The organism is Delftia sp. SD018 (genome assembly GCF_017355445.1).
In the GTDB taxonomy this organism is placed as follows: Bacteria; Pseudomonadota; Gammaproteobacteria; order Burkholderiales; family Burkholderiaceae_C; genus Comamonas; species Comamonas acidovorans.
Genome location: NZ_JADDRN010000002.1, coordinates 336,999 through 391,899, shown reverse-complemented (window position 1 = coordinate 391,899; position 54,901 = coordinate 336,999). Strand labels below are relative to the sequence as shown.

At 68.0% G+C, this 54,901-nt stretch carries 54 protein-coding genes (2 of these 54 only partly in view); 29 read left to right on the top strand and 25 right to left on the bottom strand.

The features are described from left to right. On the top strand, nucleotides 1-1,134 hold the 3' portion of the coding sequence (locus tag INR38_RS04805) for a YifB family Mg chelatase-like AAA ATPase (protein WP_207442881.1). It extends 507 nt beyond the left edge of the window; the window shows 1,134 of its 1,641 coding nt (coding positions 508-1,641); its start codon lies off the left edge, out of view; it ends in the stop codon at nucleotides 1,132-1,134. Here the strand turns inward: INR38_RS04805 and INR38_RS04800 are convergent. Further along, nucleotides 1,129-2,046 (bottom strand): LysR family transcriptional regulator, encoded by a 918-nt coding sequence (locus INR38_RS04800; protein WP_043823192.1) that lies wholly within the window; start codon nucleotides 2,044-2,046, stop codon nucleotides 1,129-1,131. The genes INR38_RS04805 and INR38_RS04800 overlap by 6 nt on opposite strands. Nucleotides 2,047-2,148: 102 nt before the next feature. On the opposite strand from INR38_RS04800, the gene INR38_RS04795 reads away from it, so the two are divergent. Then, entirely contained in the window at nucleotides 2,149-3,351 is a 1,203-nt protein-coding gene (locus tag INR38_RS04795; RefSeq protein WP_099735009.1) for a YbfB/YjiJ family MFS transporter, read from the top strand. Between the two features lie 34 nt (nucleotides 3,352-3,385). Then, on the top strand, nucleotides 3,386-4,456 hold the full coding sequence (locus tag INR38_RS04790) for a nitronate monooxygenase (RefSeq protein WP_207442882.1): 1,071 nt from the start codon (nucleotides 3,386-3,388) through the stop codon (nucleotides 4,454-4,456). 4 nt (nucleotides 4,457-4,460) lie between these two features. On the opposite strand, the gene metC is transcribed toward INR38_RS04790, so the two are convergent. The 4 genes from metC to INR38_RS04770 form a co-directional block, all read right to left on the bottom strand. Further along, a complete protein-coding gene (gene metC, locus INR38_RS04785; RefSeq protein WP_207442883.1) occupies nucleotides 4,461-5,675 on the bottom strand; it encodes a cystathionine beta-lyase in 1,215 nt (404 codons plus the stop codon). Continuing rightward, on the bottom strand, nucleotides 5,675-6,673 hold the full coding sequence (locus INR38_RS04780; RefSeq protein ID WP_097204596.1) for a tripartite tricarboxylate transporter substrate binding protein: 999 nt from the start codon (nucleotides 6,671-6,673) through the stop codon (nucleotides 5,675-5,677). The genes metC and INR38_RS04780 overlap by 1 nt, the downstream gene beginning before the upstream one ends. Nucleotides 6,674-6,728: 55 nt before the next feature. Further along, nucleotides 6,729-8,309: a rhodanese-like domain-containing protein gene (locus INR38_RS04775; protein WP_207442884.1), complete on the bottom strand. Its 1,581-nt coding sequence runs from the start codon at nucleotides 8,307-8,309 to the stop codon at nucleotides 6,729-6,731. A 131-nt stretch (nucleotides 8,310-8,440) separates the two neighbouring features. Beyond that, nucleotides 8,441-8,977 carry a cysteine dioxygenase family protein gene (locus INR38_RS04770; protein WP_052155368.1) on the bottom strand — a complete coding sequence of 179 codons (537 nt, stop codon included), beginning with the start codon at nucleotides 8,975-8,977 and terminating at the stop codon, nucleotides 8,441-8,443. A gap of 174 nt (nucleotides 8,978-9,151) precedes the next feature. Here INR38_RS04770 and INR38_RS04765 point away from each other — a divergent pair, with 174 nt between their 5' ends. From INR38_RS04765 to INR38_RS04750, 4 genes are all read left to right on the top strand, one after another. Beyond that, a complete protein-coding gene (locus INR38_RS04765; RefSeq protein ID WP_123695036.1) occupies nucleotides 9,152-10,012 on the top strand; it encodes a LysR substrate-binding domain-containing protein in 861 nt (286 codons plus the stop codon). A gap of 148 nt (nucleotides 10,013-10,160) precedes the next feature. Further along, nucleotides 10,161-10,487 (top strand): DUF3649 domain-containing protein, encoded by a 327-nt coding sequence (locus INR38_RS04760; RefSeq protein ID WP_013800146.1) that lies wholly within the window; start codon nucleotides 10,161-10,163, stop codon nucleotides 10,485-10,487. Continuing rightward, nucleotides 10,484-12,172 carry a PepSY-associated TM helix domain-containing protein gene (locus INR38_RS04755; RefSeq protein ID WP_207442885.1) on the top strand — a complete coding sequence of 563 codons (1,689 nt, stop codon included), beginning with the start codon at nucleotides 10,484-10,486 and terminating at the stop codon, nucleotides 12,170-12,172. The genes INR38_RS04760 and INR38_RS04755 overlap by 4 nt, the downstream gene beginning before the upstream one ends. Beyond that, nucleotides 12,169-12,450, top strand: coding sequence for a DUF3325 domain-containing protein (locus INR38_RS04750; protein ID WP_012202210.1), 282 nt, complete (start codon nucleotides 12,169-12,171; stop codon nucleotides 12,448-12,450). The genes INR38_RS04755 and INR38_RS04750 overlap by 4 nt, the downstream gene beginning before the upstream one ends. A gap of 17 nt (nucleotides 12,451-12,467) precedes the next feature. Here the strand turns inward: INR38_RS04750 and INR38_RS04745 are convergent, their stop codons facing one another. Then, the gene (locus tag INR38_RS04745) at nucleotides 12,468-13,259 is read right to left on the bottom strand and encodes an SDR family oxidoreductase (RefSeq protein ID WP_207442886.1); all 792 of its coding nucleotides are present in this window, start codon (nucleotides 13,257-13,259) and stop codon (nucleotides 12,468-12,470) included. Nucleotides 13,260-13,352: 93 nt separating this feature from the next. Here INR38_RS04745 and INR38_RS04740 point away from each other — a divergent pair, with 93 nt between their 5' ends. From INR38_RS04740 to INR38_RS04725, 4 genes are all read left to right on the top strand, one after another. Beyond that, nucleotides 13,353-14,288: a LysR family transcriptional regulator gene (locus tag INR38_RS04740; protein ID WP_013800142.1), complete on the top strand. Its 936-nt coding sequence runs from the start codon at nucleotides 13,353-13,355 to the stop codon at nucleotides 14,286-14,288. 260 nt (nucleotides 14,289-14,548) lie between these two features. Continuing rightward, entirely contained in the window at nucleotides 14,549-15,322 is a 774-nt protein-coding gene (locus INR38_RS04735; RefSeq protein WP_012202207.1) for a ferredoxin--NADP reductase, read from the top strand. A 44-nt stretch (nucleotides 15,323-15,366) separates the two neighbouring features. Beyond that, nucleotides 15,367-16,173, top strand: a complete 807-nt coding sequence (locus tag INR38_RS04730; protein WP_012202206.1) for an IclR family transcriptional regulator — start codon at nucleotides 15,367-15,369, stop codon at nucleotides 16,171-16,173. A 133-nt stretch (nucleotides 16,174-16,306) separates the two neighbouring features. After that, nucleotides 16,307-17,080, top strand: a complete 774-nt coding sequence (locus tag INR38_RS04725; RefSeq protein ID WP_012202205.1) for an SDR family oxidoreductase — start codon at nucleotides 16,307-16,309, stop codon at nucleotides 17,078-17,080. A gap of 92 nt (nucleotides 17,081-17,172) precedes the next feature. On the opposite strand, the gene INR38_RS04720 is transcribed toward INR38_RS04725, so the two are convergent. The 12 genes from INR38_RS04720 to INR38_RS04665 form a co-directional block, all read right to left on the bottom strand. After that, nucleotides 17,173-17,472, bottom strand: coding sequence for a HigA family addiction module antitoxin (locus tag INR38_RS04720; protein WP_013800141.1), 300 nt, complete (start codon nucleotides 17,470-17,472; stop codon nucleotides 17,173-17,175). 42 nt (nucleotides 17,473-17,514) lie between these two features. After that, nucleotides 17,515-17,796 (bottom strand): type II toxin-antitoxin system RelE/ParE family toxin, encoded by a 282-nt coding sequence (locus INR38_RS04715; RefSeq protein ID WP_013800140.1) that lies wholly within the window; start codon nucleotides 17,794-17,796, stop codon nucleotides 17,515-17,517. A gap of 129 nt (nucleotides 17,797-17,925) precedes the next feature. After that, on the bottom strand, nucleotides 17,926-19,101 hold the full coding sequence (locus tag INR38_RS04710; protein ID WP_013800139.1) for an ABC transporter substrate-binding protein: 1,176 nt from the start codon (nucleotides 19,099-19,101) through the stop codon (nucleotides 17,926-17,928). Nucleotides 19,102-19,278: 177 nt separating this feature from the next. Next, a complete protein-coding gene (locus INR38_RS04705; RefSeq protein WP_043823207.1) occupies nucleotides 19,279-19,986 on the bottom strand; it encodes an ABC transporter ATP-binding protein in 708 nt (235 codons plus the stop codon). Next, on the bottom strand, nucleotides 19,973-20,737 hold the full coding sequence (locus INR38_RS04700; RefSeq protein WP_012202201.1) for an ABC transporter ATP-binding protein: 765 nt from the start codon (nucleotides 20,735-20,737) through the stop codon (nucleotides 19,973-19,975). Before INR38_RS04700 ends, INR38_RS04705 begins: the two co-directional genes overlap by 14 nt. Next, nucleotides 20,724-21,698, bottom strand: a complete 975-nt coding sequence (locus tag INR38_RS04695) for a branched-chain amino acid ABC transporter permease (RefSeq protein WP_012202200.1) — start codon at nucleotides 21,696-21,698, stop codon at nucleotides 20,724-20,726. Before INR38_RS04695 ends, INR38_RS04700 begins: the two co-directional genes overlap by 14 nt. Further along, nucleotides 21,699-22,562, bottom strand: a complete 864-nt coding sequence (locus INR38_RS04690; protein WP_043823209.1) for a branched-chain amino acid ABC transporter permease — start codon at nucleotides 22,560-22,562, stop codon at nucleotides 21,699-21,701. A gap of 236 nt (nucleotides 22,563-22,798) precedes the next feature. Then, entirely contained in the window at nucleotides 22,799-23,737 is a 939-nt protein-coding gene (locus INR38_RS04685; protein WP_013800135.1) for a LysR family transcriptional regulator, read from the bottom strand. A gap of 123 nt (nucleotides 23,738-23,860) precedes the next feature. Further along, nucleotides 23,861-24,847 carry a YihY/virulence factor BrkB family protein gene (locus INR38_RS04680; protein WP_034397739.1) on the bottom strand — a complete coding sequence of 329 codons (987 nt, stop codon included), beginning with the start codon at nucleotides 24,845-24,847 and terminating at the stop codon, nucleotides 23,861-23,863. 70 nt (nucleotides 24,848-24,917) lie between these two features. Further along, the gene (garD, locus tag INR38_RS04675) at nucleotides 24,918-26,483 is read right to left on the bottom strand and encodes a galactarate dehydratase (RefSeq protein ID WP_047474984.1); all 1,566 of its coding nucleotides are present in this window, start codon (nucleotides 26,481-26,483) and stop codon (nucleotides 24,918-24,920) included. A gap of 189 nt (nucleotides 26,484-26,672) precedes the next feature. After that, nucleotides 26,673-27,671, bottom strand: coding sequence for a tripartite tricarboxylate transporter substrate binding protein (locus INR38_RS04670; RefSeq protein ID WP_063327751.1), 999 nt, complete (start codon nucleotides 27,669-27,671; stop codon nucleotides 26,673-26,675). A gap of 50 nt (nucleotides 27,672-27,721) precedes the next feature. Then, nucleotides 27,722-29,038 (bottom strand): glucarate dehydratase family protein, encoded by a 1,317-nt coding sequence (locus tag INR38_RS04665; RefSeq protein ID WP_207442887.1) that lies wholly within the window; start codon nucleotides 29,036-29,038, stop codon nucleotides 27,722-27,724. A gap of 94 nt (nucleotides 29,039-29,132) precedes the next feature. Between INR38_RS04665 and INR38_RS04660 the strand changes: the two genes are divergently transcribed. The 9 genes from INR38_RS04660 (at nucleotide 29,133) to INR38_RS04620 (ending at nucleotide 38,246) form a co-directional block, all read left to right on the top strand. Beyond that, entirely contained in the window at nucleotides 29,133-29,909 is a 777-nt protein-coding gene (locus INR38_RS04660) for a FadR/GntR family transcriptional regulator (protein ID WP_224986218.1), read from the top strand. Between the two features lie 148 nt (nucleotides 29,910-30,057). Further along, nucleotides 30,058-31,035, top strand: coding sequence for a tripartite tricarboxylate transporter substrate binding protein (locus INR38_RS04655; protein ID WP_013800130.1), 978 nt, complete (start codon nucleotides 30,058-30,060; stop codon nucleotides 31,033-31,035). Nucleotides 31,036-31,081: 46 nt separating this feature from the next. Beyond that, a complete protein-coding gene (kdgD, locus tag INR38_RS04650; protein WP_207442888.1) occupies nucleotides 31,082-31,993 on the top strand; it encodes a 5-dehydro-4-deoxyglucarate dehydratase in 912 nt (303 codons plus the stop codon). A 58-nt stretch (nucleotides 31,994-32,051) separates the two neighbouring features. After that, nucleotides 32,052-33,011, top strand: coding sequence for a tripartite tricarboxylate transporter substrate binding protein (locus INR38_RS04645; protein ID WP_207442889.1), 960 nt, complete (start codon nucleotides 32,052-32,054; stop codon nucleotides 33,009-33,011). Between the two features lie 106 nt (nucleotides 33,012-33,117). Continuing rightward, nucleotides 33,118-34,104 (top strand): 2-hydroxyacid dehydrogenase, encoded by a 987-nt coding sequence (locus INR38_RS04640; protein ID WP_207442890.1) that lies wholly within the window; start codon nucleotides 33,118-33,120, stop codon nucleotides 34,102-34,104. 44 nt (nucleotides 34,105-34,148) lie between these two features. Then, a complete protein-coding gene (locus tag INR38_RS04635) occupies nucleotides 34,149-35,486 on the top strand; it encodes an enolase C-terminal domain-like protein (protein ID WP_207442891.1) in 1,338 nt (445 codons plus the stop codon). A 36-nt stretch (nucleotides 35,487-35,522) separates the two neighbouring features. Next, nucleotides 35,523-36,971, top strand: a complete 1,449-nt coding sequence (locus INR38_RS04630; RefSeq protein ID WP_207442892.1) for an aldehyde dehydrogenase family protein — start codon at nucleotides 35,523-35,525, stop codon at nucleotides 36,969-36,971. A 226-nt stretch (nucleotides 36,972-37,197) separates the two neighbouring features. After that, entirely contained in the window at nucleotides 37,198-37,971 is a 774-nt protein-coding gene (locus INR38_RS04625) for a hypothetical protein (protein ID WP_207442893.1), read from the top strand. Further along, nucleotides 37,971-38,246 carry a hypothetical protein gene (locus INR38_RS04620; RefSeq protein ID WP_157760026.1) on the top strand — a complete coding sequence of 92 codons (276 nt, stop codon included), beginning with the start codon at nucleotides 37,971-37,973 and terminating at the stop codon, nucleotides 38,244-38,246. Before INR38_RS04625 ends, INR38_RS04620 begins: the two co-directional genes overlap by 1 nt. A gap of 434 nt (nucleotides 38,247-38,680) precedes the next feature. Here the strand turns inward: INR38_RS04620 and INR38_RS04615 are convergent, their stop codons facing one another. From INR38_RS04615 to INR38_RS04605, 3 genes are all read right to left on the bottom strand, one after another. Next, nucleotides 38,681-38,995 (bottom strand): hypothetical protein, encoded by a 315-nt coding sequence (locus INR38_RS04615; protein WP_207442894.1) that lies wholly within the window; start codon nucleotides 38,993-38,995, stop codon nucleotides 38,681-38,683. Between the two features lie 899 nt (nucleotides 38,996-39,894). Continuing rightward, the gene (locus INR38_RS04610) at nucleotides 39,895-40,587 is read right to left on the bottom strand and encodes an LrgB family protein (protein ID WP_013800125.1); all 693 of its coding nucleotides are present in this window, start codon (nucleotides 40,585-40,587) and stop codon (nucleotides 39,895-39,897) included. 5 nt (nucleotides 40,588-40,592) lie between these two features. Further along, a complete protein-coding gene (locus INR38_RS04605) occupies nucleotides 40,593-41,066 on the bottom strand; it encodes a CidA/LrgA family protein (protein ID WP_034368601.1) in 474 nt (157 codons plus the stop codon). Nucleotides 41,067-41,142: 76 nt separating this feature from the next. On the opposite strand from INR38_RS04605, the gene INR38_RS04600 reads away from it, so the two are divergent. After that, nucleotides 41,143-42,051 carry a LysR substrate-binding domain-containing protein gene (locus INR38_RS04600; RefSeq protein WP_012202182.1) on the top strand — a complete coding sequence of 303 codons (909 nt, stop codon included), beginning with the start codon at nucleotides 41,143-41,145 and terminating at the stop codon, nucleotides 42,049-42,051. A 4-nt stretch (nucleotides 42,052-42,055) separates the two neighbouring features. Beyond that, nucleotides 42,056-42,691: a pseudouridine synthase gene (locus INR38_RS04595; protein ID WP_198819746.1), complete on the top strand. Its 636-nt coding sequence runs from the start codon at nucleotides 42,056-42,058 to the stop codon at nucleotides 42,689-42,691. On the opposite strand, the gene INR38_RS04590 is transcribed toward INR38_RS04595, so the two are convergent. Both INR38_RS04590 and INR38_RS04585 read right to left on the bottom strand, forming a co-directional pair. Further along, nucleotides 42,688-43,710: a hypothetical protein gene (locus INR38_RS04590; RefSeq protein WP_207442895.1), complete on the bottom strand. Its 1,023-nt coding sequence runs from the start codon at nucleotides 43,708-43,710 to the stop codon at nucleotides 42,688-42,690. The genes INR38_RS04595 and INR38_RS04590 overlap by 4 nt on opposite strands. A gap of 2 nt (nucleotides 43,711-43,712) precedes the next feature. Continuing rightward, nucleotides 43,713-44,069, bottom strand: coding sequence for a zinc ribbon domain-containing protein YjdM (locus INR38_RS04585; protein WP_013800120.1), 357 nt, complete (start codon nucleotides 44,067-44,069; stop codon nucleotides 43,713-43,715). 138 nt (nucleotides 44,070-44,207) lie between these two features. Here INR38_RS04585 and INR38_RS04580 point away from each other — a divergent pair, with 138 nt between their 5' ends. The 3 genes from INR38_RS04580 to INR38_RS04570 all read left to right on the top strand — a co-directional run bounded on the left by INR38_RS04580 (nucleotide 44,208) and on the right by INR38_RS04570 (nucleotide 47,042). Further along, nucleotides 44,208-45,101, top strand: coding sequence for a LysR family transcriptional regulator (locus tag INR38_RS04580; protein WP_065345457.1), 894 nt, complete (start codon nucleotides 44,208-44,210; stop codon nucleotides 45,099-45,101). A 94-nt stretch (nucleotides 45,102-45,195) separates the two neighbouring features. Then, nucleotides 45,196-45,918 carry a DsbA family protein gene (locus tag INR38_RS04575; protein ID WP_013800118.1) on the top strand — a complete coding sequence of 241 codons (723 nt, stop codon included), beginning with the start codon at nucleotides 45,196-45,198 and terminating at the stop codon, nucleotides 45,916-45,918. A gap of 92 nt (nucleotides 45,919-46,010) precedes the next feature. Beyond that, complete coding sequence (locus INR38_RS04570; protein ID WP_016448695.1) at nucleotides 46,011-47,042, top strand: cyclase family protein; 1,032 nt, start codon at nucleotides 46,011-46,013, stop codon at nucleotides 47,040-47,042. A gap of 144 nt (nucleotides 47,043-47,186) precedes the next feature. On the opposite strand, the gene argE is transcribed toward INR38_RS04570, so the two are convergent. Further along, nucleotides 47,187-48,350, bottom strand: coding sequence for an acetylornithine deacetylase (gene argE / locus INR38_RS04565; RefSeq protein WP_013800116.1), 1,164 nt, complete (start codon nucleotides 48,348-48,350; stop codon nucleotides 47,187-47,189). Between the two features lie 164 nt (nucleotides 48,351-48,514). Here argE and INR38_RS04560 point away from each other — a divergent pair, with 164 nt between their 5' ends. The 4 genes from INR38_RS04560 to INR38_RS04545 all read left to right on the top strand — a co-directional run bounded on the left by INR38_RS04560 (nucleotide 48,515) and on the right by INR38_RS04545 (nucleotide 53,688). Continuing rightward, entirely contained in the window at nucleotides 48,515-49,828 is a 1,314-nt protein-coding gene (locus INR38_RS04560; RefSeq protein WP_012202177.1) for an MFS transporter, read from the top strand. Between the two features lie 318 nt (nucleotides 49,829-50,146). Continuing rightward, nucleotides 50,147-51,490, top strand: coding sequence for a C4-dicarboxylate transporter DctA (locus INR38_RS04555; RefSeq protein ID WP_043823239.1), 1,344 nt, complete (start codon nucleotides 50,147-50,149; stop codon nucleotides 51,488-51,490). Further along, nucleotides 51,487-52,173, top strand: a complete 687-nt coding sequence (locus INR38_RS04550; RefSeq protein WP_207442896.1) for a GntR family transcriptional regulator — start codon at nucleotides 51,487-51,489, stop codon at nucleotides 52,171-52,173. Before INR38_RS04555 ends, INR38_RS04550 begins: the two co-directional genes overlap by 4 nt. A gap of 171 nt (nucleotides 52,174-52,344) precedes the next feature. Then, a complete protein-coding gene (locus INR38_RS04545) occupies nucleotides 52,345-53,688 on the top strand; it encodes a glycerophosphodiester phosphodiesterase family protein (RefSeq protein ID WP_197945191.1) in 1,344 nt (447 codons plus the stop codon). Nucleotides 53,689-53,790: 102 nt separating this feature from the next. Here INR38_RS04545 and metH read toward each other — a convergent pair whose 3' ends face one another. Beyond that, nucleotides 53,791-54,901 carry the 3' portion of a methionine synthase gene (gene metH / locus INR38_RS04540; RefSeq protein ID WP_242698953.1) on the bottom strand. It continues 1,619 nt past the right edge of the window, so 1,111 of the gene's 2,730 nt are visible here — the last part of the coding sequence; its start codon lies off the right edge, out of view; it ends in the stop codon at nucleotides 53,791-53,793.

Genomic DNA, 54,901 nt, shown 5'->3' with positions numbered 1-54,901 from the left:
TTCATCACTCGCTCGGCCAATGCCCTGGTGCAGGCGGAGCAGGACACGGACAGTGCCTGCTGCAGCGACGAAAGCGAGGACACCGGCGAGACCGACGAAACCGACCCCTTGCCGGCAGCAGGCGACACCCAGACATGCCCCGGCCCGGGCTGGCATGCGGTGCAGCCTCAGCCCGCTGCCCCAGTGCGCAGCAGCCTGGATCTGGCCGAGGTGCGCGGCCAGGCCCAGGCGCGGCGAGCGCTGGAAATTGCGGCGGCCGGAGGCCATGGCCTGCTGCTGGTGGGGCCGCCGGGCTCGGGCAAGTCCATGCTGGCCCAGCGCTTTGCCGACCTGCTGCCGCCCATGAGCGATGACGAGGCGCTGGAGGCCGCCGCCATCGCCAGCCTGGCCGGCCGCTTCACGCCGGAGCGCTGGCGCCAGCGCCCCACGGCCAGCCCGCATCACACGGCCAGTGCCGTGGCCCTGGTCGGAGGAGGCTCGCCACCGCGTCCTGGCGAGATTTCACAGTCCCACCACGGCGTGCTCTTCCTCGATGAATTTCCCGAGTTCGCACGCAGTGCGCTGGAGGCGCTGCGCGAGCCGCTGGAGACCGGCCAGATCACCATCGCCAGAGCCGCCCAGCGCTGCGAATTCCCCGCGCGCTTTCAGCTGGTCGCGGCCATGAACCCCTGCCCATGCGGCCATTGGGGGTCGACGGTGCAGCGCTGCCGCTGCACGCCCGACAAGGTGGCGCGCTACCAGGCGCGCATCAGCGGCCCGCTGCTGGATCGCATCGACCTGCATGTGGAAGTCGGCGCCCTGCCCCCGCAGGAGCTGCTGGCCGCGCGCTCGGGCGAAACCAGCGAGGCCGTGCGCGAGCGCGTGGTCCAGGCCCGCGCGCTGGCCGTGCAGCGCCAGGGCAGCGCCAACCACCAGCTCCAGGGCCAGGCCCTGGACGACCACCTGGGCCTCTCGCCCGAGGCCCTGACCTTCGCCCACAAGGCCGCCGCACGCCTGGGCTGGTCGGCCCGCAGCACCCACCGCGCGCTCAAGGTGGCGCGCACCATTGCCGACTTGGCCGGTAACGCGGCAGTGGAGACGGGGCATGTGGCCGAGGCCATGCAGTATCGAAGGGTGTTGCGGTTGCCTTCATGAGCCGGCAGGCACCAGGCCTTGCGCATCGACAGCCGCAACCTCCTGGTCGATCCCCAACACCTCCACGCAAGCATGCAGCGCAGGCGACCAGCCCTGGCGCGCGGGCACGACGAACCAGGTTTCCACGCGGGCGACTTCCTGGGCGAGTGCGCCGGGCAGGGCCGTGATGTGCACGCCGAAGCGGTGCTGCTGGGCCTGGACCACGCTGCGCGGCAGCAGGCCGTAGCCCATGCCCGCGGCCACGCAGCCGAGGATGGCGTCCAGCGATCCCATTTCCATGATGCGTGCCGCCACGCCGCGCGCGGCCAGCAGCAGTTCGATGCGCTGGCGGTAGCTGCAGCCCTGGCGGAAGGCCAGGAAGGGCACGGCGCTGAGCTGGGCGGCATCGGGAAAGCGCGGCAGCGCGAAAGCCGTGACCAGCACCAGCTCCTCCTCGAAGACGCGCCAGCCCTGCAGGCGGGACTGGGGCGGCATGCCCGAGACGAAGGCGCAGTCCAGCCGCCCGGCAAGCAGATCGGCCAGCAGCTCGGCCGTGGTGGCCGTGCGCAGCTCCAGGTCCAGGCCGGGCTGGGCCTGGTGCAGGCGAGCCAGCAGCGGCGGCAGGCGCAGCGCGGCCGTGGTTTCCATGGAGCCTATGCGCAGCGCGCCTGCGGCCCGGGCGCTGCCCTGCAGCAGGGCCAGCGCCTCGTCATGGTCGGCCAGCATGCGCCGCGCGTATTGCTCCAGCAGGCGGCCGGCAGGCGTGGCGTGCACGGGTGCGCTGCGCTCCAGCAGTTGCACGCCGGCCTCGTCCTCGAGCTTTTTCACATGGGCCGTCACGTTGGACTGCACGGTGTGCAGTTGCTGCGCGGCGGCGCCAAAGCTGCCGCTGTCGCAGACGGCCAGGAACATGCGCAGGGACTTCAGTTGCATCGCGGCTCCAGTGACATCCATCTTCAATCGAGATCGACGCCATCATTTTGAATCATTGGACATGATGGACGGCAGCGCCTAATGTATGCCCATCCTCCCCGCATGGCGCCCACTCCCGTGATCCAACGCAACGAAACTTCCCTGCTGCTGACCGGCTTCATGGCCACGCTCAGCGGCGTCGGCCTGGCGCGCTTTGCCTACACGGCGCTGATGCCGCAGATGGTGCATGCCGGCTGGTTCAGCGGCGAGCAGGTGGCCTACCTGGGTGCGGCCAACCTGCTGGGCTATCTGATCGGTGCGCTGGCCGCCGCGCCGCTGGCCGAACGCCTGGGCGCGCTGCGCGTGCTGCTGTGGTGCTGGGTGGCACTGGCGCTGAGCTTTGCGGCCTGCGCCTGGCCGCTGCCCATGCCCTGGTTCTTTGCCTGGCGCTGCATCTCGGGCATTGGCGGCGCCATCCTGATGGTGCTGGGCCCCTCGGTGGCCCTGGCGGCCACGCCCCTGCTGCGGCGTGCGGCCCTGGGGCCGCTGATGTTCTGCGGCATAGGAGCCGGCGCCCTGCTGTCGGCCACGCTGATACCGCTGCTGGCGCGCCAGAGCCTGGGCGCCGTCTGGTGGGCGCTGGCGGCGGTCTGCGCCTGGGCCGGCTGGCTGGGCTGGCGCCATGTGCGGCGGCTGCCGGTGCCTGCGCCCATTGCCATCACGCCCCATGCCCGGCCCGTGCCCGCCGCGCCCCTGTGGACGCTGCCCGTGGTGCTGGTGATGCTGGCCTATATGACGGACGCCTTCGGCTTTGTGCCGCACACGGTGTTCTGGGTGGACTACCTGGCGCGCGAGCTGCAGTTGGGCGATGCCTATGCCTCCACGCAGTGGGCCGTGTTCGGCCTGGGCGCCATTGCCGGGCCGCTGGTGGCCTCGCTGTGCGCCACGCGCTTTGGCTGGTGGGGTACGACCACGGGCGCCTATGCGGTCAAGACCCTGGCCATTGCCATGCCGCTGTTCTGGGTGGGATTTGCGGGGCATGCGACCTCGTCCTTTCTGGTGGGCGCCTTGTCGCCGGGCATGGCGGCCATCACCTCGGGCTACCTGATGCAGCTGATCGGCCCCGTGCAGCACAAGCGCATGTGGGGCTATGCCACGGCGGCCTTTGCGCTGATGCAGGCCGTGTCGGGATATTTCATGGCCTGGAGCTATGCGGGCCTGGGCTCGTACCAGCGCCTGTTCGTCATCGGCAGCGTGTCGCTGCTGCTGGGCACGCTCATGATCGCCGCCAGCCGTGCCAGCGCGCGCCGACAGGCCGCCGCATGAGTGCGCGGATTCGAGACAGGAAACAAGGAGTCGTATGAGCACCGCAAAGACCGCGTGGATGGCCCGACTGGGCATGCGCCATCCCATCATCCAGGCCCCCATGGCCGGCACGTCCACGCCCGCGCTGGCGGCGGCCGTCACCGATGCGGGCGGCCTGGGCTCGCTGGGCATTGGCGCCAGCGGAACGGAGCAGGCGCGCCAGCAGATCGTGCAGACGCGCGCGCTGACATCGGGCGCCTTCAACGTCAACCTGTTCTGCCACCGGCCGGCCCGGGCCGATGCGCAGCGCGAGGCCGCCTGGCTGGCCCATCTGGCGCCCGAGTTCGCGCGCTTCGGCGCCACGCCGCCCGCCACTCTCAACGAGATCTACGCCACCGCCGTCGGCAACGCGGCGCTGCAGGCCATGCTGCTGCAGGAGCGGCCTGCCGTGGTGAGCTTTCATTTCGGGCTGCCTGAGCAGGGCTTCATCGACGCGCTGCGCGCGGCCGGCGTCGTGACCCTGGCCAGCGCCACGTCGCTGGACGAGGCGCGCCAGGTGGAACAGGCCGGTGTCGATGCCATCGTGGCCCAGGGCGTGGAGGCCGGGGGGCACCGCGGCACGTTCGATCCCGCGCAGGACCGCATGATGGGCACCTTCGCCCTGGTGCGAGTGCTGGCGCGCAACACGGCCCTGCCGGTGATCGCGGCCGGCGGCATCATGGACGGCGAGGGCATTGCGGCCGCGCTGGGCCTGGGCGCCTGTGCGGCGCAGCTGGGCACGGCCTTCATCCTCTGCCCTGAATCGTCCGCCAGCCCGGCCTACCGTGCCGAGCTGCGCAGCGAACGCGCCCACCACACAGGCATCACCGCCGCCATCTCGGGCCGGCCGGCGCGCGGCATGGTCAACCGGCTGCATGCGCTGGGCGCCAGCCATGGCCAGCCCCTGCCCGACTACCCGCGCGTCTACGACGCGGGCAAGGCGCTGCACCAGGCGGCCTCGGCCCAGGGCAGCTCCGACTACGCAGCCCACTGGGCCGGCCAGGGCGCGCCGCTGGCGCGCGAGATGCCGGCCGCCGCGCTGATGCAGACGCTGGCCGGCGAGCTGGCGAGCGCTCAGAAGGCCTGATCGCTCAGGCAGGCCGCTGAAGCGCCGCCAGCCCCTGCTCCAGATCGGCGATGAGGTCGCGCGGCGACTCCAGGCCGATGTGCAGGCGCACCACGGGCCCGCGCGCACTCCAGTCGGTGACGCTGCGCGCCTGCGCCATGTGCGCGGCCGTCGCCAGGCTTTCGTAGCCGCCCCAGGAGGCGCCGATGCCGAAGAGCCGCAGGCCGTCGATGAAGCGGTCCACGGCGGCCTCGGCGGTGCCGGGCTGCAACTCCAGCGACACCAGGCCGTTCGTGCCCTGGCAGTCGCGCAGCCACAGCGCATGGCCGGGATGCGTGGGCAGCGCGGGACAGAACACGGTGGCCACGGCCGGGTGCTGCTGCAGCCAGTGCGCCACCTCCAGCGCATGCGCCTCATGCATCTGCAGCCGTGCGGCCAGCGAGCGCATGCCGCGCAGTACCAGCCAGGCATCGTCGGGGCTGACCGCCATGCCGAAGGCATCGCAGCGCGCGGCCAGCGGCTCCCAGGCGGCCTCGGTGGTGGCCACGGTGCCCATCATCACGTCGGAGTGGCCCGACAGGTACTTGGTGGCTGCCATCACCGAGACATCGGCCCCCAGCGCCAGCGGCCGGTACTGGCAGCCCGACCCCCAGGTGTTGTCGGCCACGACCAGGGCGCCGCGCGCATGGGCCATGGCCGCCAGCGCGGGCAGGTCGCACATCTCGTAGACCAGCGATCCCGGGCATTCGGCATAGACCATGCGGGTGTTGGGGCGCATGCGCGCCTGGGCGTCGCTGCCATCGGCCGCGAAGAAGTCGTACTCGATGCCGTAGGGCCGCAGCCATTGCCCGGCCAGGTGGCGCACGGGCTGGTAGGCGCTGTCGGTCAGCAGCACATGGTCGCCGGGGCGCAGGTAGCTGAGCAGGGCCATGCCGATGGCCGCCAGGCCCGTGGGCAGCAGCCGCGTGCGGTGGGCGCCTTCCAGCTCGCTGACGGCGTCTTCCAGCGCAAAGCCGGTGGGCGTGCCGCGCGCGCCGTAGCTGAAGATGCGCTCGCCGGCGCGGCGCTCGCGCATCTCGCGCTGCTGTGCCGTGCTCTCGAACAGCACGGTGCTGGCGCGCACCAGGGGCGGGTTGACGGCCGTGCCGCCCGCATAGGCCGGGCGCTTGCCCGCATGCAGCAGCCGGGTCTGCAGGTCCAGCGCGGGGGCGCCAGGCACGGGGGCGTGTTCGGCAGCCATCAGTCGATCTTCGCGCCCGAGAGCTTGACCACGCGCGACCAGCGCTCCATGTCCTGGCGCAGCTGGGCGGCAAAGGCCTCGGGCGTATTGGCCACGACTTCGCTGCCGCCATCGACGACGAGCTTGGTCACTTCCGGCAGTTGCAGGGTGCGCACGATGGCGTCGTGCAGATAGGCCACGCGCTCGGGCGGCGTGCCGGCGGGTGCGAAGAAGCCGTACCAGTCCTCGAAGCGCGCATTGCGCAGGCCCAGTTCCTCCAGCGTGGGCACCTTGCCGAACACGCCGATGCGGCGCGGGCTGGTGACGGCCAGCGCGCGCACCTGGCCCGCCTGGATCATGCCGGCCACGGACGAGGTGGAGGTGATCAGCACGTCGACCTGCTGGCCCAGCAGATCGTTGATGGCCGGCCCCGCGCCCTTGTAGGGCACATGGGTCATGGGCACGCCGTTTTCCTTGGACAGCACCACGCCCACCAGGTGCGACAGCGTGCCGTTGCCGGGCGTGGCATAGGTGACGCGGCCCGGCTCGCCCTTGCTGCGCGCCACCAGGTCGGCAAAGCTCTTGAGGGGCGAGGCCGAGGCGACCACGATGGCCAGCGGCGCCGCGTTGATCTGCGTGATGGGCACGAAGTTCTTGAGCGGATCGAAGCCCGGCGCGCTATAGAGCGCGGGGTTCACAGCCATCAGCGAGACCTGCCCCGTGAGCACGGTGTAGCCATCGGGCTTGGCCTCGGCCACGGCCTTGGCGCCGATGTTGCCGCCCGCACCGCCCCGGTTTTCCACCACGGAGGGCTGGCCCGTGGCCTCGGTCAGGCGCGTGGTGACCCAGCGTGTGCTGGCGTCGTTGCCGCCACCCGGCGGGAAGGGCGAGATGAAGCGGATCGGCTGGGCCGGATAGCCGTTGCGCGCAGCCAGCGGCTCGGCCGTGGCCTGCGAGAGCATGGCCAGGGCCGCGAGGCTGGCGGCCAGCATCCTGGCCAGGTTGAGGGTTGCGAACATGTCTTGTCTCCTGTCGTTATGTGGTGTTGGGCTGTTCGGATGCTCTTTGCGTGGATCAGGACATTGCCGGCTCCGGCAGGCGGAAGGCGGCCAGTTCCTGGGCGTCCAGTTGGGGCACCAGGCCCGTCTCCCAGGCCAGGTAGCGGCGTGCCGCTTCCTTGTTGCCGTCGTGGCGGTCGTGCACGAAGAACAGGTAGTCGATGCACTCGGCGTCTGTGGGGCTGTCGGGCGTGGCCTCGACGGGCAGGCCGGCCTGCTGCCATGCGGCCAGGCCGCCTTCGAGCAGCAGCGGCGCGGCGCCCTGCAGCTCCAGTGCGGCCCATTGCGCCATGCCGGGCTCGTCGGCCACCAGCACGATCTGGCGTGTCTCGCCGGCCAGATCGCTGGCAAGGCACGGGCGGATGGACCAGCGGGCCCCGGCGATGTGGCCTGCGCGGTACTTCATGCCCGCGCGCAGATCGACCACGGCCACCTCGCCCTGGTGCATGCGCTCGTGCAGGGCCTGCGCCGTGATGCCTGCCAGTGCGGGGACCTGGGGCGGCTGGGCCGGTGCGAGGTCCAGGCCGCTTTGCAGGCCGCCCCGCAGCACGCAGGCGTCATGGCCGAGCTGGCGCAGCCAGCTGGCCACCACGGGGGCGCGCACGCCATCGCTGTCGAACAGCACCAGGCGCGCACCGCGCACGCCCACGTACTGGTCGCCGGCCTGCATGAGCTGGCCGCCGGGCGTGTGCTGGGCGCCGGGCAGCGAGCCGGCCTTGAATTCCTCGGGCGTGCGCACATCGCACAGGAACAGCGTGCGCGCAACATCCTGGCTCCAGGCGCGCACGGTGTCGGCATCGACCTCGGGCACATCGAAGCGTTCGGCCAGGGCGCGGGCCTGTGCTTGCAGCGCGCTGCTGGCCGAGTCGTCGCCATAGCGGTGCGTTCCGCCGTGCTCCAGCGGCAGGTCGGCCAGGTACCAGCCCTGGGTACCGTTCTCCAGCGCGTAGACGGGGTTGGGAATGCCCAGGTTGATCAAGGTCTGCGCGCCGATGATGGAGCGCGTGCGGCCCGCGCAATTGACCACGATGGGCGTGGCCGCATCGGGCACCAGGCGGCTCACGCGCAGCGCCAGCTCGCCATTGGGGCAGCAGATGGCGCCGGGGATGTTCATCTTGTGGAACTCGGAGACGGGCCGGCCGTCCAGCACCACCAGGGGCAGGCCCGCCGCCTGGCGCGCCGCCAGCTGCTGTGCCGTGATGCGCGGCGTGCCATAGGCGTGTTCGGCCAGTTCGCCAAAGGTCTTGGAAGGCAGGTTCACGCCAGCGAACAGCGTGTAGCCCGCAGCGCTCCAGGCCTTGGCACCGCCTTCGAGCACGGCGACCTGGGTATAGCCCAGGGCTTCGAGGCGGCGCGCGGCACGCTCGGCCACGCCCGCGCTGGCATCGCCCTCGCCACCGTCGTAGGTGACGACGCGCACCTGCCTGCGCGGCACCAGGCGGGGCACATCCAGCTCCAGCCGGCTGTAGGGCAGGGGCGTGGCGTAGAACAGGTGCGACTCGCCGTACTGGCCGTGCTCGCGCACGTCGAGCAGCGCGATCTCCTGGCCGTCGTGCAGCCAGGATTTGAGGGTGTGGGCGTCAATGGATGCGGTCATTGCATGCGGTCCGGGAAAAAGATCGGCAAGGAATTTCGGGCAAAGCCCTGCCACGCACGCCCCGTGGGGCGCGCTGCGGCATGGACAGTGAAAAGGCAGGAAGCGGGAGGTAGCGGCCGGAAGGCCGGGGCTCAGCGGCGCGTCTGCACGCCGATGGCCATGGTCTGGCAGGTGCCGGTGGCCAGGTCGTAGCTGGTGCGCTCGTTGAGCGTCTCCAGCGCGCGGCCGTACATGTGCAGGTGGCGAATGACCTGCTCGCCCTGGATCTCCACGGAGTGGATGTCCTCGGGCATGAGGGCGATGCCCTGGCCTGGTGCGACCACCACGAGTTCCGTCTCGCGCAGCGTGCCCTTGCCGGGGACGGAGCCGTCGTCGGTGCGCTCGTAGACGCGGTTGTGCTCCGTGCCTTCCACGGCGGCAATGCAGGCCCAGGTCGTGTGGTTGTGCGGCACGATGCGCTTGCCCGGGCGCATGACGTTGAGGTACAGCGCATAGCTCTGGTCGGCGTCCTCGGCAATCAGGTAGCGCGCCTGATGCTCGCCCTGCTCGGGTGCGGCGTAGTCGGCCTGTTGCCAGAAGTCTCGGCGCGCGGCGAGGCCCAGCAGTTGCTGGAGCACGGCGTCCAGGCTGGCGCGCGTGGCCGCGTCCTCGCCAATGGCCTGCTTCATGCTGTCGATGGCCGCTGTCACGGCGGCGCTGCGCTGTTCGGTGATGGTGTTGGTGGTGGTGTTGGTGGTGGTGTTCAAAGGGGGCTCCTTGTCGTCGTTGAAGCCCACTGTAGTGAGGCGCCCCGCCCGCAACAATCCACGCATGCCCAATAAATACTTCAATAAAATTGAAGTATGGAGACGCTTGACCTGGACCTGCTGCGCACCCTGGCCGCCATTGCCAGCCACGACAGCTTTGCCGCCGCCGCCGTGCAGATGGGGCGCACGCAATCGGCCATCACCCAGCAGATGCAGCGGCTGGAGGAGAAGATCGGCCACGCGCTGTTCGAGAAGCAGGGCCGGCAAAAACGCCTCACCGATCATGGCCAGCGCCTGCTGGGCTATGCGCGCCACATGCTGGCCATCCACGACGAGGCGCTGCGCAACCTGCAGCACCGCCAGGTGCAGGGCCTGGTGCGCATTGGCGCACCCCACGACGCGGCCGACAACATGCTGCCGCCCGTGCTGCAGGAGATTGCGCTGAACTTTCCGGGCATGCAGATCGACATCCATGTGGGGCGCAGCCCGTTCCTGATGGAGTCGCTCAAGCAGGGCGAGCTGGACCTGGCCATCTCCAACCGGGAGGACGAAGGCTTCGAGGGCTTTGCCCTGCGCTCCACACCCACGGTGTGGCTGTGCGGCGCGGGCTATGCCCATGACCCGGGCAAGCCCGTGCCCCTGGTCATGGCCGACGGGCCCAGCATCTTCCGCCGCCTGGGCTGCGATGCGCTGGATGCGGCCGGCATCGCCTGGACGCCGCGCCACACCTGCACCAGCCTGGTGGGCATACGCGCGGCGCTGCGCGCCGGCCTGGGCGTGACGGCACGCGGCGTGGAGCAGCTCGACCCGGGCCTGCGCGTGCTGGGCGCGGGCGACGGCATGCCGCCGCTGCCGGACCTGGTCTACCGCCTGTACATCCGCAGCCATGTGATCAGCCCCGTGACACGCCAGATCTTCGAGAACCTGCAGGCCCGCATGCGGCAGCCGGCGGGCTGAGCGCCGGGGCGCTTGGCGCGCGGCAGCGCTGGATGTGGCGGCGCACTTGACTGCACCGCTTGTAATGGGACTTATTCTCAAATAACATCCGCGCCACCGCCGCCCCCTCCAGCCGGCGTTTTTCGAGCCTTTCCAGGCCCCCCGTGCCATGCCATCTCCCACTCTTGCCCGCACCCATGACTGGTTCCGTGACTGGTTCCGTGACTACGGGCCGCTGATTTCCCGCATCCTCGCCGCGCTGTTTGGCGGCTACGCCGTGGCGGCGCTGGCCAGCGTGGCCGTGCTGGCCCTGCCCGCAGACCGCACGCAGGCGGCGATCTCGGGCACCTTGCTGAGTTTTGCCGTCTATGCGGGCGCGGTGATCTGGGTGTTTGCCGTGCGCAGCGCCACGCGCGCCTGGGCCGGCCTGCTGGTCGCCGCCCTGGTACTGGCGCCTGCCGCGTGGTGGACCTGGGGCAAGGGGCTGGGCGCATGAACACGAACGCCACGGACACCACGAACACGGCCGGCAAGCCCGCCAAGCCCGGGAAAGCCGCCAAGGCGCCCGGCATCCGACAGACCATGTCCGACCTGCACACCTGGGTCGGCCTGCTGCTGGGCTGGTTCCTCTACGCCATGTTCCTCACGGGCACGGTGAGCTATTTCAGGAACGAGATCACGCAGTGGATGCAGCCCGAGCAGCCGCACCAGAGCCAGGCGAGCGAGCCCGCGCTGGTGGCCCAGCGGATCGGCGACGCCATGGCGCATGTGGCGCCGCAAAGCCCGCAATGGCTGATCAACCTGCCCGATGCGCGCAGCACGGTGGCCACGGTGTTCTGGAGCCCGCCGCAGACCGAAAAGGGCGCCAGGCGCCGCTTCGAGAACGGCCGCTTCGACCCGGCCACCGGCACGCGCCTCGAAGGCCCGGTGCGCGAGACGCGCGGCGGCGAGTTCTTCTACCGCTTCCACTTCCAGTTCCACTACATGCCCGTGCTCTGGGGCCGCTATCTGGCGGGACTGTGCGCGATGTTCATGCTGGTGGCCATCGTCAGCGGGGTGATCACGCACAAGAAGATCTTTGCCGACTTCTTCACCTTCCGCTGGGGCAAGGGCCAGCGCTCCTGGCTGGACGCACACAACGCGCTGTCCGTGCTGGGCCTGCCCTTTCACCTGATGATCACGTACACCGGCCTGGTGACCCTGGCCCTGATGTACATGCCCTGGGCCAATCTGGCCACCACCATGACGCCCGAGCAGCGCGTGGTGGCCGGCCAGCAGCTCAGTGCCTTTGTTCCGGCCGGCAAGCCCTCGGGCCAGGCCGCGGCCCTGGCACCGCTGGCCGACATGGTTCGCCAGGCCGAGCAGCGTTGGGGCGCGGGCCAGGTGGAACGCCTGAACGTCAACCTGCCCGGCGATGCCAATGCGCGCGTGACCGCCATCCGCGGCGAGAACGGCCGCGTCTCCATCAGCCCGCAGTTCATGATGTTCGACGGCGTCAGCGGCCAGCTGCTGCAGGCACAGGACAGCGTGGGCGCCGCCGCCGAGACGCGCGGCGTGCTCTATGCGCTGCACATGGGCCGCTTCGGCGACCTGCCCACGCGCTGGCTGTACTTCATCGTCAGCCTTGCGGGCACGGCCATGGTGGGAACGGGACTGGTGCTGTGGAACGTGAAGCGGCGCAGCAAGCTGCCCGACCCGGACAGGCCGCATTTCGGCTTCCGGCTCGTGGAACGGCTGAACATCGCCACCATCGCCGGCCTGTCCATCGGCATGGCCGGCATGCTCTGGGCCAATCGCCTGCTGCCGGTGGAGATGGCGCAGCGCGCCGAGTGGGAGGTGCACGCCATGTTCATCGCCTGGGGCGCCACCCTGTTCTGGGCGATGGGCCGGCCCGCCAAGCGGGCCTGGATCGAGTTGCTGTGGGCCGGCGCCGCCGCCCTGGCCCTGCTGCCCGTGGTCAACGCGCTGACCACGGATCGCGGCCTCTTGGCCAGCCTGCGCGCGGGCGACTGGGTGTTTGCTGGCATGGACCTCATGCTGCTGGCCCTGGCCGCACTGCATGCCCATCTGGCCCTGCGCACCCAGCGCCACCAGCCCAAGGCCAAACCGGTGCGCGCCGCCCGGCCCGCGCCTACGGCAGCCGCCACGGCAGCAGCCGCCGCAGCGGAGACCAGCGCATGAGCATGGCCCATCTGTTCTGTCAGCTCCTGGCCCTGGGCGCCTTCGCCTGCCTGGCCCTGGCCATGGACCGCCACCAGAGCGACCTGTTCGGCAAGGAACTGCCACCCGCCCGCACCCGGCGCCTGCGCGCGGCCGGCTGGGTGCTGCTGGCGCTGTCGCTGTGGGCGGCGCTGCAGGTGGAGCCCTGGTCGCTGGGGCTGGTGGCCTGGTTCGGCCACATCGCCGCCGCAGCGGCCATCGTGCTGCTGTCCATGGTGGCGCGCGAGCGGCTGCGCTGACGGCCCTCCCGGCGCCTTCAGAGAAACATGCCGCCCGAGGCCTCAATGCGCTGGCCCTGCACCCAGCCCATGCCGGGCTGCAGCAGGGCGGCCATCACGGGGCCGATGTCGTCGGGCTGGCCCACACGGCCCAGTGCCGTTTGGCTGGCCAGGGCGGCGCCCATCTGCGCATCGTCGCGCACACGGCCACCGCCAAAATCCGTGGCAATCGCCCCCGGCGCCACCGTGTTGACGCGAATGCCGCGCGCGCCCAGCTCGCGCGCCAGGTAGCGCGTCAGCACCTCCACCCCGCCCTTCATGGATGCATAGGCCGCATAGCCCGGCTGGGTGAAGCGCGTGAGCCCGCTGGACAGATGGATGATGCTGCCGCCATCGCGCAGCAGGGGCAGCAGGTGCTGGCTCAGGAAGAACGGCGCCTTCAGGTGGATGGCGACCAATTCATCGAACTGCGCCTCGGTGGTGGTGGCGAATGGCGCGTTGATGCCGATGCCGGCGTTGTGCACCAGCGCATCAAGGCGGTCGGCCTGCCAGGTATCGGCCAGCGCCTGGCGCACGCGGGCCGCAAAGTCCGCAAAGCCCGCGCTGCGCGCCACGTCCAGCTGCAGGGCGGCGGCCCGCCCGCCCAGCGCCTCGATGGCGGCCACGGCGGCCTGGGCCGCGTCGGCACGCTCACGGTAGGTCAGCACCACGTCAAAGCCCTGGCGCGCCAGGTGCTCGGCCGTATTGCGGCCCAGGCCGCGGCTGCCGCCCGTGACGAGGACGATGCGGCGGGCGGCAGGGGAAGAAGCGGTCGAAGGAGAAGCTGTCATGGCGGACCTCGTTAGGTGGTTTGCAATGACAGCGACTGTATTGAAGGTCGATTTTTGGATAAATTGGCTGTTTCTGATTTATTTGTTCACCCCATGCAAACAATCAAGCTTCTGGAGCAGATGCAGATCTTCAGCCGCGTGGCCGAGATGGCCAGCTTCACGCGTGCGGCCGACAGCATGGGTTTGCCCAAGGCCAGCGTCTCCCAGGCCGTGCAGCAGCTGGAGGCGCGGCTGGGCACGCGGCTGCTGCACCGGACCACGCGGCGCGTGCAGCTCACCCAGGACGGCCAGGCCTGCTACGAACGCTGCCAGGACCTGCTGGCCGACGTGGACGAGTTCCAGGGCCAGTTCCAGCAGGCCGGCGACGCGCCGCTGCAGGGCAAGGTCCGGCTGGACATGACCACGGGCCTTGCGCGCCACGTCGTCATGCCCTTGCTGCCGCAACTGCTGCAAAGCCATCCGGCGCTGGAGCTGGAGCTGAGCTGCACCGAGCGCCGCGTGGACCTGGTGCGCGAAGGCTTTGATTGCGTGCTGCGCCTGGGCCCCGTGGACGAGCCCGGCCTGGTGGCACGCCCGCTGGGCCTGGTGGCGCTGGCCACCTGCGCCAGCCCCGGCTATGTCCAGGCCCACGGGCTGCCCGCCACACTGCAGGATCTGGGCGGTCACCGGCTGGTGCACTACCAGCGCACGCTGGGCGCGCGGCCGCTGGGCTTCGAGTACGAGGAGGATGGCCAGCCCCGGTACCTGCCGATGACGGGCGCGCTCACCGTGAACAATGCCGAGGCCTATCTCGCGGCCTGCCAGGCCGGCCTGGGGCTGATCCAGGTTCCGCGCCTGGCCGTGCAGCCGCTGCTGGACGCAGGGGAACTGGTCGAGGTGCTGCCCCGCCACCCGCCGCCGCCCATGCCGCTGCACCTGATCTACGCCCAGCGCCGCCAACTGCCGCGCCGCGTGCGCGTGCTCATGGATTGGCTGGCCGAAGCGGTCCTGCCCTGGACGCTTGGCGCTGGCCCGGCCGAAAAGCCCTAGCGAGCGCTGCAGCGATTCAGCCAGCGTCATTTTGCTTATCACTAATCCGTATCAAGACAAAGGTTCGCGCCTGCCCCTTTTGACGCCATTTACCGGACAATAGCGACCTTGCCCCGGTCACCGGCCGCCACGAAGCAGCGGCAACGCGCACACCGCGCCTGCCCCCTGTGCTTCCCGCCACCGCGTGCCTGAATGGCACTGACCTCTCATTGCAACGTCCCGGCGGGCACTGCCTGCCCCGAATTCACCGTATTGCCAACATGAGTGCTTTTCTTGAAGAACGCGTGCTGTCCGTCCACCACTGGACCGACCGCCTTTTCTCCTTCACCACCACCCGTGACACCGCGCTGCGCTTTTCCAACGGCCATTTCACGATGATCGGGCTGAAGGTCGACGGCAAGAACCTGCTGCGTGCCTACTCCATCGCCAGCCCCAACTACGAGGAGCACCTCGAGTTCCTGTCGATCAAGGTGCCCGACGGTCCGCTGACCTCGCGCCTGCAGAACATCCAGGTCGGCGACACCATCCTCGTCGGCAAGAAGCCCACGGGCACGCTGCTGATCGACTACCTGCTGCCCGGCAAGAACCTGTACCTGATCGGCACCGGCACGGGCCTGGCCCCCTGGCTGGCCGTGGCCCGCGACCCCGAGACCTACGAGCGCTACGAGAAGGTCGTCGTCGTGCACGGCGTGCGCCACGCCAGCGAGCTGGCCTACCAGGAGCTGTTCGAGAAGGAACTGCCCGAGCATGAATTCCTCGGCGAAATCGTCAAGGACAAGCTGGTCTATTACCCCACCGTGACGCGCGAGCCCTTCCGCAACCAGGGCCGCATCTCCAACCAGATCACGGCAGGCACCTTCCCGCAGAACATCGGCCTGCCCGAGCTCAATCCCGAGACCGACCGCGTCATGCTGTGCGGCAGCCCCGCCATGCTGAACGAACTCAAGGAGCTGCTGGAGCACCGCGGCTTCAAGGAAGGCAACACCACCACGCCCGGCGACTTCGTGGTCGAGCGCGCCTTCGTCGAGAAGTAAAGCCCACGACACCCCGTGGCGGGGCGGCTGCCGATAATCGGCGCATGCCGCCCTCCCGCACCCCGCCGCCCCAGCCCGGCGACGATGACCGCAACTTCATCGTCGCCCTGGCGCGCGGCCTTGATGTCCTGTCCTGCTTTCGCTCCGGCGAAAAGCTGCTGGGCAACCAGGACATCGCCAGGCGCTGCGGACTGCCCAGGTCCACGGTCTCGCGCCTCACGCACACGCTGACCACGCTGGGCTACCTCATCCACGTGCCCGAAGAGGGCAAATACCGCCTGGGCACAGCCACGCTGGCCCTGGGCAGCGCCATGCTCTCGCGCCTGGACGTGCGCCAGATCGCGCGCCCGCTGATGCAAAAGCTGGCCGCCACTACCGATGCCGAGGTGGCCCTGGCCGCACGCGACCGGCACAACATGGTCTACATCGAGCACTGCCCCAGCGCGCGCTTCACGCACCGCGACCTGGACATGGGCTCGCGCATCCCCCTGGCCACCACGGCCGTGGGCCGCGCCTGGCTGGCCGCCAGCCCCGCATCCGAGCGCCAGCGCGCGCTGGACTACCTGCAATCGCACGCCCCCGAGCAATGGGCCGCCGCCCAGGCCCAACTGCCGCTGTGGCCCGGCGCCAGCACCCATCCGCAACCCTGGCTGTCCTGCTCGTTCGGCGACTGGCAGCCCGAGGTCAACGCCATCGCCCTGGCCTTCTCGCCGGGGCGTGGCCTGCCGCTGATGGCCGTCAGCCTGGGCGGGCCCTCGCGCTTCGTCACGGCCGATGCGCTGCGCCAGGACGGCGTGCCTGCGCTGCAGCGCATGGTGCGGCGGCTGCAGCAGGACATAGACCGCGCCTGACCGCAGACCGGGCCTGGCCGGCTGTCCCGCAGGCGCCCGCACAGTAGCCAAGACGACAGCGCGCGCCGCACTGGCGCCCTAGCATGGAGGGCGTTGCTCAACCATCAGGAAACCAAGGCAGGAGACACCCAGCATGAGCGTGAAAGCACTGTTCAACCTCACCGGCAAGACCGCCCTCATCACCGGAGGCTCGCGCGGCCTGGGCCTGCAGATGGCCGAGGCGCTGGGCGAGATGGGCGCCCGCCTCGCCATCACGGCGCGCAAGTCCGACGAACTGGCCGAGGCCAAGGCCCACCTGCAAGGCCTGGGCTACCAGGTCGAGACCTTCACCAACGACCTGCAGAAGTTCGACACCATCCCCGCCCTGGTCGACGACGTGCTGACGCGCTGCGGCGACATCGACATCCTCGTCAACAACGCCGGCGCCACCTGGGGCGCCAAGGCCGAGGAATACCCGGACGAGGCCTGGAACAAGGTCATGAACCTCAACGTCTCCGCGCCCTTCTTCCTCACCCGCGAAGTGGCCAGGCGCGTGATGATCCCCAAGGGCCAGGGCAACGTGATCATCACGGCCTCGGTCGCGGCCTTCAAGGGCACGCCGCCCGGCATGAACACCGTGGCCTACAACACCTCCAAGGCGGCCGCCGTTCACCTGGCACGCACCCTGGCCTCGGAATGGGGCCACTACGGCATCCGCGTCAACTCCATCTGCCCGGGCTTCTTCCCCAGCAAGCTGGCCAACGGCCTCATCGACAAGCTCGGCGACCAGCTCATCGCCCGCGCCCCGCTGCGACGCATCGGCGGCGAGGAGGACCTCAAGGGCGCCGTGGTCTACCTGGCGTCCGATGCGTCTCGGCACATGACGGGGCAGGCGTTGGTGCTGGATGGTGGAGCGAGCTTGTTGTAAACAACGCAGCCCTGCAATGAGAAAGGCCCCTGTACCGCGGTGCAGGGGCCTTTCTTACTTGAGCCGCTGCGCAGCGGCTCAGCATGTCTTCTTCAAGCCTGCAGGGCAAAGGGCTCGATGGACTCCAGATCGTCGCCTATGGCCTCGCGCGCGATATCAGCGTCGTACTGGCTTTGCAGATTCATCCAGAACTCCACGGACGTGCCGAAGAAGCGCGCAAGGCGCAGCGCCGTATCCGCGGTGATGGAGCGGCCGTTCTTGACGATGGCCGCGATGCGTGTCTGCGGGACATGGATGGCCTGGGCCAGGCGGTATTGCGTCAGGCCCATGGGCTCCAGGAATTCAGTGGCCAGGATTTCGCCTGGCGTGGGGAGGTTCAAAGGTTTGTTCATGGTCAGCACTCCTGCGCCAGATCCAGGATCAACGCTTTCGCTTCAGTGGTAATCGACGATCTCCAGCTCACTCGGGCCTTCATGGGTCCACACAAAGCACACGCGCCACTGATCATTGATGCGGATGCTGTGCTGCCCCTTGCGATCTCCGTGCAGCGCCTCCAGCCGGTTTCCGGGCGGGACCCTCAAGTCCTGAAGCACATGAGCGGCATGCAGCATCCGAAGCTTGCGCAGCGCAACCACTTCAATGCTGCTCCACCGACGAACCCGCCTCTGCTGGAACAGTTGCTCGGTGTCGGGGCACTTGAATGACTGGATCGTCATGGAAGCAAATAATAACGCGTTGCGTCAGTAACGTCAAACGTAAGTACCGGGCCACTGAGTCCACAAGAAAGCGCCTGGGCCAGATCAAGCTGGCACCAGGCGCTTTCGGTCGAAAAACTGAGCGGCGCTCTACTTGTTCGCCACCGTCATCACCGCCTCAATCTTGCCGTCGCGCACAGCGGCGCCGCGCTCCGTGGTCAACGTGCCGCCGCGCTCATCCACGCCCTTGACGCCGCCGGGGTTCACGTCGGGGCGCAGGGATTTGTAGGCCTCGTCGAGCTTGGCGTGGATGGCCTTGGTGTCCGAGGCCGAGCCGGCCAGCTGCATGGCCTTGACGGTGGCGTGCACGGCCGTGTAGTTCCACTGCGCCTCCGAGCCCGGGATGCGGCCCGGGTAGACCTTGCCGAAGCGTTCGACGAAGGCCTTGTTCTCGGGCTTGGTGTCCTCGGAGACGGGCATGACGCCGATGGCGCCTTCCAGCGGCGCATAGCCGCCGACCACGCGGGCCATTTCGTCGAGCTTGGCCTGGTCCATGACCACGAAGCCGCCCTTGAAGCCCAGCTCGCGCGCCTGCTTGACGACCAGGGCCGTGGGCTCGGAGGCACCGCCCACGAAGAGCACGTCGGGCTTCTCGGCCAGGGCCTTGCTCACGCCGCTGTAGAAGTCGGTGGCGCGGTTGTAGCTCATGGCGTTCTCGGCCACCACGGTGCCGCCCAGCTTTTCCCAGCCGGGCTTGAAGGCGGCGACCCAGGCCTTGGCGTAGTCGTGGTCGGCGCCCACCAGGGCCACCTTCTTGCCGAAGCGGCCCATCACGTACTTGGAGAACGGGTCGATGTACGAGGTGAACTCGGGCGGGATGCGCAGGGTCAGCTTGTTGCCCCGGTTGGTGATCTGCGGCACCGAGCTGTAGGCCAGCACGATGAAGTTGCTGCGCTCGTTGGTGGTCTGCAGCGCGAAGATGCCGCCCGAATGCGGCACCAGGATGGCCGCCGTCTTGTGCTGCTGCACCAGGCGCTGGGCGTTGATCGCGGTCTCGGACGGGTTGTACTTGTCGTCCAGCGGCACGATCTCGATCTTGACCTTCTTGCCCCCGATCTCGGGCGCTGCGGCATTGATCTCGGAGACGGCCATCTGCATGCCGTCGAGCACGTTCTTGCCGTACTGGGCAGCGCCGCCCGACAGCGGGCCCGAGTAGCCGATCTTGACCACCTCCTGCGCCAATGCAGGGCCGGCGGCGGCCACGGCGGCGCAGGCCAGGGCCAGCGTGCCCACCCTGCGGCGGGTCAATGGTGCGAATGCTGTCATGTCTGTCTCCTTGGATAGTGAAGAACGAATCGCTGCTGACGCAACGCATAAATCCGGCGCAGCCCAGACCAGGGACGCCGAGCAAGGGCCGCCCCGCAGCGAGGGCGTCGTCCCCCTCCCTCGCGAAGCGAGAGAGAGGGGGAAGCCGCGCAGCGGCTCAGGGGGTGCAGTGTCATGTCATGCGCCGATGTACGCCTTGCGGATGGAGTCGTCGGCCAGCAGCTCGGCCGGCTTGCCCTCGCGCACGATGCGGCCGCTTTCCATCACATAGGCGCGGTGCGCGATCTTCAGCGCCGCATAGGCGTTCTGCTCGGCCAGCAGCACGGTGGTGCCGGCCGCGTTGATGCGCTGTATGGCCTCGAACATCTGCTTGATGACCAGGGGCGCCAGGCCCAGCGAGGGCTCGTCCAGCAGCAGGGCCTGGGGCCGGCCCATCATGGCGCGGCCGATGGCCACCATCTGCTGCTGGCCGCCCGACAGCGAGCCGGCCGGGTCGTGCTGCTTCTCGCGCAGGATGGGAAACAGCTCCATCACCTCCTGCAGCGTCTTCTGGCTGGGGCCGGGGTCGCGGCGGTGCACGTAGGCGCCCAGCTGCAGGTTGCGCAGCACCGACATCTGGGGAAACAGCTTGCGCCCCTCGGGGCACTGCACCACGCCGGACTGCACGATGGCCGATGGCTTGCTGCCGGCCAGCTCCTTGCCATTCCAGACGATGGAGCCGCCCGCAGCCTTGTGGATGCCGCTGGCCGTGAGGAACAGCGAACTCTTGCCTGCGCCGTTGGCGCCCAGCAGCACCACCAGCTCGCCGCGGTCGGCATGCAGGCTCACGCCGTCCAGCGCCAGGAAGCTGCCGTAGCGCAGCGACACGTTCTCAAACTTCAGCATGCTCGCTCCCCAGGTAGGCATCGATGACGGCGGGGTTGCGGCGTATTTCCTCGGGCGTGCCCTCGGCGATCTTCTCGCCGTAGCTGAGCACCAGGATCTTGTCGGCCAGGCTCATGATCATGCCCATCTTGTGCTCGATCAGCGCCACCGTGATGCCGTGGCGCACCAGCTTGCGGATCAGCTCGGCCAGGCCCTCGGTCTCCTCGGGGTTGACGCCGCCGGCAGGCTCGTCGAGCAGCATCAGCTTGGGGTCGGTGGCCAGGGCCAGCGCGAAGGCCACGCGCTTGCGCTCCTCCTGCGTGATGTCGCCCGCGATGCGGCCGGCCACATGCGACAGGCCAACGAAGTCCAGCGCGTCGCGCGCCTTTTCACGGCACACGCGCTCTTCCTCGCGCAGGCGGCTGGAGCCGCGCAGCACGTCCCACAGGCCTGAGCGCGTGCGCAGCCGGTGGCCCACGATGAGGTTGTCCAGCACCGTGGCGCGGTCGAACAGCGCCGTGGTCTGGAAGGTGCGCGCCACGCCCAGTTTCGCCACCTGGTCGGTGCGCAGCGAGGTCACGTCCTGGCCGTTGAAGGTGATGGTGCCCGAGGTGGGCTTGTGCACGCAGCTGATCAGGTTGAAGAACGTGGTCTTGCCCGCGCCGTTGGGGCCGATGATGGCGTTGATGCGGCCTTCCTCGATCACGGTGCTGACATCGCTCACGGCGGCCAGCCCGCCGAAGGTCTTGGTCAGGTGGTCAATCTTGAGCATGCGGCTTGCCCTCCTTGGCATTGCGGCGCGCGCGCCATGCGGTGAAGCTGCCCACCACGCCGTAGGGCATGAAGATCACCAGCATCACGAGAATCGGGCCGAAGACGATGAAGCGGTACTCCTGCAGGAACTGTAGGTACTGCGTGATCCAGGGCATGCCGATGGCGCCCAGCAGCGGCCCCAGCACCGTGCCCATGCCGCCGACCATGGCGAAGATCATCATGTCGAAGGTGTGGTGCACGCCGGCCATGTCGGGACCGATGAAGCGCACGAAGCCCGCATACAGGCCGCCGGCCACGCCCGCGTAGACCACGCTCAGCATGAAGGCCAGCACCTTGTTGCGCATGAGGTTGATGCCGAGCGCCTCGGCCAGCTCGTCGCTGTTGCGGATGGCCATGAAGGTGCGGCCCAGCAGCGACCGGACGATGCGCCGCATCACCCAGACCGAGGCCACGAGGAAGGCCAGCACCAGGTAGTACAGCGCCAGCGGCGACTCGAAGCTCAGCGCGCCCAGGGCCTCGGGCGCGGGGATGCCCATGATGCCCACCGTGCCGTGGGTCAGGCCCTCCCACTTCTCGATGACGAGGAACATGATGTAGCCCACGCACAGCGTGAAGATCGAGAAGTAGTGCCCCTTCAGGCGCAGCGAGACGATGCCGATCAGGTAGCCCAGCACCGCGCACACCACGCCCGACATCACCAGCCCGCCCCAGAACGGCCAGCCATGGTCCACCGTGAGGATGCCCACGGTATAGGCGCCCGCGGCCATGAAGCCCGCATGCGCGAGGTTGAGCTGGCCCGTGTAGCCCGTGATCAGGTTCAGGCCCAGCGTGGCAATGGCGAAGATGTAGGCCGTGCTCATCACCGTGAGGTGGTAGTCGTTGCCCGCCAGCCAGGGAAAGGCGATGCCGGCGGCCAGCAGCAGGCCCCAGGCAACGCGGGAGTCGATGAATCCGTTCATTCAATGACTCCTCTTGGCGAACAGGCCCTGCGGGCGCAGCGACAGGATCACCACCAGCAGCACGAAGGCGATGATGTCCTTGTAGTCGGTGGAGATGTAGTAGGCGCCGAAGCTCTCGGCAAAGCCGATGATCAGCCCGCCCAGCACGGCGCCCGGGATGCTGCCCATGCCGCCCAGGATGATGATCACGAAGGCCTTGGTGATGACCAGGTGGCCCATGGCCGGATAGACCAGGTTGATGGGCGCATACAGCGTGGCCGCCACGGCCGCGAGCACGCCCGAGATGGCAAAGGTCAGCATGGACACGCGGTTGGCGTCGATGCCCACCATCGATGCGCCCTCACGGTTCTGCGCCATGGCGATGATGGTCGCGCCCGTGATGGTGCGCGTCAGGAACAGGTGCAAGGCCACCATCAGCGCAAAGGCCGCGCCGATGATCAGCAGGCGCTGCGCGGGCGCCGTGATGCCGCCCATCTCCACGATGGAGGTGTAGGGCGTGGGCATGCGCTGGAAGTCCGCGCCCCACAGCGCCTGGGCGCCCGCTTCCAGGAACAGCAGCAGCCCGATGGAGGCGATCTTGGGATGCAGGGGCGAGGCCTTGCGCAGCGGATGGAAGATCAGCCGCTCGCTGACGATGCCCAGCACCGCCACCGCGATGGCTGCGGTCAGCATGGCCGCCCAGTAGCCCCAGCTCCAGGCCACCATGGCCTGGAAGGCCACGAAGGCGCCGATCATGTAGAAGCCGCCGTGCGCGAAATTGGGCACGTGCAGGATGCCGTAGACCAGGGTCAGGCCCAGGGCCACCAGGCCGTAGATGCCGCCCAGGGTCAGGCCGTTGAGCACTTGCTGCAGAAAAACGTCCATTCAACGCCTCCTGCGGAAAGGCGCGGCTCGGCGCCCGGCCAGGGTCTGTGCTTGCATTGTCTTGTCTCCTTTGCATGGCCGGCCGGCGCGGCGCGACAACGCATGCGGCAGACAGGCAAGGCCAGCTTAGGAGGGGGGCGGCGCCACGATCAACCCGAAGATTCCGCACAGCGGAATTCACCTGGGAAACCCCGAGACCCTCAGGGCCCCGCCAGTAACCTAGATGACAGCCGCGCTCAGATGGACAGGGCCGGCAAGTTGGCGGGCAGGCCCTGCATGGAGCGCTGCGTGTGCTCGGCCACGAAGTCCAGGAAGCTGCGCACGCGCGCCGGCATGAACTTGCGCGTGGGCAAGGTGGCGTAGAGCGTGAAATGGCCCGTGGTCCATTCGGGCAGCACATGGCGCAGGCGGCCCGAACGCAGGTGGCGCGCAATCAGGTCCAGCGGCTGGGTGCTGATGCCCGCGCCGTCCAGCGTGGCACGCAGCAGCGTGCCGGTGTGGTTGGCCACCAGCACGGGCTGCACGGCCACCTCGGCCTCGCCCGCGTTGCCATCGAGCCGGCGCAGGCGCAGCACGTCGGAGCGGCCCTGGGCGCGGCGGCGCAGCAGGCACTGGTGGCCCGCCAGATCCCCGGGCACGGCGGGCACGCCATGGGCGTCCAGGTACTCGGGCGAGGCGCAGGCCAGGCCGCAGGTGGTGACGATGGGCCGCGCCACCACGTTGCCGTCATAGCCCTCCTCGGCGTTGAGGAAGGTGATGTCATATTCGCCCACGGCGGCCTCGCTGGCCGACTCCACGAAGACCTCGATGCATATCCGCGGGTGCAGGCGGTGGAAGTCCGCCACCAGCGGCGCCAGCACATGCTCGGCAAACACGGGCGGCGTGAGCACGCGCACGGCGCCCGACAGCTCCAGCGTGTGCGCCTGCGCCAGGCTGAAGGCATCCTCCACATCGGCCAGGATGCCGCGCACGCGCTCCAGATAGGCCTCGCCGGCCTCGGTCAGCGACACGCTGCGCGTGGTGCGCTGCAGCAGCCTCGTGCCCAGGTGCTGCTCCAGGTCGGCCACCAGGCGCGTGACCGTGGGCACGGACATGTCCAGGCGACGCGCCGCCGCCGAAAACCCGGCCTCGTCGGCCACGGTCTGAAACACCCGCATGGTCTGCAATCGGTCCATCTTGTCCTTGGCCCCCGGCCTTGGTGCCAGGGGACTTTGCTGCATTGTTCCATTGCCCAAACGCCTGCGCCGCGGCTTTGCGGGCCGCGGCGCAGGCGTTCATCTTCGTCGAAATGCAGCCGCTCAGCCCTTGCCGTCCGAAGTGTCCCTGGCCTGCGCTGGACCGGCGGGCGGCGCCCAGCGGATGGGGTGGGTGAAGCGCACCTCGGCGTCGCTGAAAGCCTTGGCCGTGGCGGCCGACAGCAGCAGGATGGCCGACGAGAAATAGATCCACATCAACAGCACCACCAGCGAACCCGCCGCGCCATAGGCCGAGACCACGGCCGCCGTGGACAGATACCAGGCCAGGGCCTGCTTGCCCAGCGTGAACAGCAGGGCGCCGACGATGGCGCCGAAGATGAGATAGCGCAGCCGGGGCTTGGGGCCGCTGCCGATGCGCATCAGCCCCACGAAGAGCAGCACGGCAATGCCGAAGGACACGCATTCGTTGATCAGGCTGATCAGCGGCCCCAGAGGCTGCATCTGCAGCTTGGTGCCGGCCCAGTTGGTGATCAGCTGGATGGCCGTGGACAGGGCCATGGACACCAGCAGCAAGAAGCCCAGCGCCAGCACATAGGTGAGGCCGCGCAGCCGCAGCGCAGCCATGCGCCACCACACGGCCTTGGGCGGCGGTGGCTCGCCGTTCGAGGTCCAGAGCTTTTCCAGCGCGGACTGCAGCTCCACGAACACACCCGTGGCGCCCGACATCAGCAGGATGAAGCCGAACAGCGAGGCCAGCCGCCCCTCGTCGGGCCGCTGGGCGCTTTCCAGCGCGCCGCGCACCACCTGGGCACCGCGCTCGCCGATCACGTCCTGCACCTGGTCGATCAACTGGTGTTCCACATAGCTGCGGTCCACCCACCAGCCCAGCAGGCCGACCAGCAGCAGCAGCAGCGGCGCCAGGCTCAGGATGCCGTAGAAAGACATGGCCGCGCTCATGCGCAGGCCATCGGCGTCCAGCCACAGCTGCACGGCATTCCACATGGCGCGCAGCGGGTTCAGCTCCATCAGGCGCTGCAGGCGTGCGGACCAGGACGAGGCGGGGGGAGTTTCCGGGGTATCTGAGGGCATGGCCCCCATTGTGCGCAGCGGCGCACCAGCGCCCTGTCAGCCTGTGCCGACAGGGGCCTGTGCGCGCGGCTCAGGTCACGGGCGCTGGATTGAACAGCACCAGGGCGTTGTGCAGCTTCCACTGCTCGGCCCAGGTCTTCCTGCGGCCGCTGGCCACGTCCAGCATCAGGCGGAACATCTCCCAGCCCACGTCCTCGATGCTGGCCTGGCCTTCGGCGATGCGGCCCGCGTTCACGTCCATCAGGTCATGCCAGCGCCGCGCCAGGTCGCTGCGCGTGGCCACCTTGATCACGGGCACCTGGGCCAGGCCGTAGGGCGTGCCCCGGCCCGTGGTGAACACATGCAGGTTCATGCCGGCGGCCAGCTGCAGCGTGCCGCAGATGAAGTCGCTGGCCGGCGTGGCCGCGTAGACCAGGCCGCTTTGGATGCCCCGGTCGGCCAGCCGCTGGCCCGGCGACAGCACGCCGGTGATGGGCGCCGTGCCGCTCTTGATGATGGAGCCCATGGCCTTCTCGACGATGTTGGACAGGCCGCCCTTCTTGTTGCCCGGCGTGGTGTTGGCGCTGCGGTCCACGCGGCCCTTGTCCAGGTAGGCGTCGTACCAGGCCATCTCCTCGATCATGGCCTGGGCCACCTCGGGGCTGGAGGCGCGCGAGGTGAGCTGGTCGATGCCGTCGCGCACCTCGGTCACCTCGCTGAACATCACGGTGGCGCCTGCGCGCACCAGCAAATCGGTGCAAAAGCCCACGGCCGGATTGGCCGTGACGCCGCTGAACGCATCGCTGCCGCCGCACTGCACGCCCACCACCAGGGCGCTGGCCGGCACGGTCTCGCGCCGGCGCGCGTTCAGCCGCTCCAGATGCACCCTGGCGCTGCCCATGATGGAGTCCACCATGGACATGAAGCCCACATGCGCCTCGTCCTGCAGGCAGACCACGTCCAGCGCGGGCTCGCGCTCATCGACGATGGGGAAGGACCCCGGCGGCAGCAGCCGCTCGGGCTGCAGCTTCTCGCAGCCCAGGCTCACCACCATCACCTCGCCGCCAAAATTCGGGTTGTGGCTGATGTTGCGCAGCGTGCGCTGCGGAATCTCGGCGCCCACAGCATCGATGGCCACGCCACAGCCATAGCTGTGCTCCAGGCCCACCACATCGTCCACATTCGGATAGCGCGGCAGCAGCTCGGCCTTGATGCGGCCCACCGCGAAATCCAGCACCCCGGCCACGCACTGCACCGTGGTGGTGATGGCCAGGATATTGCGTGTGCCCACCGTGCCATCGGCATTGCGGTAGCCCTCGAAGGTGTAGCCCGTCAGCGGCGGCAGCTCGGGCGGCTGCACCGTGGCGATCGGCAACCCCTCAAGAGACAGCGCCCCCGGCATGCGCAGCAGCCGCTCATGCACCCAGCTGCCCGCGGCAATGGCCTGCAGCGCATAGCCGATCACCACGTTGTAGCGGCGCACCTCGCCGCCCTCGGCAATGTCCACCAGCGCCACCTTGTGCGCCTGCGGCACCTTGTCGACCAGCACCAGCCCCCCGGGCATCACCGTGCCCGCAGGCAACCCCCCGTCATTGGCCACGATGGCCACGTTGTCGGCCGGATGCATGCGGATGGAAAGAGGAAGTGGGGTACTCATGGCAATGTCTCAATTTTCTAAAGGGCTGGCACTACAGCAGTAAAGCAGCTGGCACAGCCCACGCAACCGGCGCGGCCCAAGGCGAGGGACACCAAGCAAGGGCCGCCCCGCAGCGAGGGTGTCGTCCCCCTCCCTTGCGAAGCAAGTAGAGAGGGGGAAGCGGCGCAAGCCGCTCAGGGGGTGCTTTATTTACTCTGCCTTTATTCCAGCAGCCTTGATCACCTTCCCCCACTTGACCACCTCGGCCTTCTGGTACTCGCCCAGCTCGGCCGGCGTCATCTGCGAGGGCAGCATGCCGAAGTTCTTCAGGCGCGCCTGCACCTCAGGCGTGGCGACGATCTTCATGATCTCCGCATGCAGCCGGTCCACGATGGGCTTGGGCGTGCCTGCGGGCGCGAACACGGCCTGCCAGGAGCCCATGTCGAAACCCTTCTCGCCGGCCTCGGCGATGGTGGGCACATCGGGCAGGGACTCCAGGCGCCGCGAGCTGGTCACGGCAATGGGACGCAGCTTGCCGGCCTGCACATGGGGGCCGACGACCAGGGCGGTGTCGAACATCATGTCCACCTGGCCGCCGATCACGTCCTGCACGGCTGGGCCGCTGCCCTTGTAGGGCACGTGGGTGAACTTCACGCCCGTCTGGTAGCCCAGCAGCTCCAGCGCCATGTGGTTGGAGGTGCCGCTGCCCGGCGAGGCCGAGGTCAGTCCGCCCGCCGCTGCCTTGGCCTTGCTGGCGGCCAGCACGTCGGCCAGCGTCTTGTAGGGGCTGGAGGCCGGCACCACCAGCACCAGCGGGCCCGAGCCCAGCATGGCCACCGGCGTGAAGGACTTGACCGGGTCGTAGTCCAGCTTGGCGTACAGGCTCACATTGATGGCGTGCGAGCTGATGGTGCCGCCCAGGATGGTGTAGCCGTCGGCCGGTGCGCGCGCCGCAATGGCCGAGCCCACGCTGCCGCCCGCGCCGCCCTTGTTCTCGATCACAACGGGCGTGCCCAGGGCCTTGCTCAGCGGCTGGGCGATCACGCGCGCCAGCGTATCGGTATTGCCGCCAGGCGGGAACGGCACCAGGTAGGTGATGGGCTTGCCCGTGGGCCAGTTGCCCTGCGCGGCGGCGGGCATGGCGGCCAGGGCCGTGCCCAGCAGCAGGGCGCTGGCGAGGGAATGTTGGATGAGTGTGCGGCGTTGCATGGTGCTTGTCTCCGGGAAGGGCTTGTCGTTGGAATGGTGTGAAATCGGGTTCAGAAACGCGGCTGGTGGCCGGTGAACGAGGGGTCGTACTTGCGCATCTGCCCCAGGTCGTCGCGGTTGCGGATGCCGCAGTGCAGGTAGTTGTCGTGCAGGCGGGCCAGGGCCTCGCGGTCCAGCCGCACACCCAGGCCGGGCGCCGTGGGCACGCGCAGGCTGCCCTGCTCGAACTGCAGCCGGCCGCCCTCGACGACTTCCTCGTCCTGCCAGGGGTAGTGCGTGTCGCAGGCATAGGTCAGCAGGGGCACGCTGGCGCACAGGTGCGTCATGGCCACCAGGCTCACGCCCAGGTGGGAATTGCTGTGCATGGACAGGCCCAGGTCGAAGGTGCGGCACAGCGTGGACAGGCGCTGCGTGGCGCGCAGCCCGCCCCAGTAGTGGTGGTCGCTGAGCACGATCTTCACGGGGCAGCCCATCTCGGCGTTGCGGCGGAACTCGGCAAAGTCCGTCACCACCATGTTGGTGGCCAGCGGCACATCGCACTCGCGCGCCACGGCGGCCATGCCGTCCAGGCCCGGCGCCGGGTCCTCGTAGTACTCGAGCACGCCCTGCAGCTGCTGCACGATCTTCAGGCTGGTCTCCACCGTCCAGTTGCCATTGGGATCGATACGCAGCGGCGTGCCCGGAAAGGCCTCGGCCAGCGCCAGGATGCCGGCCGCCTCCTGCTCGGGCGGCAGCGCGCCGGCCTTGAGCTTGATGCTCTGGAAACCGTACTGCGCAATCATGCGCCGCGCCTGCTCCACCAGCTGCTGCGGCGCCAGGGCCTCGCCCCAGGCGTCGGGCGAAGAATCTGGTCCATAGGGCCTGTCGATGTGCTCGGCGTACTTGTAGAACAGGTAGGCCGAGAACGGCACGCTGTCGCGCGCGGCGCCGCCCAGCAGGTCCACGATGGGGGCGCCCGCCATCTGGCCCTGCAGGTCCAGCATGGCGACCTCGAAGGCGCTGACCACCTTGGCCACGGTCTTGGACACATGCGTGCCCGGCGCCAGCGACACCTGCTGGCCCAGGAATTCGGAGGCCGTCAGCGCAGGCGGCGCCACCAGGGCCGCGACGCGGACCTCCATCTCGTTGAGCGCCCAGGGCGACAGCCCCACCAGCGCGGGCGCGGCCTTGGCCAGCGCATCGAGCATGGGCTGGTCCCCGTAGCTTTCGTTGATGCCGACCAGGCCCGAGGCCGTCTCGATCTCGATGATGGAGCGCAGCGCCCAGGGCTCGTGGATGCCGGCCGCATTGAGCAGCGGCGGATCGCGGAAGGCAATGGGCGTGATGCGTATGTGGCGGATCGCGTGGGTCGCGTGGGTGGTGCTCATCTGGAATGCGGGTTCAGGAGGATCAAAAAAACTCGATGGCGTGGACGTCTTGTGATACGTTGTCGTACAACTTGGAGCGATTATGATCAGCACCATGGAAAGTTCGGCAAAGGGATTTCCCGCATCACCCCCAACGATCGAGCTTCCCCTGCGAGGAAAGTCCGGTCGCAGCGGCCGCAATCTGGCCGCCCTGCTGTTCGACGAGTTCGCGAGCAAGATCCGCAACGGCCTGCTGGCCGAAGGCGAGAAGCTGCCCACGGAGTCGTCGCTGGTGCAGACCTACGAAGTCAGCCGCACCGTGGTGCGCGAGGCGCTGTCGCGCCTGCAGGCCTCTGGCCTGGTGGAGACGCGCCACGGCATAGGCACCTTCGTGCGCGCTGCCCAGCCCGCATCCACGCTGATGCTCAATGCCGACGAGCTGACGGCCGCCGTGGACGTGATGGCCGTGCTGGAGCTGCGCATCAGCCTGGAGACCGAAAGCGCCGGCCTGGCCGCGCTGCGCCGCAGCCCCGAGCAGCTTCAGGGCATACGCATGGCGCTGCAGGCCTTCGAGATCGCCTTTGCGCGCGGCGAGGACACGGTGGCCCATGACCTGGCCTTCCACACCCAGATCGCCGAGGCCACGGGCAACCGCTACTTCGGCGACATCCTGCGCCACTTCGGCGCCCAGCTGATTCCGCGCACGCGCATCGCCTCCATCCACCAGCCCCAGCGCGACCCCGATTACCTGCGCCGCGTCAACCGCGAGCATGAGGAAATCCTCGCCGCCATCGAGCGCCAGGACGCCGACTCGGCCCGCGCGGCCATGCGCATCCACCTGACCAACAGCCGCGAACGCCTGCGCCTGGCGCAAAAGACCAGCGCCGCCTGAGTGCTCCCATGGGCCTTTCGGGGCCGATGGCTTTGTCACGGGAATTCAGACAACCAAGGGAAAACCCTTTATCACTGCTTGCAGATCTCGGTTAAAAATCGGCTTCAGTTGTACGACAACTGACAACATAAAACCCGGAGACAAGAGCATGACCCTGAGCCGAAAGCAGTTCCTGCGCGCCGCTGGCGCCACCGCCCTCGTAGCCACCGGCGCCGGTGCGCTGGCCCAGAGCAACTGGCCCACGCGCCCGCTGCGCCTGGTGGTGCCCTACCCGCCGGGTGGCAGTTCGGACATCATCGCGCGCGCCATCGGCCCGCTGCTGTCGGCAGAACTCAAGCAGCCCGTGGTCATCGAGAACAAGCCCGGCGCCAACGGCAACCTGGGTGCCGACATGGTGGCCAAGGCCCAGCCCGACGGCCACACGCTGATGCTGTGCGACCTGGGTGCGCTGGCCATCTCGCCCTCGCTCTACACCAAGCTGTCCTTCGACCTGTCCCGGGACCTGCGCGGCACGGCCATGCTGGCCTACTCGCCCCACCTGCTGGTGGTCCATCCCTCGGTGCCGGCCAACAACCTGCAGGAGCTGGTGGCCCTGTCCAAGAAGGAAGACCTGAGCTTTGCCGTCACCGCCACGGGCAGCGCCCCGCACCTGGCCGGCGTGGAACTGGCGCGCGCCACGGGTGCCCGCTGGGAATACGTGCCCTACAAGGGCGGCGTGCAGTCCATCCAGGACACGGTGGCAGGCCAGACCCAGGTGCTGATGAACGGCATGCTGGCCACCTACCCCCATGTGCAAAGCGGCAAGCTCAAGCTGCTGGGCCTGTCCAAGGGCACGCGCATGCCGCTGGCCGCCAACGTGCCCACCATCGCCGAGCAGGGCGTGCCCGGCTTCGAGACCGGCACCTGGCAAGGCGTGGTCGTTCCGGCCAAGACGCCCGAGGCCGTGGTCCAGCGCCTGCATGAGGCCCTGATCACCGCCATCCGCTCGCCCGAGGTGCGCGCCCGCCTCACGGGCCAGGGCGCCGAGGTCGTGACCATGAACCCCGCCGAGACCGCGCGCTTCCTGACCACCGAGCGCCAGCGCTGGCAAAAAGTGGTTCAGACAGCCGGTTTGAAGCTCGACTGATTCCACCCTTTTTTCTTTCTTCCCCACCCTTATTCCCGAGAGCACCATGACCCCCCAAGACCTCAAAGACGTGATGAGTTCCGGCCTGCTGTCCTTCCCCGTGACGGACTTCGACAGCAACGGCAACTTCAATGCCAAGGGCTATGCGGCCCGCCTCGAATGGCTGGCCCCCTACGGCGCCAGCGCGCTGTTCGCGGCCGGCGGCACGGGCGAGTACTTCTCGCTGTACGGCGAGGAATACGGCCAGATCATCAAGACCGCCGTGGACACCTGCCGCGGCAAGGTACCCATCATCGCGGGCGCCGGCGGCCCCACGCGCACGGCCATTGCCCATGCCCAGGAAGCGGAGCGCCTGGGCGCCCACGGCGTCCTGCTGCTGCCCCACTACCTGACCGAAGCCGGCCAGGAAGGCCTGATCGCCCATGTGGAGCAGGTCTGCAAGAGCGTGAAGTTCGGCGTCATCGTCTACAACCGCGACCGCACCCGCTTCACGCCCGAATCGCTGGCCATCCTGGCCGAGCGCTGCCCCAACCTGGTGGGCTTCAAGGACGGCATGGGCAACATCGAGACCATGTCCGCCATCTTCATGAAGATGGGCGACCGCTTCGCCTACCTGGGCGGCCTGCCCACGGCCGAGGTCTATGCGGCCGCCTACAAGGCCCTGGGCACGCCGGTGTACTCCTCGGCCGTCTTCAACTTCATCCCCAAGACGGCGATGGCGTTCTACGAAGCCGTGCGCACCGACGACATGACCACGCAGCACAAGCTGCTCAAGGAATTCTTCATGCCCTACCTGAAGATCCGCAACCGCGTCGAAGGCTACGGCGTGAGCATCATCAAGGCCGGCGCCAAGCTGGTCGGCCACGACGCAGGCCCCGTGCGCGCCCCGCTGACGGACCTCAAGCCCTCCGAGCTGGAAGAGCTCAAGGCCCTGATCGACAAGCTCGGCCCGCAATAAGCCACAAGACCGGACGCAGGGGCCAGTCCGGCCCTTGCGCCCCCCAGGAGACAAGAACATGAAGAAGATTCTGATCACGCTGGGTGCCGCACTGGCCCTCACGGCGCAGGCGGCCGGCAGCTTTCCGGACAAGGCCGTCAACATCATCGTGCCCTTCCCGGCTGGCGGCTCCACCGACACCGTGGCGCGCGCCATGGCCCTGAGCATGGGCGAGCAGCTGGGCAAGCCCTTCGTGGTGGAAAACCGCCCCGGCGCCACGGGCACCATCGGCGCAGGCGCCGTCAAGCGCGCCCCGGCCGATGGCTACACGCTGCTGGTGGCCTCGCTGGGCCCCTTCGTGGTCACGCCGCACCTGGTCAAGAACGTGCCCTATGACGCAGGCAAGGACTTCGACTACATCACCATCCCCGTGCAGGCGCCCAACGTGCTCGTGGCCAGCCCCGCGCAGAAGGCCCGCACCGTGGCCGAGGTCATCGCCGCGCTCAAGGCCAACCCCGGCAAGATCAGTTTCGCGAGTTCGGGCAACGGCTCCTCGGACCATCTGTCGGCCGAGCTGTTCTGGCAGCAAAGCGGCACCGAAGGCATGCACGTGCCCTACAAGGGCGGTGCCCCGGCCATCACCGACCTGATCGGCGGCCAGGTGGACTTCTCGTTCCAGAACGTCAACGCCGTGCTGCCCCATCTGCGCAGCGGCAAGCTGCATGCGATCGCCGTGACCGGCAGCCAGCGCTCGCCCGTGCTGCCCGATGTGCCCACGCTGGCCGAGGGCGGTGTCAAGGGCGCCGAGGTGTACTCCTGGCAAGGCCTGGCCGCACCCAAGGGACTGCCCGCCGATGTGAAGGCCAAGCTGGCCAAGGCCGCCATCGCCTCCGTGCAGCAGCCCGACATCCGCAAGCGCTTCGTGGAGCAGGGCCTGGAGATCGTGGGCAACACGCCCGAGGAATTCACGCGCTACCAGGCACAGGAATCGGAGCGCTGGAAGCAGCTGATCCAGACCCGAAAAATCACTGCTGATTGAGCTAGAAACAACGGGCCGGCCCCCGGGCCGTTCCCGCTGGCCTGCGCACCGCAGGCCCTTTTCACCGGGGCTTCCAGCCCCCCGCAAGTTCCAAGGATTCCAAGGCATGGCGACCTCCCGTCCACGCGTTCTCCAGTTCGGCAAGATGCCGCTGCCCCAGCTCGATGCCGAACTGGCCCAGGCCTATGAGGTGACGCTGCTGTCCGAGCAGCCCGACCGCGAGCGCTTTCTCGCCGAGCACGGCGCGCAGTTCGAATACCTGGTCACCTCGGCCGCCATGGGCGTGCCCGCGAGCGTGGTGCAGGCCCTGCCCAGGCTGCGCTTTGTGAGCAGCTTCGGCGTGGGCTTTGACGCGCTGGACCGCGAGTCCCTGCTGCGCCAGGGCGCCCGCGTGGGCTACACGCCCGGCGTGCTGGACGACTGCGTGGCCGACATGGCCTTTGCCCTGCTGCTGGACGCGGCGCGTGGCCTGAGCGAGTCCGACCGCTTCGTGCGCCGGGGCGACTGGAGCCGAGGCCGCTTCGGCATCCGCACGCGCGCCAGCGGCAAGCGCCTGGGCATCTTCGGCATGGGCCGCATCGGCTCCACCGTGGCGCGCCGCGCGGCCGGTTTCGACATGGAGGTGGCCTATCACAACCGCCGCCCGGTCGAGGGATCGCCCCACCTCTACCAGCCCTCGCTGCTCGAACTCGCACGCTGGAGCGACTTCCTCGTCATCACGGCCGCAGGCGGCGACGGCACGCAGCACCTGGTCAACGCCGAGGTGCTGGACGCGCTGGGCCCGCAGGGCTTTCTGATCAACGTGGCACGCGGCAGCGTGGTCGACGAGGCCGCACTGGTCCAGGCCCTGCAGCAGGGCCGCATCGCGGGCGCGGGCCTGGATGTGTTCGAGGACGAGCCCCGCCCCCATGCCGAGCTGCTGTCGCAGGACAACGTGGTGCTTGCACCCCACATCGCCAGCGGCACGCACGAAACCCGCCGCGCCATGGCCGACCTCGTGCTGCGCAACCTGGCGCAGTTCATCGCCACGGGCCGGCCCGAGGCCGAGGTGCCGTGGTCCGCCGCGCAGCAGGCGGCCCCCGCCGCCGCATAGCCGTTTTTTCCCAGAGACCGATCCAAACGATCCAAGAGCACGCCATGTCCTCCACCCCGACCATCACCGAGATCGAAGTCATTCCCGTCGCCGGCCGCGACGGCATGCTCATGAACCTCAGCGGCGCGCATGCGCCCTACTTCACGCGCAACATCGTACTCGTGCACGACAGCGCGGGCCACACCGGTGTGGGCGAGGTGCCTGGCGGCGAAGGCATACGCCAGGCGCTGGAGGACAGCAAGGCGCTGCTCATCGGCCAGTCCGTGGGCAACCACCTCAAGCTGCTGCAGAACCTGCAGCAGGCCCTGGCCGGCCGCGACACGGGCGGGCGCGGCCTGCAGACCTTCGATCTGCGCATTGCCGTGCATGCCGTCACCGCCGTGGAATCGGCCCTGCTGGACCTGCTGGGCCAGCACCTGGGCGTGCCCGTGGCAGCCCTGCTGGGCGAAGGCCAGCAACGCGACCGCGTGGAGATGCTGGGCTACCTGTTCTTCACCGGCCCCACCGACAAGACCGACCTGCCCTACGTCCAGCCCGGCGAAGACCAAAGCGGCACCGACGACTGGACGCAGGTGCGCCACATGACCGCCATGGACCCAGCCGCCATCGTGCGCCAGGCCGAGGCGGCGCACGCGCGCTACGGCTTCAACGACTTCAAGCTCAAGGGCGGCGTGCTGGCCGGCGAGCAGGAAGTGGAGGCCGTCACCGCGCTGGCCAGGCGCTTCCCGCAGGCGCGCGTCACGCTGGACCCCAACGGCGGCTGGCTGCTCAAGGACGCCATCCGCCTCATGCGCGACATGCACGGCGTGCTCGCCTATGCCGAAGACCCCTGCGGCGCCGAGAACGGCTTCTCGGGCCGCGAAGTCATGGCCGAATTCCGCCGCGCCACCGGCCTGCCCACGGCCACCAACATGATCGCCACCGACTGGCGCCAGATGGTGCATGCGCTGTCGCTGCAGTCCGTGGACATCCCCCTGGCCGACCCGCATTTCTGGACCATGGCCGGCTCCGTGCGCGTGGGCCAGACCTGCCGCGACTGGGGCCTGACCTGGGGCTCGCACTCCAACAACCACTTCGACATCTCGCTGGCCATGTTCACCCACGTGGCCGCCGCCGTGCCCGGCAAGGTCACGGCCATCGACACGCACTGGATCTGGCAGGACGGCCAGTACCTCACCCAGAACCCGCTGCAGATCAAGGGCGGCTTCGTCGAGGTGCCCAAGACCCCGGGCCTGGGCGTCACCGTGGACCGCGCCGCGCTGCAGCGCGCCAACGCCCTGTACCTGGAGCACGGCCTGGGCGCGCGCAATGACGCCATGGCCATGCAGTACCTGATTCCCGGCTGGACCTTCGACAACAAGCGCCCCTGCATGGTGCGCTGACCCCTTCCTTCCGTTACCCCTTTCCCGGAGCACCTCATGTCCCGCTACGACAACCTCATCAACGGCCAATGGAAGGCCGCCAACGGCTACAGCGCCAACACCAACCCCAGCGACCTGTCCGATGTGATCGGCGAGTACGCCCAGGGCAATGCCGCCGACGTGGAAGCCGCCATCGCCGCGGCGGCCGCGGCCTTTCCCGCCTGGAGCACCTCGGGCATCCAGGCCCGCCACGACGCCCTGGACAAGATCGGCAACGAAATCCTGGCCCGCAAGGAAGAGCTGGGCGACCTGCTGGCGCGCGAGGAAGGCAAGACCCGCCCCGAAGCCATTGGCGAAGTCGGCCGCGCAGGCCAGATCTTCAAGTTCTTCGCGGGTGAATGCCTGCGCCTGGCCGGCGAGACCCTGCCCTCCGTGCGCCCCGGCATCGGCGTGGAAATCACGCGCGAGCCCGTCGGCGTGGTGGGCCTGATCACGCCGTGGAACTTCCCCATCGCCATTCCCGCCTGGAAGATCGCCCCGGCCCTGGCCTTCGGCAACTGCGTGGTCCTGAAGCCTGCCGACCTCGTGCCCGGCAGCGCCTGGGCGCTGGCCGACATCATTCACCGCTCGGGCATTCCGGCCGGTGTCTTCAACCTCGTCATGGGCCCGGGCCGCGTCATCGGTGATGCCCTGGTGCGCCACAGCGACGTGGCCGCCATCAGCTTCACCGGCTCCGTCGGCGTGGGCCGCGGCATTGCCCGCGCCTGCGTGGAAAGCGGCAAGAAGGTGCAGCTGGAGATGGGCGGCAAGAACCCGCAGATCGTGCTGGACGACGCCGACCTCACCCAGGCCGTGGAGCTGTCCGCGCAAAGCGGCTTCTACTCCACGGGCCAGCGCTGCACGGCATCGAGCCGCCTCATCGTCACCGACAGGATCTACCCCGCCTTCATCGAGGCCCTGCAGGCCCGCATGGCCAGGATCAAGGTGGGCGACGCCCGCGCCGCAGGCACCGACATGGGCCCCGTGGTCAGCCAGGCCCAGCTGGAGCAGGACCTGAGCTACGTGGAAATCGCCAAGGCCGAAGGCGCCGTGCTGGCTGCGGGCGGCGCAGCCGCCGCCTGCCACACCGGCAGCGGCAACAAGGGCTACTACATGGCGCCCACCCTGTTCGTAGACACCCAGGCCGCCATGCGCATCAACCGCGAGGAAGTCTTCGGCCCCGTGGCCAGCGTCATCCGCGTGAAGGACTACGAGGAAGCCCTGGCCGTGGCCAACGACACGCCCTTTGGCCTGGCCGCAGGCATTGCCACCACCAGCCTCAAGCACGCCACCCACTTCAAGCGCCACAGCCAGGCCGGCATGGTCATGGTCAACCTGCCCACGGCCGGCGTGGACTACCACGTGCCCTTCGGCGGCCGCAAGGGCAGCAGCTACGGCCCGCGCGAACAGGGCCGCTATGCGCAGGAGTTCTATACGACGGTGAAGACGGCGTATACGCTGGCCTGAGGCTGAACCCAAAGCAGCCGCCAGGTGCTGGCGACTGCCTTCATCACTGACGCCATCCGCAACAAAACGATGCGGATGGCGTTTTTTCATTCGTCGTTGCGCCCACAGTCAATTCTCGTGCGCGAAAGTGCAGACCGCCCCGTCCATTGCACCAGGGCCTTGCATAGCATCTTCCTCAACGTGAGAGCCGGCTTCAGCCGGCCGGCGTCCATACCGGAGGGAGACCATGGCAACAACTGCAAGAATTTCCGGCCCCGTGGGGCGGGCGGCAATGAACCATCCCAAAGACGTGCTCACTGTCCAGCAATTGCTCAACGGACATATGCAGCGCGATCCCTGCCGCAAACTGCTGCGTGAGGACGGCAGATGGTCCAGGGCGCTGGAGCGCTCAATCGCCACCTTTCAGCAACTGTCCGGCTCACCCGTCATGACCCAGGGCCGGATTGCACCAGCGACCCGCATGTTCGAACTGCTGGCCCAGCCGCCAGCAATCTTTGGCTACGAACGGCGCATGGCGCAATTCATGGGGCCGGAGCCGGTAATTCAGGGGCCTACGATCGAGGTTTTCATCTTTGATGGGAGGTTTATCAGTTCAGGATCCCAATGGGGGCATGCTGCAATTGATATCGATGGAAAGATATACAGTCGTGCGCCGACAAAATATGCAGTTTTGGATCGAGAAGAGTATATTTATGAAAATATACATAGAGTTAAAAGAGATATCATCGGCCTAGTGATACGCCTGTCCAATGAAGAGAAATCAATCATCAAGAAAGAGCTTGACAAAAGAGTAAAGGAGAATAAACCCTACAGCATCACAGCCAACAGCTGCTCCACCAATGTTGCTGAGATTCTTGAGATGATAGGCATTCTCTCCCACGATCCTCGGTTCAAGAACAATCCTTCATCCGGCCATCTAACCTCTCCCAAGGAACTACTGCTTGCAGTTTCCAAATCTGGGCGTGTAATTAGAAAAGTGAACTATTCAAAGGCAAATTGATGAAAAAAATTACTCGATTCATGGGCCCTATTTTCGCCGCCACACTGGTTGCTTGCAGCTATGAACCAACAGGTCGATGGGAGGCTACAGACACGGTAAATATTTATTCAAACAACGATCACCCACTCGTAATCGCCTTTGTTGTGGAAAAAGGAGAAATATGTGCTATCAGTGAAGACATCATCATAAGAAAGGATCTTGGCTATGCACAGGTCTCCTGCGAAAAGGGCCGTGGATGGGATAAATCCGGCCGGTTCAAGAAGATCAGCGACTGAATCTCATGGCCTGCATTATTTTCCATATGACTTATGTCCAGTAGGGTTTCAGTGGCGTGAAGACACCCTAATGAAAACTCCTCGCTTTTCGATCATTTTTGGTTGGTGTGCCGTAATATTCGCCTGGACTTGCTGGGTTCTGGCCTACATACAATATAGCTGGTGGTGGCTGGTAGTTTCGTTGATTCCATATCTGATCTACCAAACATTCCTAAACAAGGATGGACAGGCCGGTGGCGAATAGGGGGACTGCCGCTGGTTTACGGAACAATATCCCATGACAGGAATTCTCTGGGTCATCAAAAGTCTCAGTGAATCACGGTCTGTGCACACACCCATGCAGACTACATACATCTAGATTCACAAAGCCTAAAAGTAATTTACCGAAACCCGGGGCGCAATGCCCCGGCAGGCCTGTCACAAGAAAGCCTGAATCAGCGCTGAAACGCCGCCGCAGCAGCCGCCATTCGCCGCAGATACGCCGGGTCTTCCTGCAGGCAATGCACGTAGTTGACCTCGTCCTCCACCAGCTCCTCCATCCGCTGCGCAGCCCCGCAAATGGCCTGCAGCGCATTGGCCACCACCTCCAGATTGCGGCAGCCCTCGGGCCGCTCCAGCCAGGCCAGCGCCAGCTGGCCCAGGGAATACACCTCGCTGCTGCCCTGCAGCGTCAGCCGGCCGATTTCGGTCACGGCATGGCTCAACTGCTGCGGCGTGGGCTGGGTCAGGGTTGTGGAAGCGGTACTCATGGCGCCACCCTTCCCACGGCAGATGCGCGAGAGTGAGGCGCTTGGGTGGCAGAGGGGAATGCAAAAGAAGAAATGCCGTGCATGGTTTCGTACTCCTTCGTGAGAACAAAAACCACCGGCCCGTGTTCTTACGCACAGACAGGTGGACGGGATGTTAAGAACACGAACGAAGCCGTGCGGACGCCCTTGCGGGTAGCCCCATCCCGTCCGTAACCGCAGGAACGCAGGCTTGCGCCCACGCTCCGGAAATCAGACGTGACAAGGCCTCCTTGACGGCGAGGCCGCACCGCTTCGTTTTGGGTGTTCTTACGCACCGGCCCCGGAACAGGGGGTTGCCGCGATGATAGAGGCTTTCAAGATGGCAAGCGCCCCAGCACTCCAGGCCGAGCGCAGCGAAGGCCCGCACCCACTCCCCGTATGTCCGCGCCTGCGCCGTGGTGGTTGCGGGGTTGCAGTCCTGCCGCAGGACAGGACTGCTTCGTCATCTGACTCGCCGTGATTGTTTGAACGTAGCTCGAAGAGCGAAGTGAGTTTCACGGCGAACCCCGCAACCGCCACGGCGCAGGTGGCCCCGCAGCGCAGCGAAGGGGTCGCGGACATCCGGGTCGCCTTCTTTGATCTGACCTTTCTTGGCGAATCAAGAAAGGGCAGTCGGCTGCCGGGCCGAGACCCGGCCTCGAAAAACAACCACCCGGCAGGGGCAAAAGATTGCACCTAAGCCAAAAGCAATCGAGGCACAAACAAGGTGGGCGGGAGTTAAGAACATGTGCAAGGCATGCGGACGCCCTCACGGGTAGCCCCATCCCGCCCCAAACCCAAAGACAGCCGGGTCCCCAAAAACCCCAGCCATCAAACCCCGGTCACGGATAGTAGCTCCCGCATCACTTCAGCAAATCACTTCAGAAAAACAGCACCCTCACCCAAGGCGCCACCACCACATTCAACGCCCCCGCAATCATCATCACCAACGAAGCAACCACCGCCTGCACATCCCCAAACTGCCGCGCCTTCGCCACCCCGCTGCCATGCGCGGCACCACCCAGAATGGCGCCCGCAGCCAGCTTGCTGCGCACGTGCGGCAGCAGCCGCAGGATGGTCTCGCCCATGAGCATGCCGCTGACGCCCGTGAGCAGCACGAACAGCGCGGCCAGGTCGGTGGGCCCGCCCAGCACGCGCTCGGCCTCGATGGCGAAGGGGGTGGTCACCGAGCGCACGGCCAGGCCCTTTTGCAGGTCCACGGGCAGTCCGAAGGCCTGTGCGAACCAGATGGTGGTGGCAATGGACACGCCACTGGCCACGAGCACGCCGGTGGCGATCGACATCCAGTGCTTGCGCAGCAGGTGGCGGTTTTCGTGCAGGGGCAGCGCAAAGGCCACCGTGGTGGGGCCCAGCAGCCAGACCAGCCAGTGCGTCTGGGCGATGTACTGCGGGTAGCGCACATGGGTCAGCAGCGCCAGCGCGATCAGCACCATGGGCGTGGCGACGATGGGCATGAGCAGCGGATGCGGATGGCGGCGGTACACGCGCTTGTTGGCCGCATAGCAGGCCAGCGTGGCCAGCAGCGACAGCAGGCCTATGGCCTGGTCGGACATGGCGTTCATTCCTGCTCCCTGTGCAGCCCGGCGCGTGTGGAGCGGCGCCGGGCCAGCCACAGCTCCAGCCGGTAGACGCGGTCCACGGCCAGCGCCGTGGCGGCCATCACGCAGGCCGTGCTGGCCACGATGACGCCCAGGATGCGCAGGCCCTGGTGCTGGATCAGCTCGGTGTATTCGGTGACGACCAGCATGGCGGGCACGAAGAAAAGCAGCATCTCGGCCAGCAGCCAGTTGGTGCCGCCCTGCAGCCAGCGCGCCTTGACCAGCCCGCTGAACAGGCCCGTGGCCAGCAGGGCGAAGCCGATCAGCCCGGCCGGCATGCCCCAGCCGAAATGGGCGCGCACGGCCTCCATGGCCACCCACAGCGCACTGAGCAGCCCCACCTGCAGCACGCCACGCAGCAGCGGCCAGCAGCGGTGCAGCAGGCCCTGAAACACCTGCGGCCGCAGGACGGGCATGGCGGAAATCTTTGACATGGGGCAATCCTAGGGTTTGCACTCAGATTCGTAAAATGAATAATCTCCATTTTTCCCATGCATAAAAGGAATCCTCATGGACCTGCGCGCGCTGCGCTACTTTGTCGAGGTGGTGCGCTGCAACAGCTTCACGCGTGCGGCCGAGGCGCTGCATGTGACCCAGCCCACCATCAGCAAGATGGTGCGGGCGCTGGAGGAGGAGCTGGGCGGCCCGCTGCTGCTGCGCGAGGGGCGCGGTGTGCAACTGACCGACGCAGGCCAGGTGGTCCATGCGCGCGGCCTGCAGGTGCTGGAGCAGTCACGCCAGCTGCTGCAGGAGGTGGCCGAGGTGGACGGCATTGCGCGCGGCAGCCTGAGCGTGGGCATCATGCCCACGGCCGGGCACTACATGGCGCCCGTGATCGCGCGCTTTCAGCAACTGCATCCGGGTGTGGAACTGCATGTGCAGGAGCAGGGCGCACGCGCCCAGCGCCAGCTGCTGCTGGACGGCAAGCTGGACATGGCGCTGGGCCTGCACGGCGCGGGCGAGGCGGGTGGTGACTTGGCCGGAGAGGGCCTGGAGTACTGCACCATCGCCCACCAGAAGACACGCGTGGCCTTTGCCGCGCACGAGGTGCCCGACCCGGACGCACCCGTGCACTGGAGCGAGCTGGCCCGGCGGCCCTTTGTGTTCTACACCTCGGACTTCGCCCTGCACCAGGCCGTGCTGGAGCATTGCGCGGCGGCAGGCTTCAGCCCACAGGTGCGGCTGCAGACGCGCTACTGGGACTTCATCGGCGACCTGGTGGCAGAAGGCGTGGGCGTGGCCGTGATGTTCGAGCATGTGATCGCGCGGTTCGACCCGCGGCGCGTGTCCAGCCGCCCGCTGGTGGGGCCTGAACTGCACTGGGACGTGGTGCAGCTGTGGCGCAGCGGCTATCTGTCACGCGCGGCGAGGGCCTGGCTGGAGTGCGTGCGTGCGGTCTATCCCGACGACAATCGCTGAGTCCATGCAACCCAGAAAACGCCCTCCTTCGCGCTCCTTTGCGGGCCCATCCCGGCGCCCGCAGACCGCCTTCGCCGACCGGCCCGACACCGGCCCCTCACGCCTGCTGTGCTTCAACAAGCCCTACGGCGTACTCAGCCAGTTCACGCCCGAGGGCCGCTGGCGTGGCCTCAAGGAATACATCGACGTGCCGGGCGTGCATGCGGCAGGCCGGCTCGACGCCGACAGCGAAGGACTGCTGCTGCTGACCAATGACGGCCCGCTGCAGGCGCGCATCGCCGATCCGCGCTTCAAGATGGAGAAGACCTACTGGGTACAGGTCGAGGGCCTGCCCGACGAGGCCGCGCTGCAGGCCCTGCGCCAGGGCGTGCAGCTCAACGACGGCATGACGCTGCCCGCGCAGGCGCGCCGGCTGGAGCCGCCGCCCGTGCTGTGGCAGCGCGACCCGCCCATCCGCGTGCGCCAGAACATTCCCGATTGCTGGATCGAACTGGTCATCCGCGAAGGCCGCAACCGCCAGGTTCGCCGCATGACGGCGGCCATTGGCCACCCCACGCTGCGGCTGGTGCGCGCGGCCATCGGGCCCTACACGCTGGACGGCCTGGAGCCCGGCCAGTGGAAGGACGTGGAGCCCGCCTAAGGCTCCGGATTGTCGGGAAGTGCCACAGCCTGCCAGCGCTGCAGGCCGAGCCACGGATGAAAGCGCCGCGCCTCGCCCACTTCCACCCGCTCCACACTGCCGGCCAGCAGCGGCCACAGGCGCTGCAATTGCGCCGAGCGCTGCTGCGTGCAGCGCCGCGCGCGGGCTAGCAGCTCGCTGCCCTGGCCCAGCAGGCGCGACAGCTCGCGCAGGCGTGGCGGCGGCAGGCATTGGGCGCTGGCCAGCATCAGCCAGGACGGTGCCTGGCCCGCCTGGGCGGGGCCGCTGGCGGCGAACTGCTCCAGCAAAGCGACATGGGCGCTGAGCAGGGGCGCGGGTGGCTTCTCGGCCAGCATGATCTCCAGCAGCCTGCCCTCGATGCGCCAGCGGGCGGGCACCACGGCATGCTCTACCGAGTTGCCGAAGCGCGTGGACTGGCGATGGCGGACGGCACGGCTGCCCTGCTCCAGCAAGGGCTGCAGCAGTTCGGCCAGGGCCTGCTCGCGCTGCGCCGTGGGCGCTTCGGCCAGCGTGATGCGCAGCGGCACGGCCTCGTAGCCGCGCAGCTGGTCGCGCCAGGCCATCCAGCCCGCCGTGTCGGGGCCGCCCAGCAGCAGGGCGAGGAAGGCGCCCAGGCCGGCCAGAGCCGATCCGGTCCACCAGGACACCTGCACAGGCTGCCGCCCGGCGATCAGCCAGCCCGTCAACCAGACCAGCGCCCCGGCGCAGGTGGCCGCCAGCAGGCCCATGCCGAAGGCGAGGAAGGGCGCGCCATCGAGCCGGTCGGGCAGCAGCACCAGCATGGCCACGCAGGCCGCGCCGGCGCACAGCGCAACGGCCCACCAGCCCGCCACGGGCAGGGTGCGCGCGGTGCGCTCTGTGTGGCCTATGCGCCCCGCCACCGCAAGCAGCATGAGGGCCACCACCGCGCCAGCGGTCAGCGCAATGAACAAGGGCGCAAACACCCACAGCGCCAGCAGCCCGAGGACCGCCGATACCGCAAGCGACAGCGCCAGCATGCTCAGGCCTTCTTGAGGAACTCCGACTTGAGCAGCATGGAGCCCAGTTCGGTCTTGCAGTCCACGTTGTGGCCGTCGGCGCCATCGACCAGGCGGATGCCCTTGATCTTGCTGCCCTTCTTGAGCACGGTGGACGAGCCCTTGACCTTGAGGTCCTTGACCAGGATCACGGCATCGCCGTCGGCCAGCGCATTGCCGTTGGCGTCGCGCACGATGCCGTCGCCAGCGGCGGCTTCGCCGGACTCTTCTTCGGCCTGCATGGGCCATTCGAAGGCGCAGTCGGGGCAGATGTAGCTGGTGGCGTCGGGATAGGTGTTTTCAAGGCCGCACTGGGGGCAGGCGGGAGTGGTCTGGGGCATGGGATGGACAGATTCGGTGAAGACAAAGAGGCGCGGCGGGCGCGCCGTACCTGGCGATTGTCGCCCCTGCCCCCGCAGGCATGCCCCGGCAAACCCGAGCGGCCTGCTACGCTGCGCGCCATTCTTTGCTTTTTCCCCATGGATACGCTGACCCCCTTGCGCGCCTTCCGGCGCATCGTAGAACTGGGCTCCATCGCCAAGGCGGCCGACGCGCTGGACCTGTCCTCGGCCGCGCTGAGCAAGCAGCTGCGCGCGCTCGAAGCCCATCTGGGCGCCGTGCTGCTGCAGCGCACCACGCGCCGCATGAGCCTGACCGACACGGGCCAGGCCTACTACGCAGAGTGCTGCAGGCTGCTCGATGAATTCGATGCGCTGGAGCAGTCGGTGCGCGCGCAGGCGCAGCAGGTGGCCGGCCGGCTGCGCGTGAATGCGCCGCTGTCGTTTGCGCTGAGCACGCTGTCGCCGCTGCTGGCGCGCTTCATGCAGCGCCATCCGCAGCTGCAGATCGACCTGTCCATGGAAGACCGGCTGGTGGATGCGGTGGGCCAGGGCTTCGATGTGTCCATCCGCCTGAGCGCGGAGCTGGCGGACTCCTCGCTGATCGCGCGGCGCCTGGCCTCGCTGTCGCAGATGCTGTGCGCGGCCCCTTCCTATCTGCAGGCGCATGGCCGCCCGGCCAGTGCCGCCGCGCTGCGCGGCCATGCGCTGCTGAACTACAGCCTGGCGCATGCGCCCCGCGAAGCGGGCGAGAGTCCCCAGGCGCCGTCCGAGGCGCGTGCCAACGTCAACAACAGCCTGATGCTGCGCGACCTGCTGGTGGCGGGCCTGGGCATTGGCGCCCTGCCCTCGTTCCTGGCGCGGCCGGCGATTGCGGCAGGCCAACTGGTCGCACTGGACCTTGCGGACCAGGCCGCGCAGGCCCGCCATGTCTACGCGGTCTATCCCACGCAGCGCCACCTGCTGCCCAAGGTGCGCGCCTTCGTGGACTTTCTGGCCGAGGAGCTGCCTGCCGCCATGGGCGAGGATTGTTGACGCCGCGTTAAGAGTTCCTCAAGCGCACGCCCCTTTTTCGCGCCGGGCCTGCGACCTACGCTTGCCGTCCATCACAGCCATGAAGGACACAAGCATGACGCAATGCAATGATTTTTCCTGCGCCCTGCCCGCGCAGGATGCGGCGGCCCCCTCGCCGCAGCAGGCCCTGCAGGCGGCGCCTGCTGCGGCGCCCGCCGTCGCCCCCGCCATCGACTTCTTCCATGACGTGGTCTGCGGCTGGTGCTACGTGATGTCGCCACGCCTGCGCCAGGTGGCGCGCGAGCTGGGCCTGCGCGTGCGCCACCGCAGCTTCGTGCTGCAGGCCTCGCGCGCCGAGATGGTGGCGGCCTTCGGCTCCATGGAGCGCGCCAAGCAGGTCATCCTGGAGCACTGGCAGGCCTGCGCGGAGCATGACGACGAGGACCGCATCGACATCGAGGGCATGCGCCGCGAGGCCTTCGAATACCCCAGCGGCATGGCCGGCGCACTGGCCTGCCAGGCGGCCCAGATCCTGGGCGGCGATGACGCGCACTGGGATCTGTTCGACGCCATCCAGCATGCCCACATGAGCGAGCACCGCAACATCGGCGACGCCGAAGTGCTGCTGGACATCGCCACGCGCACGGGCTTCGAGCGCAATGCCTTCGCGGGCTGCATGGAAGGCGCCCAGGCGCTGGAGCAGGTGCGCCAGGACCGCGCGCTGGCGCAGCGCATGGGCCTGCGCTCCATTCCCACGCTGATCGCGCCGCGCCTGCCGCCGCTGCAGACCCAGTCGCTGGCTGCGCTGCGCGAACGGCTGCACTTCCTGGCGGCCTAAGCGCCCCCGTCTTTGCTTTTTTCATCGGCGTTTTTCCGCCTTCCCTCGCGCGCGGCATGCGCGCCCTTTTTCAGCAGACCAAGGACTCTTGCATGACTCTCCAACGCTTCGCTCGCCGCATGGCGCTGCCCTCTCTCGTGATCGCCCTGGCCGCCGCCTTCGCGGGCACCGCGGCCCAGGCCCATGGCGGCCACGAGCCCCCGGCCGGCGCACGCCAGGACGTGGGCACCAGCCCCTGGGGGCCGGCCGACGAGATCGGCCGCCTGAACCTGATCACGCCGGCCTCGCGCGCGGCCATCCTGCAGCGCATCACGGGCGGGCAGGTCTATGACCTGGCCACCGAGTACTACGTAGGCATGCCCAGCTGGCAGGACGCGGGCGATCCGCACTACCAGTTCTGGATGACGCACACGCCGCGCGGCACCGTGGTGGACGACCCGATGAACGTGGGCAAGGACATGAACGCCACGCGCAGCTACACGGGCACGGCGTTTTCCATGTACAGCCACACGGGCACGCACATCGATGCGCTCAACCACTTCGGCATCCGCGGCAGGATCTGGAACGGCTTCAGCGCAGACCAGCACCTGGGCGACCGGGGCTGGCAGCGCACGGGCATAGAGAAATTCCCGCCGCTGGTGGCGCGCGGCGTGCTGATCGACGTGGCGGCCGCCAAGGGCCTGGAGATGCTGCCCGACCAGTACCGCATCACGCGCCAGGACCTCAAGGATGCGCTGGCACGCCAGAAGGTGACGCTGCAGGAGGGCGACATCGTGCTGGTGCGCACGGGCCGCATGAAGCTGTACGGCCAGCCCCAGGCCTACATGGCCAAGCCGCCGGGCCTGGGCCTGGATGCCGCACGCTTTCTGGTGGAGGAAGGCGGCGCCATGATCGTGGGCGCCGACAACCTGAGCCTGGAGACGTTCCCGTCCGAGGTGGACGACGACTACGTACCGCTGCACAGCTACCTGCTGGCGCAAAAGGGCGTGCCCATCATGGAGCTGGTGGCGCTGGACGATCTGTCGCGCGACAAGGTCTACGAGTTCGCCTTCATCGGCGGCCCGCTCAAGATCCGCGGCGGCGACGCCGCGCCGCTGCGGCCCATCGCCATTCCGGTGCGCTGAGCGGGGCAAGACGAGATTTCTTGAGCTTGACCTCGAAACTCCCGCGCCCCCAAGGCGAGGGACACCGAGCAAGGGCCGCCCCGCAGCAAGGGTGTCGTCCCCCTCCGAAGAGAGGGGGAAGGCGCGAAGCGACTCAGGGGGTGATCACAGACTCGTGCCCATTTTGCTGAGGAAGCGCTCGCAGGCGTCGAGCTGGGCCAGCTCGACGAACTCGTCGGGCTTGTGCGCCTGCTCGATGGAGCCGGGGCCACAGACCACGGTGGGAATGCCGGCGTTGTGGAACAGGCCGGCCTCGGTGCCGTAGGCCACCTTGCGCTTTTCCTGGTCGGCGGTCAGCGCGCGCACCAGCTGGGTGATGGCGGCTTCTTCCGAGGCTTCCAGCGCGGGCGCGCTGGCGCCGGTCTCGATCTCGATGCGCGCGTCGGCGAATTCGGCGCGCATGCGCGGCAGCAGTTCGTCGCGCACATAGGACTCGACCTGGGCCTGGATGCCATCCACCGACATGCCGGGCAGGTTGCGGAATTCATAGGCGAATTCGCACAGCTCGGGGATGGTGTTGACCGCGATGCCACCCTGGATCTGGTTGGTGGTCATGGTGGTGAAGGGCACGTCGAAGAATTCGTCGTAGGGGCCGTGCGCCTTGAAGTGGTCGGCGATGTCCCGGATGCGACAGATCAGCCGCGCCGCGTACTCGATGGCATTGCTGCCGCGCGGCGTGAGCGACGAATGCGCGGCCTTGCCGTGCACGCGGCAGCGGTAGAGGTTGATGCCCTTGTGCGCCACCACGACCTGCATGCTGGTGGGCTCGCCGACCACGCAGCCGTCGAAGCGCGCGCCCTCGGCCTTGAGCTGGTTGATCATCACGGGCGCGCCAGCGCAGCCGATTTCCTCGTCGTACGAGAAGGCCAGGTGCACGGGCCTGGCGCGCTGCGTGGCCAGGAATTCGGGCACCAGCGCCAGCGAGGCGGCGATGAAGCCTTTCATGTCGCAGCTGCCGCGACCATACAGGCGCCCGCCCTTTTCGGTGAGCGCAAAGGGGTTGGTGCTCCACTGCTGGCCATCGACGGGGACCACGTCGGTATGGCCGGACAGCACGATGCCACCCTGCGTTTCGCCGTTGTGGGCCGGCAAAGTGGCGAAGAGATTGGCCTTGGCGCCGTCCGGAGAGTGGAACAATCGGGCACTCACGCCCAGCGTGGCCAACTCATCGCGTACACACTCGATCAGCGCCAGGTTGGAGTTGCGGCTGGTGGTGTCGAATGCGACCAGTGTTTCCAGCCAGTCGCGGGTGTTTTTCCAGGTAGTCATGTGGTTCCATCTGCGCCATGGCCTGCGCCGCCCTTCGTGGACGACGCAGGCCATGGCATAGGCATTGCATATGGCGAAGCAGTGTACGCCCGGGTTGCGGCCCGGGCAGGCACGCCGACCCATGCCCCGGGCGTGACTGCCGTCTTTTCAATCCCTTTTCGGAAATGGACCCTGCTTTGACCAAGCAAACCGTCTCGACCCGCAACATCGTGGCTGCCGTCATCGGCAACGCGCTGGAGTGGTATGACTTCCTGGTGTTCGCCTTCATGACACCCATCGTCGCCAAGCTGTTCTTTCCCAGCAATCCCGACAATCCGGACGACAACATCAACCGCATCCTGATGACCACGGCCGTGTTCGGCGTGGGATTTTTCATGCGGCCCGTGGGCGGCATCCTGCTGGGCCTGTACGGGGACCGCAAGGGCCGCAAGGCGGCCATGGTGATGGTGACGGGCCTGATGGCCGTGGCGATCGCGCTGATCACGCTGGCGCCCACGTATGCGGCGGTGGGCATCCTGGCGCCGCTGTTCATCGTGCTGGCGCGGCTGCTGCAGGGCTTTGCGGCCGGCGGCGAGTTCGGCACGTCCACGGCACTGCTGATCGAGCTGGCACCGCCCGGCAAGCGCGGCTTCTATGGCTCCTGGCAGATGGCCGGCCAGATGCTGGCCCTGCTGATCGGCGCGGCCACGGGCACGCTGATCACCGAGATCTTCACCGAGGAGGAACTGATGGCCTGGGCCTGGCGCGTGCCCTTCGCCGTGGGCCTGCTGATCGTTCCCGTGGCGCTGTACATCCGCCGCCATGTGGAGGAGCCCGAGGTCTTCAAGGAAATGCAGGCCGCGCAGGCCAGCGGCAAGGCGCGCCAGATCGGCATCATGGAGATGCTGCGCACGCATGCGCGCGAGACGCTGGTGGGCATGGGCCTGGTGGTCACGGCCACGGTGTCCATCTACATCACCTTCACCTATCTGGTGACCTATGCCACGGTGACGCTGAAGCTGCCCATGCGCGATGCCTTCATGGTGCAGATGGCCGGCGCCGCGCTGATGGTGGTGATCATGCCGTTCTTCGGCGCCCTGTCGGACCGCGTGGGCCGCCGCATGCTGACCATCGGCTCGCTGATCGGCTACCTGGTGGTGCTCTACCCGCTGTATGCCTGGCTGACGGACGGCCCCACGGTGCAGAAGCTGCTGATCACCCAGCTGGTGGTCTGCGTGTTCGTGGCCGTGTTCTTCGGCGTGTTCAGCACGGTGATGGCCGAGCTGTTCCCGCCCCAGGTGCGTTCGGCCGGCATGTCCATGGCCTACAACGTGGCGGTGATGATCTTCGGCGGCTTCGCGCAGTTCATCGTGACCTGGCTGATCCGCTCCACGGGCTCGCCCATGGCGCCGGCCTTCTATGTGATGTTCGGCGTGACGCTGGGCCTGTTCGCGGCCTTCTTCATCAAGGACCGCGCGATGGAGCGCAACCTGCGCTGATCCCGGCGCGGTGCGCAAGGCACCGCGCCCGCGCATGCCGCGCATGCCCCGCATGCCCCGCCACGGGGCCTGCGCCCCGCACGCGCACCCGCCTGCGCACCATGCGCGGGCATGACGGCCACCCGCCCTGCACCACGGCGGGGAGGCCCGCCCGCATCGGCGGATTTCATGCAGAAAAAGTCAGGGCTGATGCTCTCTGGAGTGCCGCAAATCTGCAGGGATTACCCTCTGCTGGCACGCGTTTCGCTTGTCTACATTCTTGCATGCAAGTTGTAAATCCACTTGCATACAAGATTCCACAACTTGCGAAAGACGACTATGCGCCGCTTTGCCAGATCACTGTTCGGACAGGTGGTGATCGCACTCATCCTGGGTGTGCTCGCCGGAATATTGGCCCCTGAATGGGCCGTGAAGCTCAAGCCCCTGGGCGATGGTTTCATCAAGCTCATCAAGATGATCATTCCCGTGCTGGTGTTCTGCGTGGTGGTGCACGGCATCGCGGGCGCAGGCGACCTCAAGCGCGTGGGCCGGGTCGGCGTCAAGTCGCTGATCTACTTCGAGGTGCTGACCACCATCGCCCTGGTGCTGGGCCTGGTGCTGGCCTTCGTGTTCCAGCCCGGCGCGGGCATGAACGTGGACCCGAGCAAGCTCGACGCCTCGGCCATGAGCGCCTACGCCAGCAACGCCGACAAGCTGACCAGCGGCGGCACGGTGGACTTCCTGATGAAGCTCATCCCCACCACCGTGGTGCAGGCCTTTGCCACGGGCGACGTGCTGCAGGTGCTGCTGTTCGCCGTGCTGTTCGGCTGCGCGCTGACCATGCTGGGCGAGCGCGGCGCGCCCGTGCATGCGCTGATCGACACGCTGTCGAACGTGCTGTTCAAGATCATGGGCATCCTCATCAAGCTGGCCCCGCTGGGCGTGCTGGGTGCGATCTCGTTCACCGTGGGCCAGTACGGCATAGGCTCGCTCAAGCAGCTGGGCATGCTGGTGCTTCTGTTCTACGTGGCGGTGATCTTCTTCGTCTTCGTGGTGCTGGGGCTGGTGATGCGCTTTTCGGGCTTCAGCCTGATCAAGCTGCTGCGCTACCTGCGCGAGGAGCTGATGGTGGTCTTCGCCACCACCTCCTCGGACAGCGTGCTGCCCCAGATCATGGCCAAGCTGCGCAACATGGGCGTGCGCGACTCCACCGTGGGCCTGGTGATTCCCACGGGCTACTCGTTCAACCTGGACGCCTTCTCCATCTACATCACGCTGGCGGCCGTGTTCATCGCCCAGGCCACGAACACGCCCATCGGCATGGCCGACCTGCTGACCATCCTGGCGATTGCGCTGGTGACCTCCAAGGGCGCCCACGGCGTGCCGGGCTCGGCCATCGTGGTGCTGGCGGCCACGCTGCATGCGATTCCGGCCATCCCCGCCATCGGCCTGGTGCTGGTGCTGTCGGTGGACTGGTTCATGGGCATTGCCCGCGCGCTGGGCAACCTGATCGGCAACTGCGTGGCCACCGTGGCCATCGCGGCCTGGGAAGGTGACATCGACCGCGAGCGCGCCCATGCCGTGCTCAACGGCCTGGCCGACAATCAGGGGCCCGACGCCGAGCCCTCCGGCGCCGCCGCCGTCCCCGCAACCGTGACCCCTGCCCACCCTGCAACGCAATGACACCTGTAAGCCCCCAGCACATCGCCGAGCGCGTCGTCGAAGCCATCCTGGCCCAGAAACTGGCGCCCGGCGAACGGCTGGGGGAGCAGGAGCTGGCCGATAACTTCGCGGTCAGCCGCACCATGGTGCGCGAGGCGCTGATGCAACTGCAGGCGCGCGGCTTCGTGCAGGTGCAGCCCCGGCGCGGCTGGTACGTGGTCCAGCCCTCGGCCGAGGAGGCGCAGGACGCCTTCGCGGCGCGCCGCATCATCGAGACCGGCATCCTGGGCGAGGCCGGCCGCCCGATGCAAAGCGTGATCGGCCAGCTGCGCCGCCACATCGCCCAGGAGCAGGAAGCCATTGCCGGCGCCGACGCGGCCACGCGCGCCTTCCTGCTGGCCGACTTCCACGTCTGCCTGGCCGAGCAGATGGGCCACCGCCTGCTGGCGCTCACCCTGCGCGACCTCACGGCCCGCACCACGCTGGCGGCCACATTGTTCCAGTCCACGCACAGCGCCAGCCAGTCCTGCGCCGAGCACGAGCGCATCGTCGAGGCGCTGGAGCGCGGCGACACCGAGGGCGCCAAGGCCCTGCTGCTGGAGCACATCGGCACGGTGGAACGCTCGCTGGAGATCCGCCCGAGCGAGGCGCCCGACGCCAGCGACCGCCTGCGCGCCACGCTGGCGCCCCTGTTCGGGGGATAACCCTGTGTCGGAGGGTCGGCAAATTTCCACCGACCGTCGCTAAAACGCCAATCTGGGTCCTACGGGACGCACTGTCATGGTGCCGACACGGCTGACTGCATACGCTGCTGAGTTGGCGCATTGCGCGCCGTTCATCAACCCACCACTGCTTCGGATATGACCCAACGTCCTATGTCCTTTTCCCGCACTCCCCTGCTCGCGTCCCTGTGCGCGGCTGCAGTCCTCACGGCCTGCGGCGGTGACGGCGGCTCGTTCTACCTCACGCTCGACGGAAAGCAGCCCCAGGTGATCGCCCACCGCGGCTTCTCGGGCAAGTTCCCGGAGCAGACGCGCATGGCCTACGAGGCCGCCGCCGATGCAGGCGCGGACATGCTCGAACTCGACATGCACATGACGAAGGACTGCCAGCTGGTCGCCCGCCACAACGCCTGGCTCAGCGACAGCACCAACGTGGCCGACGTGGCCAAGACCAATGCCGAAGTGGCACGCCGCCAGCGCACTGCGGCCGGCGTGCTGGTCAACGTGAAGTACCCCGCCGTGCCTGCCAACGGCCCCTCGCAATACCTGAGCGACCAGCTCGATGCCAACGATCCCAAGTCCGTGCTCAAGGCCCTGGTGGTCGATGGCGAGGACCACCGCAACGACTGGTCCATCAGCGACTTCACGCTGCAGGAGCTGCGCACCTGGCTGACCGGCACCATCCTGGACAACCGCAGCGAGCGCCCCACCGAGTGGAACGGCAAGCTGCCCCTGATCAGCGCCCAGGACGTGCTGGACATCGCCGCCGCCAAGGGCAAGGCCCTGGGCCGCACCATCCCCGTCTACGCCGAGACCAAGAACCCCTACTGGAACAACCAGCAGGCGATCGCCAACGGCTGCGGCGCGCCCGGCTCGCGCCCGTTTGAAGACGCGGTGATCAAGCTGCTGGACCAGAACAAGCTCAACGCCAAGGACTCGGCCATCTACATCCAGAGCTTCGACCCGGCCAGCCTCAAGTACCTGCGCCAGGCCGGCATGAAGGCCAAGGGCGTGCAGCTGATCGACGGCAACGACTTCAGCCTGCGCGACGGCTCCATGGTCTACATCACCAACGATGAGTGGACCTTCATCAGCGGCCGCCCCTACAGCTGGACCCTGGCCGGCGACGCCCGCACCTTCGCCGCCATGCTCACGCCCGCAGGCCTGGCCGACATCAAGACCTATGCAGACGGCATCGGCCCCTGGAAGCCCCAGGTCCTGGCCCACTCCGTCGTGCCCTACAAGGACGGCGCCGGCCTCAAGGACGTGAACACCGTCAAGGACACGGGCCTGATCCGCGACGCCCACAAGGCCGGCCTGATCGTGCACAGCTTCACCTTCCGCAACGAGCCAGGCCGCCTGGCCGGCCTGTACAAGGGCGACCCCGTGCAGGAATACCTGACCTACTACCGCCTGGGCATCGACGGCGTGTTCACCGACTTCACGGACACGGCCGTGGCGGCGCGCAAGGCGTACAACAAGGAAATCGGGCTCTGATCGAGCGCTGAATGCCGCTGCGGCGGCGTCCATAAAAAAGCCAGGGCATGCCCTGGCTTTTTTCTTGCAACGCGCGGCACCAGTCCGCGCGGACAAACGTTCTCACCCCAGATTCGGCGCCAGCAACCGGCGCAGTTCCTCGATGTCCATGCCCCGGCGCGCGGCCATGTCGGCGAGCTGGTCCTCGCCGATCTCGCCGACATTGAAGTAGACGGAGTCGGGGTGGCCGATGTAGAAGCCGCTGACGCTGGAGGCCGGGTTCATGGCCAGGCTTTCGGTCAGGGTCATGCCGATCTCGTCGGCCTTGAGCACGGCGAACAGGTCGGTCTTGGCGCTGTGGTCGGGGCAGGCCGGGTAGCCGGGCGCGGGGCGCACGCCCTTGTACTGTTCCTTGATCAGCGCTTCGTTGCTGAGGTCCTCGTCGGGCGCATAGCCCCACAGGTCCTTGCGCACGCGCTGGTGCAGGCATTCGGCGAAGGCCTCGGCCAGGCGGTCGGCCAGGGCCTTGAACATGATGCCGGAGTAGTCGTCCAGCGCGTCCTGGAACTCCTTGTCCTTCTTCTCGGCGCCGATGCCGGCCGTGACGGCGAACAGGCCCGCATAGTCCTGGATGCCCGATTCCTTGGTGGCCACGAAGTCGGACAGGCAGCGGCTGGGGCGCATCACGGGCTGGCCATCCGGGCCTTCCACCATCTGCTTTTCGGTCTGCTGGCGCATGCCGTACCAGGTCATCAGCACCTGGCTGCGGGACTCGTCGGCGTAGAACTCGATGTCATCGCCCACGCGGTTGGCAGGGAACAGGCCGATGGCGCCGTTGGCCTGCAGCCAGCGGCCTTCGATGATTTTCTTGAGCATGGCCTGGCCGTCGGCCAACACCTTGCGCGCCTCGACGCCGACGATCTCGTCGTCGAGGATGGCCGGATAGGGGCCGGCCAGGTCCCAGGTCTGGAAGAACGGGCCCCAGTCGATATATTCGGCGATCTCGGCCAGGTCGAAGTTGCGGAACACGCGCCGGCCCAGGGCGCGCGGCGCCACGGGGGCCTGGGAAAAGTCCACGGGCGTGGCGTTGGCGCGGGCCTTTGCCAGAGGCCACAGCGGTGTCTTCTTCTTGTTGGCGTGCTGGGTGCGGACCTTGTCGTAGTCGGCCTGGATCTCGGCCAGGTAGTTGCCCTTGTTCTCGCCCAGCAGGCTCTGGGCCACGCTGACGCTGCGC

What these genes read in the sequence shown, in the direction of transcription:
- INR38_RS04800 (WP_043823192.1), bottom strand. Translation starts at nt 2,046, where the DNA reads ATGCAACTGAAGTCCCTGCGCATGTTCCTGGCCGTCTGCGACAGCGGC.
- INR38_RS04795 (WP_099735009.1), top strand. Translation starts at nt 2,149, where the DNA reads ATGGCGCCCACTCCCGTGATCCAACGCAACGAAACTTCCCTGCTGCTG.
- INR38_RS04790 (WP_207442882.1), top strand. Translation starts at nt 3,386, where the DNA reads ATGAGCACCGCAAAGACCGCGTGGATGGCCCGACTGGGCATGCGCCAT.
- metC (WP_207442883.1), bottom strand. Translation starts at nt 5,675, where the DNA reads ATGGCTGCCGAACACGCCCCCGTGCCTGGCGCCCCCGCGCTGGACCTG.
- INR38_RS04780 (WP_097204596.1), bottom strand. Translation starts at nt 6,673, where the DNA reads ATGTTCGCAACCCTCAACCTGGCCAGGATGCTGGCCGCCAGCCTCGCG.
- INR38_RS04775 (WP_207442884.1), bottom strand. Translation starts at nt 8,309, where the DNA reads ATGACCGCATCCATTGACGCCCACACCCTCAAATCCTGGCTGCACGAC.
- INR38_RS04770 (WP_052155368.1), bottom strand. Translation starts at nt 8,977, where the DNA reads ATGAAGCAGGCCATTGGCGAGGACGCGGCCACGCGCGCCAGCCTGGAC.
- INR38_RS04765 (WP_123695036.1), top strand. Translation starts at nt 9,152, where the DNA reads ATGGAGACGCTTGACCTGGACCTGCTGCGCACCCTGGCCGCCATTGCC.
- INR38_RS04760 (WP_013800146.1), top strand. Translation starts at nt 10,161, where the DNA reads ATGCCATCTCCCACTCTTGCCCGCACCCATGACTGGTTCCGTGACTGG.
- INR38_RS04755 (WP_207442885.1), top strand. Translation starts at nt 10,484, where the DNA reads ATGAACACGAACGCCACGGACACCACGAACACGGCCGGCAAGCCCGCC.
- INR38_RS04750 (WP_012202210.1), top strand. Translation starts at nt 12,169, where the DNA reads ATGAGCATGGCCCATCTGTTCTGTCAGCTCCTGGCCCTGGGCGCCTTC.
- INR38_RS04745 (WP_207442886.1), bottom strand. Translation starts at nt 13,259, where the DNA reads ATGACAGCTTCTCCTTCGACCGCTTCTTCCCCTGCCGCCCGCCGCATC.
- INR38_RS04740 (WP_013800142.1), top strand. Translation starts at nt 13,353, where the DNA reads ATGCAAACAATCAAGCTTCTGGAGCAGATGCAGATCTTCAGCCGCGTG.
- INR38_RS04735 (WP_012202207.1), top strand. Translation starts at nt 14,549, where the DNA reads ATGAGTGCTTTTCTTGAAGAACGCGTGCTGTCCGTCCACCACTGGACC.
- INR38_RS04730 (WP_012202206.1), top strand. Translation starts at nt 15,367, where the DNA reads ATGCCGCCCTCCCGCACCCCGCCGCCCCAGCCCGGCGACGATGACCGC.
- INR38_RS04725 (WP_012202205.1), top strand. Translation starts at nt 16,307, where the DNA reads ATGAGCGTGAAAGCACTGTTCAACCTCACCGGCAAGACCGCCCTCATC.
- INR38_RS04720 (WP_013800141.1), bottom strand. Translation starts at nt 17,472, where the DNA reads ATGAACAAACCTTTGAACCTCCCCACGCCAGGCGAAATCCTGGCCACT.
- INR38_RS04715 (WP_013800140.1), bottom strand. Translation starts at nt 17,796, where the DNA reads ATGACGATCCAGTCATTCAAGTGCCCCGACACCGAGCAACTGTTCCAG.
- INR38_RS04710 (WP_013800139.1), bottom strand. Translation starts at nt 19,101, where the DNA reads ATGACAGCATTCGCACCATTGACCCGCCGCAGGGTGGGCACGCTGGCC.
- INR38_RS04705 (WP_043823207.1), bottom strand. Translation starts at nt 19,986, where the DNA reads ATGCTGAAGTTTGAGAACGTGTCGCTGCGCTACGGCAGCTTCCTGGCG.
- INR38_RS04700 (WP_012202201.1), bottom strand. Translation starts at nt 20,737, where the DNA reads ATGCTCAAGATTGACCACCTGACCAAGACCTTCGGCGGGCTGGCCGCC.
- INR38_RS04695 (WP_012202200.1), bottom strand. Translation starts at nt 21,698, where the DNA reads ATGAACGGATTCATCGACTCCCGCGTTGCCTGGGGCCTGCTGCTGGCC.
- INR38_RS04690 (WP_043823209.1), bottom strand. Translation starts at nt 22,562, where the DNA reads ATGGACGTTTTTCTGCAGCAAGTGCTCAACGGCCTGACCCTGGGCGGC.
- INR38_RS04685 (WP_013800135.1), bottom strand. Translation starts at nt 23,737, where the DNA reads ATGGACCGATTGCAGACCATGCGGGTGTTTCAGACCGTGGCCGACGAG.
- INR38_RS04680 (WP_034397739.1), bottom strand. Translation starts at nt 24,847, where the DNA reads ATGCCCTCAGATACCCCGGAAACTCCCCCCGCCTCGTCCTGGTCCGCA.
- garD (WP_047474984.1), bottom strand. Translation starts at nt 26,483, where the DNA reads ATGAGTACCCCACTTCCTCTTTCCATCCGCATGCATCCGGCCGACAAC.
- INR38_RS04670 (WP_063327751.1), bottom strand. Translation starts at nt 27,671, where the DNA reads ATGCAACGCCGCACACTCATCCAACATTCCCTCGCCAGCGCCCTGCTG.
- INR38_RS04665 (WP_207442887.1), bottom strand. Translation starts at nt 29,038, where the DNA reads ATGAGCACCACCCACGCGACCCACGCGATCCGCCACATACGCATCACG.
- INR38_RS04660 (WP_224986218.1), top strand. Translation starts at nt 29,133, where the DNA reads ATGGAAAGTTCGGCAAAGGGATTTCCCGCATCACCCCCAACGATCGAG.
- INR38_RS04655 (WP_013800130.1), top strand. Translation starts at nt 30,058, where the DNA reads ATGACCCTGAGCCGAAAGCAGTTCCTGCGCGCCGCTGGCGCCACCGCC.
- kdgD (WP_207442888.1), top strand. Translation starts at nt 31,082, where the DNA reads ATGACCCCCCAAGACCTCAAAGACGTGATGAGTTCCGGCCTGCTGTCC.
- INR38_RS04645 (WP_207442889.1), top strand. Translation starts at nt 32,052, where the DNA reads ATGAAGAAGATTCTGATCACGCTGGGTGCCGCACTGGCCCTCACGGCG.
- INR38_RS04640 (WP_207442890.1), top strand. Translation starts at nt 33,118, where the DNA reads ATGGCGACCTCCCGTCCACGCGTTCTCCAGTTCGGCAAGATGCCGCTG.
- INR38_RS04635 (WP_207442891.1), top strand. Translation starts at nt 34,149, where the DNA reads ATGTCCTCCACCCCGACCATCACCGAGATCGAAGTCATTCCCGTCGCC.
- INR38_RS04630 (WP_207442892.1), top strand. Translation starts at nt 35,523, where the DNA reads ATGTCCCGCTACGACAACCTCATCAACGGCCAATGGAAGGCCGCCAAC.
- INR38_RS04625 (WP_207442893.1), top strand. Translation starts at nt 37,198, where the DNA reads ATGGCAACAACTGCAAGAATTTCCGGCCCCGTGGGGCGGGCGGCAATG.
- INR38_RS04620 (WP_157760026.1), top strand. Translation starts at nt 37,971, where the DNA reads ATGAAAAAAATTACTCGATTCATGGGCCCTATTTTCGCCGCCACACTG.
- INR38_RS04615 (WP_207442894.1), bottom strand. Translation starts at nt 38,995, where the DNA reads ATGAGTACCGCTTCCACAACCCTGACCCAGCCCACGCCGCAGCAGTTG.
- INR38_RS04610 (WP_013800125.1), bottom strand. Translation starts at nt 40,587, where the DNA reads ATGTCCGACCAGGCCATAGGCCTGCTGTCGCTGCTGGCCACGCTGGCC.
- INR38_RS04605 (WP_034368601.1), bottom strand. Translation starts at nt 41,066, where the DNA reads ATGTCAAAGATTTCCGCCATGCCCGTCCTGCGGCCGCAGGTGTTTCAG.
- INR38_RS04600 (WP_012202182.1), top strand. Translation starts at nt 41,143, where the DNA reads ATGGACCTGCGCGCGCTGCGCTACTTTGTCGAGGTGGTGCGCTGCAAC.
- INR38_RS04595 (WP_198819746.1), top strand. Translation starts at nt 42,056, where the DNA reads ATGCAACCCAGAAAACGCCCTCCTTCGCGCTCCTTTGCGGGCCCATCC.
- INR38_RS04590 (WP_207442895.1), bottom strand. Translation starts at nt 43,710, where the DNA reads ATGCTGGCGCTGTCGCTTGCGGTATCGGCGGTCCTCGGGCTGCTGGCG.
- INR38_RS04585 (WP_013800120.1), bottom strand. Translation starts at nt 44,069, where the DNA reads ATGCCCCAGACCACTCCCGCCTGCCCCCAGTGCGGCCTTGAAAACACC.
- INR38_RS04580 (WP_065345457.1), top strand. Translation starts at nt 44,208, where the DNA reads ATGGATACGCTGACCCCCTTGCGCGCCTTCCGGCGCATCGTAGAACTG.
- INR38_RS04575 (WP_013800118.1), top strand. Translation starts at nt 45,196, where the DNA reads ATGACGCAATGCAATGATTTTTCCTGCGCCCTGCCCGCGCAGGATGCG.
- INR38_RS04570 (WP_016448695.1), top strand. Translation starts at nt 46,011, where the DNA reads ATGACTCTCCAACGCTTCGCTCGCCGCATGGCGCTGCCCTCTCTCGTG.
- argE (WP_013800116.1), bottom strand. Translation starts at nt 48,350, where the DNA reads ATGACTACCTGGAAAAACACCCGCGACTGGCTGGAAACACTGGTCGCA.
- INR38_RS04560 (WP_012202177.1), top strand. Translation starts at nt 48,515, where the DNA reads ATGGACCCTGCTTTGACCAAGCAAACCGTCTCGACCCGCAACATCGTG.
- INR38_RS04555 (WP_043823239.1), top strand. Translation starts at nt 50,147, where the DNA reads ATGCGCCGCTTTGCCAGATCACTGTTCGGACAGGTGGTGATCGCACTC.
- INR38_RS04550 (WP_207442896.1), top strand. Translation starts at nt 51,487, where the DNA reads ATGACACCTGTAAGCCCCCAGCACATCGCCGAGCGCGTCGTCGAAGCC.
- INR38_RS04545 (WP_197945191.1), top strand. Translation starts at nt 52,345, where the DNA reads ATGTCCTTTTCCCGCACTCCCCTGCTCGCGTCCCTGTGCGCGGCTGCA.